The organism is Pseudomonas putida (assembly GCF_002906855.1).
In the GTDB taxonomy this organism is placed as follows: domain Bacteria; phylum Pseudomonadota; class Gammaproteobacteria; order Pseudomonadales; family Pseudomonadaceae; genus Aquipseudomonas; species Aquipseudomonas putida_N.
This window is the reverse complement of the sequence record NZ_MINI01000048.1, coordinates 1125333-1181117: the sequence shown is the minus strand read 5'-3', so window position 1 is coordinate 1181117 and position 55785 is coordinate 1125333. Positions and strand designations below refer to the sequence as shown.

Annotated in this window: 54 protein-coding genes (2 of these 54 running past the window's edge); 29 read left to right on the top strand and 25 right to left on the bottom strand. The window is 63.5% G+C overall.

Annotated features, from left to right (window positions below):
• Positions 1–1094: the 5' portion of a penicillin acylase family protein gene (locus BGP85_RS28140; RefSeq protein ID WP_103446152.1), read on the bottom strand. It extends 1276 nt beyond the left edge of the window; the window shows 1094 of its 2370 coding nt (coding positions 1–1094); its start codon is at positions 1092–1094; the stop codon falls past the left edge of the window.
• 87 nt (positions 1095–1181) lie between these two features.
• On the opposite strand from BGP85_RS28140, the gene BGP85_RS28135 reads away from it, so the two are divergent.
• Positions 1182–1748 carry a sugar O-acetyltransferase gene (locus BGP85_RS28135; protein WP_103446151.1) on the top strand — a complete coding sequence of 189 codons (567 nt, stop codon included), beginning with the start codon at positions 1182–1184 and terminating at the stop codon, positions 1746–1748.
• Here the strand turns inward: BGP85_RS28135 and BGP85_RS28130 are convergent.
• Positions 1727–2296 carry a DUF6436 domain-containing protein gene (locus tag BGP85_RS28130; protein WP_103446150.1) on the bottom strand — a complete coding sequence of 190 codons (570 nt, stop codon included), beginning with the start codon at positions 2294–2296 and terminating at the stop codon, positions 1727–1729. The genes BGP85_RS28135 and BGP85_RS28130 overlap by 22 nt on opposite strands.
• A 117-nt stretch (positions 2297–2413) precedes the next feature.
• Here BGP85_RS28130 and BGP85_RS28125 point away from each other — a divergent pair, with 117 nt between their 5' ends.
• A complete protein-coding gene (locus BGP85_RS28125) occupies positions 2414–3340 on the top strand; it encodes an alpha/beta hydrolase (RefSeq protein WP_103446149.1) in 927 nt (308 codons plus the stop codon).
• Here BGP85_RS28125 and BGP85_RS28120 read toward each other — a convergent pair whose 3' ends face one another.
• Positions 3341–4093, bottom strand: a complete 753-nt coding sequence (locus BGP85_RS28120) for a DUF2059 domain-containing protein (protein ID WP_103446148.1) — start codon at positions 4091–4093, stop codon at positions 3341–3343.
• Positions 4094–4206: 113 nt separating this feature from the next.
• Here BGP85_RS28120 and BGP85_RS28115 point away from each other — a divergent pair, with 113 nt between their 5' ends.
• Positions 4207–4839 carry a 2OG-Fe(II) oxygenase gene (locus BGP85_RS28115; protein WP_103446243.1) on the top strand — a complete coding sequence of 211 codons (633 nt, stop codon included), beginning with the start codon at positions 4207–4209 and terminating at the stop codon, positions 4837–4839.
• On the top strand, positions 4826–5335 hold the full coding sequence (locus BGP85_RS28110) for a DUF523 domain-containing protein (protein WP_103446147.1): 510 nt from the start codon (positions 4826–4828) through the stop codon (positions 5333–5335). Before BGP85_RS28115 ends, BGP85_RS28110 begins: the two co-directional genes overlap by 14 nt.
• On the opposite strand, the gene BGP85_RS28105 is transcribed toward BGP85_RS28110, so the two are convergent.
• Complete coding sequence (locus BGP85_RS28105; protein WP_103446146.1) at positions 5274–5789, bottom strand: substrate-binding periplasmic protein; 516 nt, start codon at positions 5787–5789, stop codon at positions 5274–5276. The genes BGP85_RS28110 and BGP85_RS28105 overlap by 62 nt on opposite strands.
• Positions 5790–5988: 199 nt before the next feature.
• Between BGP85_RS28105 and BGP85_RS28100 the strand changes: the two genes are divergently transcribed.
• Positions 5989–6465: a DUF4399 domain-containing protein gene (locus BGP85_RS28100; protein ID WP_103446145.1), complete on the top strand. Its 477-nt coding sequence runs from the start codon at positions 5989–5991 to the stop codon at positions 6463–6465.
• Between the two features lie 46 nt (positions 6466–6511).
• Here BGP85_RS28100 and serA read toward each other — a convergent pair whose 3' ends face one another.
• Positions 6512–7741 (bottom strand): phosphoglycerate dehydrogenase, encoded by a 1230-nt coding sequence (gene serA / locus BGP85_RS28095; RefSeq protein WP_103446144.1) that lies wholly within the window; start codon positions 7739–7741, stop codon positions 6512–6514.
• Between the two features lie 171 nt (positions 7742–7912).
• Between serA and BGP85_RS28090 the strand changes: the two genes are divergently transcribed.
• The 4 genes from BGP85_RS28090 (at position 7913) to BGP85_RS28075 (ending at position 12008) form a co-directional block, all read left to right on the top strand.
• Positions 7913–9319, top strand: a complete 1407-nt coding sequence (locus BGP85_RS28090) for an FAD-binding oxidoreductase (protein WP_181004443.1) — start codon at positions 7913–7915, stop codon at positions 9317–9319.
• Positions 9320–9334: 15 nt separating this feature from the next.
• A complete protein-coding gene (locus tag BGP85_RS28085) occupies positions 9335–10000 on the top strand; it encodes a fumarylacetoacetate hydrolase family protein (protein WP_103446142.1) in 666 nt (221 codons plus the stop codon).
• Positions 10001–10094: 94 nt separating this feature from the next.
• The gene (locus BGP85_RS28080; protein WP_103446141.1) at positions 10095–11018 is read left to right on the top strand and encodes an SdiA-regulated domain-containing protein; all 924 of its coding nucleotides are present in this window, start codon (positions 10095–10097) and stop codon (positions 11016–11018) included.
• 81 nt (positions 11019–11099) lie between these two features.
• The gene (locus BGP85_RS28075) at positions 11100–12008 is read left to right on the top strand and encodes an SdiA-regulated domain-containing protein (protein WP_103446140.1); all 909 of its coding nucleotides are present in this window, start codon (positions 11100–11102) and stop codon (positions 12006–12008) included.
• 23 nt (positions 12009–12031) lie between these two features.
• On the opposite strand, the gene rpiA is transcribed toward BGP85_RS28075, so the two are convergent.
• Positions 12032–12706: a ribose-5-phosphate isomerase RpiA gene (gene rpiA / locus BGP85_RS28070; RefSeq protein WP_103446139.1), complete on the bottom strand. Its 675-nt coding sequence runs from the start codon at positions 12704–12706 to the stop codon at positions 12032–12034.
• A 134-nt stretch (positions 12707–12840) separates the two neighbouring features.
• On the opposite strand from rpiA, the gene ilvA reads away from it, so the two are divergent.
• Together ilvA and BGP85_RS28060 are read left to right on the top strand one after the other, a co-directional pair.
• Positions 12841–14355, top strand: coding sequence for a threonine ammonia-lyase, biosynthetic (ilvA, locus tag BGP85_RS28065; protein WP_103446138.1), 1515 nt, complete (start codon positions 12841–12843; stop codon positions 14353–14355).
• Positions 14356–14393: 38 nt separating this feature from the next.
• Entirely contained in the window at positions 14394–14819 is a 426-nt protein-coding gene (locus tag BGP85_RS28060; RefSeq protein WP_103446137.1) for a DUF2269 domain-containing protein, read from the top strand.
• A gap of 51 nt (positions 14820–14870) precedes the next feature.
• Here the strand turns inward: BGP85_RS28060 and BGP85_RS28055 are convergent, their stop codons facing one another.
• A complete protein-coding gene (locus tag BGP85_RS28055; RefSeq protein ID WP_103446136.1) occupies positions 14871–15527 on the bottom strand; it encodes a histidinol-phosphatase in 657 nt (218 codons plus the stop codon).
• A gap of 141 nt (positions 15528–15668) precedes the next feature.
• On the opposite strand from BGP85_RS28055, the gene BGP85_RS28050 reads away from it, so the two are divergent.
• Together BGP85_RS28050 and ptsP are read left to right on the top strand one after the other, a co-directional pair.
• The gene (locus BGP85_RS28050) at positions 15669–16148 is read left to right on the top strand and encodes an RNA pyrophosphohydrolase (protein ID WP_003249017.1); all 480 of its coding nucleotides are present in this window, start codon (positions 15669–15671) and stop codon (positions 16146–16148) included.
• A gap of 22 nt (positions 16149–16170) precedes the next feature.
• Positions 16171–18450, top strand: a complete 2280-nt coding sequence (ptsP, locus tag BGP85_RS28045; RefSeq protein ID WP_103446135.1) for a phosphoenolpyruvate--protein phosphotransferase — start codon at positions 16171–16173, stop codon at positions 18448–18450.
• A gap of 104 nt (positions 18451–18554) precedes the next feature.
• On the opposite strand, the gene BGP85_RS28040 is transcribed toward ptsP, so the two are convergent.
• Entirely contained in the window at positions 18555–19301 is a 747-nt protein-coding gene (locus BGP85_RS28040) for an NRDE family protein (RefSeq protein WP_103446134.1), read from the bottom strand.
• Between the two features lie 129 nt (positions 19302–19430).
• Here BGP85_RS28040 and BGP85_RS28035 point away from each other — a divergent pair, with 129 nt between their 5' ends.
• Genes BGP85_RS28035 through BGP85_RS28025 form a run of 3 tightly spaced genes read left to right on the top strand, consistent with a single transcriptional unit; the run spans position 19431 to position 22059 of the window.
• Entirely contained in the window at positions 19431–20213 is a 783-nt protein-coding gene (locus BGP85_RS28035) for a sulfite exporter TauE/SafE family protein (protein WP_103446133.1), read from the top strand.
• Between the two features lie 16 nt (positions 20214–20229).
• A complete protein-coding gene (gene lgt, locus BGP85_RS28030; RefSeq protein WP_079230092.1) occupies positions 20230–21036 on the top strand; it encodes a prolipoprotein diacylglyceryl transferase in 807 nt (268 codons plus the stop codon).
• Between the two features lie 51 nt (positions 21037–21087).
• Complete coding sequence (locus tag BGP85_RS28025; RefSeq protein WP_103446132.1) at positions 21088–22059, top strand: thymidylate synthase; 972 nt, start codon at positions 21088–21090, stop codon at positions 22057–22059.
• A 40-nt stretch (positions 22060–22099) separates the two neighbouring features.
• On the opposite strand, the gene cadR is transcribed toward BGP85_RS28025, so the two are convergent.
• Positions 22100–22543, bottom strand: coding sequence for a cadmium resistance transcriptional regulator CadR (cadR, locus tag BGP85_RS28020; protein WP_103446131.1), 444 nt, complete (start codon positions 22541–22543; stop codon positions 22100–22102).
• An 83-nt stretch (positions 22544–22626) separates the two neighbouring features.
• Here cadR and BGP85_RS28015 point away from each other — a divergent pair, with 83 nt between their 5' ends.
• From BGP85_RS28015 to BGP85_RS27995, 5 genes are all read left to right on the top strand, one after another.
• A complete protein-coding gene (locus BGP85_RS28015; RefSeq protein ID WP_103446130.1) occupies positions 22627–24879 on the top strand; it encodes a heavy metal translocating P-type ATPase in 2253 nt (750 codons plus the stop codon).
• A gap of 9 nt (positions 24880–24888) precedes the next feature.
• Positions 24889–25758: a LysR family transcriptional regulator gene (locus BGP85_RS28010; protein ID WP_103446129.1), complete on the top strand. Its 870-nt coding sequence runs from the start codon at positions 24889–24891 to the stop codon at positions 25756–25758.
• A gap of 112 nt (positions 25759–25870) precedes the next feature.
• Positions 25871–26929 carry a putative 2-aminoethylphosphonate ABC transporter ATP-binding protein gene (locus BGP85_RS28005; protein WP_103446128.1) on the top strand — a complete coding sequence of 353 codons (1059 nt, stop codon included), beginning with the start codon at positions 25871–25873 and terminating at the stop codon, positions 26927–26929.
• A 1-nt stretch (position 26930) separates the two neighbouring features.
• Positions 26931–28655 (top strand): putative 2-aminoethylphosphonate ABC transporter permease subunit, encoded by a 1725-nt coding sequence (locus tag BGP85_RS28000; protein ID WP_103446127.1) that lies wholly within the window; start codon positions 26931–26933, stop codon positions 28653–28655.
• 30 nt (positions 28656–28685) lie between these two features.
• The gene (locus BGP85_RS27995) at positions 28686–29711 is read left to right on the top strand and encodes a putative 2-aminoethylphosphonate ABC transporter substrate-binding protein (protein ID WP_103446126.1); all 1026 of its coding nucleotides are present in this window, start codon (positions 28686–28688) and stop codon (positions 29709–29711) included.
• 57 nt (positions 29712–29768) lie between these two features.
• Here the strand turns inward: BGP85_RS27995 and BGP85_RS27990 are convergent, their stop codons facing one another.
• Both BGP85_RS27990 and BGP85_RS27985 read right to left on the bottom strand, forming a co-directional pair.
• On the bottom strand, positions 29769–31133 hold the full coding sequence (locus tag BGP85_RS27990; protein ID WP_103446125.1) for a GTPase/DUF3482 domain-containing protein: 1365 nt from the start codon (positions 31131–31133) through the stop codon (positions 29769–29771).
• Positions 31126–32517 carry a DUF2868 domain-containing protein gene (locus BGP85_RS27985; RefSeq protein WP_103446124.1) on the bottom strand — a complete coding sequence of 464 codons (1392 nt, stop codon included), beginning with the start codon at positions 32515–32517 and terminating at the stop codon, positions 31126–31128. Before BGP85_RS27985 ends, BGP85_RS27990 begins: the two co-directional genes overlap by 8 nt.
• 54 nt (positions 32518–32571) lie before the next feature.
• Between BGP85_RS27985 and BGP85_RS27980 the strand changes: the two genes are divergently transcribed.
• Positions 32572–33087, top strand: a complete 516-nt coding sequence (locus BGP85_RS27980; protein ID WP_103446123.1) for a dihydrofolate reductase — start codon at positions 32572–32574, stop codon at positions 33085–33087.
• A 35-nt stretch (positions 33088–33122) separates the two neighbouring features.
• Here BGP85_RS27980 and BGP85_RS27975 read toward each other — a convergent pair whose 3' ends face one another.
• A complete protein-coding gene (locus BGP85_RS27975; RefSeq protein WP_103446122.1) occupies positions 33123–34514 on the bottom strand; it encodes an L-cystine transporter in 1392 nt (463 codons plus the stop codon).
• 242 nt (positions 34515–34756) lie between these two features.
• Between BGP85_RS27975 and BGP85_RS27970 the strand changes: the two genes are divergently transcribed.
• Entirely contained in the window at positions 34757–35812 is a 1056-nt protein-coding gene (locus tag BGP85_RS27970) for a phosphorylcholine phosphatase (RefSeq protein WP_103446121.1), read from the top strand.
• A gap of 101 nt (positions 35813–35913) precedes the next feature.
• On the opposite strand, the gene ilvD is transcribed toward BGP85_RS27970, so the two are convergent.
• Positions 35914–37755 carry a dihydroxy-acid dehydratase gene (gene ilvD / locus BGP85_RS27965; RefSeq protein WP_103446120.1) on the bottom strand — a complete coding sequence of 614 codons (1842 nt, stop codon included), beginning with the start codon at positions 37753–37755 and terminating at the stop codon, positions 35914–35916.
• 479 nt (positions 37756–38234) lie between these two features.
• Here ilvD and BGP85_RS27960 point away from each other — a divergent pair, with 479 nt between their 5' ends.
• Positions 38235–38909 (top strand): magnesium transporter, encoded by a 675-nt coding sequence (locus tag BGP85_RS27960; protein ID WP_103446119.1) that lies wholly within the window; start codon positions 38235–38237, stop codon positions 38907–38909.
• 38 nt (positions 38910–38947) lie between these two features.
• Here the strand turns inward: BGP85_RS27960 and BGP85_RS27955 are convergent, their stop codons facing one another.
• Complete coding sequence (locus BGP85_RS27955; protein ID WP_103446117.1) at positions 38948–40144, bottom strand: class I SAM-dependent rRNA methyltransferase; 1197 nt, start codon at positions 40142–40144, stop codon at positions 38948–38950.
• 241 nt (positions 40145–40385) lie between these two features.
• On the opposite strand from BGP85_RS27955, the gene BGP85_RS27950 reads away from it, so the two are divergent.
• Both BGP85_RS27950 and mutM read left to right on the top strand, forming a co-directional pair.
• A complete protein-coding gene (locus tag BGP85_RS27950; protein WP_181004453.1) occupies positions 40386–41204 on the top strand; it encodes an HDOD domain-containing protein in 819 nt (272 codons plus the stop codon).
• A 3-nt stretch (positions 41205–41207) separates the two neighbouring features.
• Positions 41208–42020 carry a bifunctional DNA-formamidopyrimidine glycosylase/DNA-(apurinic or apyrimidinic site) lyase gene (gene mutM, locus BGP85_RS27945; RefSeq protein WP_103446113.1) on the top strand — a complete coding sequence of 271 codons (813 nt, stop codon included), beginning with the start codon at positions 41208–41210 and terminating at the stop codon, positions 42018–42020.
• 10 nt (positions 42021–42030) lie between these two features.
• Here mutM and BGP85_RS27940 read toward each other — a convergent pair whose 3' ends face one another.
• The 5 genes from BGP85_RS27940 to BGP85_RS27920 form a co-directional block, all read right to left on the bottom strand.
• A complete protein-coding gene (locus tag BGP85_RS27940; RefSeq protein WP_008095804.1) occupies positions 42031–42282 on the bottom strand; it encodes a YfhL family 4Fe-4S dicluster ferredoxin in 252 nt (83 codons plus the stop codon).
• 108 nt (positions 42283–42390) lie between these two features.
• Positions 42391–42870, bottom strand: coding sequence for a pantetheine-phosphate adenylyltransferase (coaD, locus tag BGP85_RS27935; protein ID WP_103446111.1), 480 nt, complete (start codon positions 42868–42870; stop codon positions 42391–42393).
• Between the two features lie 111 nt (positions 42871–42981).
• On the bottom strand, positions 42982–44580 hold the full coding sequence (locus BGP85_RS27930; RefSeq protein WP_103446109.1) for a GMC family oxidoreductase: 1599 nt from the start codon (positions 44578–44580) through the stop codon (positions 42982–42984).
• 17 nt (positions 44581–44597) lie between these two features.
• The gene (locus tag BGP85_RS27925) at positions 44598–45083 is read right to left on the bottom strand and encodes a twin-arginine translocation pathway signal protein (protein ID WP_103446108.1); all 486 of its coding nucleotides are present in this window, start codon (positions 45081–45083) and stop codon (positions 44598–44600) included.
• Entirely contained in the window at positions 45083–46513 is a 1431-nt protein-coding gene (locus tag BGP85_RS27920) for a coniferyl aldehyde dehydrogenase (RefSeq protein WP_103446107.1), read from the bottom strand. The genes BGP85_RS27925 and BGP85_RS27920 overlap by 1 nt, the downstream gene beginning before the upstream one ends.
• A gap of 151 nt (positions 46514–46664) precedes the next feature.
• Between BGP85_RS27920 and BGP85_RS27915 the strand changes: the two genes are divergently transcribed.
• The gene (locus tag BGP85_RS27915) at positions 46665–47330 is read left to right on the top strand and encodes a TetR/AcrR family transcriptional regulator (protein ID WP_103446106.1); all 666 of its coding nucleotides are present in this window, start codon (positions 46665–46667) and stop codon (positions 47328–47330) included.
• 34 nt (positions 47331–47364) lie between these two features.
• Positions 47365–48219 (top strand): sulfurtransferase, encoded by an 855-nt coding sequence (locus BGP85_RS27910; RefSeq protein WP_103446104.1) that lies wholly within the window; start codon positions 47365–47367, stop codon positions 48217–48219.
• Here BGP85_RS27910 and BGP85_RS27905 read toward each other — a convergent pair whose 3' ends face one another.
• The 6 genes from BGP85_RS27905 to BGP85_RS27880 form a co-directional block, all read right to left on the bottom strand.
• Positions 48220–49212: a hydrolase gene (locus tag BGP85_RS27905; protein WP_103446103.1), complete on the bottom strand. Its 993-nt coding sequence runs from the start codon at positions 49210–49212 to the stop codon at positions 48220–48222.
• 60 nt (positions 49213–49272) lie between these two features.
• Positions 49273–50628, bottom strand: coding sequence for a M16 family metallopeptidase (locus BGP85_RS27900; RefSeq protein ID WP_103446101.1), 1356 nt, complete (start codon positions 50626–50628; stop codon positions 49273–49275).
• Positions 50621–51922: a M16 family metallopeptidase gene (locus BGP85_RS27895; protein WP_103446100.1), complete on the bottom strand. Its 1302-nt coding sequence runs from the start codon at positions 51920–51922 to the stop codon at positions 50621–50623. The genes BGP85_RS27900 and BGP85_RS27895 overlap by 8 nt, the downstream gene beginning before the upstream one ends.
• A gap of 65 nt (positions 51923–51987) precedes the next feature.
• Positions 51988–52611, bottom strand: coding sequence for a 16S rRNA (guanine(966)-N(2))-methyltransferase RsmD (rsmD, locus tag BGP85_RS27890; RefSeq protein WP_103446099.1), 624 nt, complete (start codon positions 52609–52611; stop codon positions 51988–51990).
• Complete coding sequence (locus tag BGP85_RS27885; protein ID WP_103446098.1) at positions 52611–54095, bottom strand: M16 family metallopeptidase; 1485 nt, start codon at positions 54093–54095, stop codon at positions 52611–52613. Before BGP85_RS27885 ends, rsmD begins: the two co-directional genes overlap by 1 nt.
• The gene (locus tag BGP85_RS27880; protein WP_103446097.1) at positions 54088–55443 is read right to left on the bottom strand and encodes a M16 family metallopeptidase; all 1356 of its coding nucleotides are present in this window, start codon (positions 55441–55443) and stop codon (positions 54088–54090) included. The genes BGP85_RS27885 and BGP85_RS27880 overlap by 8 nt, the downstream gene beginning before the upstream one ends.
• A gap of 232 nt (positions 55444–55675) precedes the next feature.
• Here BGP85_RS27880 and ftsY point away from each other — a divergent pair, with 232 nt between their 5' ends.
• Positions 55676–55785, top strand: partial view of a signal recognition particle-docking protein FtsY gene (gene ftsY / locus BGP85_RS27870; protein WP_103446096.1) — the 5' portion only. It continues 1408 nt past the right edge of the window; 110 of the gene's 1518 nt are visible here — the first part of the coding sequence; its start codon is at positions 55676–55678; its stop codon lies beyond the right edge, outside the window.

Below are 55785 nucleotides of genomic sequence, written 5' to 3'. Positions count from 1 at the left end.
CGGCGCAGGCTGATGGTGACCGGTTGCTCGCCTTTGACTGCAATCTGCTGTTCGGTCTTCTCCAGTGTGCGCCACTGGCCATCGACCATGACCTGGTCAGCGTTGGCAGGGTTGGTCTTTTCTGCGATCAGGTCGACGTCATCGTTCTGGAACATGGTCAGGCTCCAGCCGAAGTCACGGTTGTGCCCCAGCATCGCGAAGGGATTCAGCGCCTGGAAGTAGCCATACAGGTTGAAGCCTGGTGCTGACAGCTCGGCCTCGTACCAGACGGCGGGCACGGCAAAACTGATGTGCGGGTCGCCGGCCAGCAAGGGTTTGCCGCTGCGGGTGCGGCTGCCGGAAACGGCCCAGGCGTTGCTGCCCTCGAACTGCGGGATGCCAGCTTCCACCAAGGCCTCGTGGCTGGCGCGGGCCACCGCTTCGAGGCTTTGCCAGTCGGCCGCAGCCAGTGGCGTGCCCAGTGCGCCCTGCGGCTGCCAGTCGAGATCGAAGATTTTCAGGTATTGCGGACCCAGCTGGTCGCGGATGTAGGTCAGCGCAGGTTCGGTGCGGAAGGCGGCCGCGAAACTGTACGCCAGGTAGCCAGCAATGCTCAGGGTGTCTTCGGCAGTGAACGGCCGTGGCGTGATGCCGATCAGGTCGAACTCCAGCGGTTTGGGGTGGCTGGCCTGCCAGGCATTGACGCCCTCAAGGTAGGCCTGCAAGGCCTGCCAGGCGGGTGACTGGTGGTCCTGGCGCTGAGCCATCAGCGCGGCCTGTTCGCGGATACGCAGGCTGCGGAACAGGGTATCGGTGGGCAACAGCTTGTCGCCCAGCACCTCGGCCAGCTCTCCACGGGCCAGGCGGCGCATGATCTCCATCTGGAACAATCGGTCCTGGGCATGCACGTAGCCCAAGGCGCGGTACAGGTCCGTTTCGCTCTGCGCTTGCAGGTGGGGCACGCCACGGGCGTCGTAGCGCACGCTGACCGGCGCCTGCAAGCCGGCCATGGCCACGTCGCCTTCGCGCTGTGGCAACTTGCCGTGTACGTACCAGTAACCGGCACCAGCGGCCACGGCGACGACTACGGCCAACAGGGTCAGGCTGCGCTTCATCGAGACTCCTTGTGCATTCGAGCGGAAACTGTGGTCCGATCATCGACGGATTCGCGAACAGAGCATAGTCCCCAGGCAGGAGTTTCCATGTCCCTCAGCGAAAAACAGAAAATGCTCACAGGCCAGCTCTACCACGCCGGCTGCCCCGAGCTGCAGGCCGAGCAGATCGCCAACAAGCACTGGATGTACCGTTACAACAACAGCGTCGAGCTGCTCAACGACGCACGCAACGGCCTGCTGGCCGAGCACTTCGGCCATGTCGGCGAAGGCACGGTAATCCGCCCACCGTTCTACTGCGACTACGGCTACAACATCAGCGTCGGGCGCAATACGTTCATGAACTTCAACTGCGTGATCCTCGACGTGGTGCCGGTACGTATCGGCGACGACTGCCAGATCGGCCCCAACGTGCAGATCTATACGGCCGACCACCCGCTCGACCCCGAGGTGCGCCGTAGCGGCCTGGAGAGCGGGCGGCCGGTGACCATTGGCAATAACGTGTGGATCGGCGGGGCGGCGATCATCCTGCCGGGGGTGAGCATTGGTGACGATGCCATCGTGGGTGCAGGTAGTGTGGTGACCCGTGATGTGCCGGCGGGGGCGACCGTAATGGGCAATCCGGCGCGTGTGCGTCAGCCGGCCCAGGGGCAATAGCAGCCCACGGCCAGCGTATTGGAGGCGGAGACACTGCGGCCAGCCAGCAGCGCCTTGAGGATCGGCTCGATGAAACTGTTGCTGGCGTTGCACACCGCGCCTTCGCTGTAAGGGCCGAAGTAGGCGAGGTTGCCCTGGCGGTCCCAGATGGCCACGGCGGGGGAGGCGGGCAGGTGTTCGCTGCCTGGCAAGTGGGCGATGGCTTGCAGGCTGCTCAGGTTGGCGGGTAGCTGGCCGTGGCTGCCTGGCCTCTGCACGACGTGGAAGGTCACCCCCTGGCCTGCGAACTGGGTCATCAGGTCGCCAAGGTGCTGCTGGTTGCCGACGTTGCACGGGCAAGCCGGGTCCCAGAAGTGCACCACGCGGATCGGACCGGGGCCGGCCAGTTCGGGGGGCAGTTGCAGCTGGCTGCCGTCGAACAGTGTGGTCTGGTTGTCGAACGGGCGCAGGTAGCGAGACTGGAAGGTGGTGTAGGCCTGCCAGAGCACCAGGGTGCAGATTATCAGTGCGAGGCCCGCCAAAAGCTGTTTGATGTTTCGAATCTTCATGAATTGTCCGCGCCCACCACTGATCCATGCTGCCTGTTCGAGGTGAGCAAGCTTGCCACGGCGCCGGCCAGAGCTGAATATCCCAGATCAATACTCGCTTCGCCTTGGATGTACCCGATGCCCGCCGCCTTTCACCCCGATACCTTGCGTCCCAGCCTCGCCCCATTGGCCAAACGCCAGCCGTTGTCAACGCAGGCGCAGGACTATCAGCGCTTCTATGGCCTGAACCTGTCGGCGCACAGCTGGCTGGGCGGCTTCCAGGCGGCGGGGTTCGAGCTGGTCGGGCAGGTCTGGCTACCGGAAAAGCCCGTTGCGACGCTGTTTCTGCTGCACGGCTACTACGACCACATGGGCCTTTATCGGCATGTGATCGAGTGGGCATTGAAGCTTGGTTATGCAGTGATCAGCTGTGACTTGCCAGGCCACGGCCTGTCCAGTGGCGAGCGCGCCAGCATCAGTGATTTCGCCGTGTACCAGCAAGTGCTGGAAGCCTTGTTCGAACAGGCGCGCGGCCTTGAACTGCCACGCCCCTGGCACCTCTGCGGACAGAGCACCGGTGGCGCCATCGCCGTGGACCACTTGCTGCACCAGGGTGACCGCAGCCCGATCGATGGCGAGGTGATACTGCTGGCGCCGCTGGTGCGGCCGCGCTCGTGGCGCTGGTCGAAGTTCAGCTATCGGGTACTGCGCCACTTCGTCAACGGCATCGAGCGGCGCTTCAGCGAGAACACCAACGACCCGACGTTCCTGCCCTTCCTCGAAGCCGACCCGCTGCAACCGCGGCGGCTGCCCACGGCCTGGGTCGGCGCGTTGATCGCTTGGGTCAAGCGCATCGAGGCGGCGCCGCACTGCGCGCGGCGGCCCTTGATCGTGCAGGGGGAAGCGGATGGTACGGTGGATTGGCCCCACAACCTCGAAGTGCTCAAGGCGAAGTTCAGCGAGCCGCAGATCCTGATGTTGCCCGAAGCTCGCCATCACCTGGCCAACGAGCTGCCGGATATTCGTCGGCGCTACTTCGACTTCATCAGGCAGCGCCTGGGCTGATCACTTGAGGTCGGCGCTGGTCTGGCCCACCGCCAGGCCGGCACGCACCGCAGCCACAGCGGCCTGGTAATAGGCCCTGCCGTCTGGCGACTCGGCGAAGGTGGCGAACTCTTCCAGTTCGTCGTCGGACAGGTCGCGGTAGACGTACAGCAGGGTGTTGTTCAAGTCTTCGCCGATCTGCCCCATAAGACGCTGGCGCTGGCCGTCGAGCAGGCCCTGGGCCTGGCTGGCGCCGAACAGGCCGGGGATCATCGAACTCAGGCTGTCGGCGGCCACCCCGGCGATCGCCAGGCTGACTTCGGCGCCGGCTTCGCGGGCTGGCAGGGCCTGGGCCAGGTGGCCGATGACCAGCATGCGGTTGTCGCTGGCCTGCATCTTCGGCAGGCCCTTGGCGTTCTTGGCAAGCTGGTCCTTGCGCGTGGCCAGCAGTTCGGCGGCGACAATCTTGCGCCCCAGCGGCGACTGGAAGAAGGCCAGTGCCGGCGCCGGGTTCGCTAGCGTGCTGCGCAGTTTGGCCAAGGCACGGTTATCCATTGCCTGGGCCTGGAAGCGCTGGTTGCTGTTGTTGACCAGCGCCTGGTAAACCGCAGGCGGCAGGCTATTGCGGTAGCGCTGTTGGGCGGCGCTCACGGCATCGGAAAAGTGGGCGCGCTGGTCGGGCCAGCCGGCGGCCTTGTACAGTTGATCGAGGCTGTCTGCCCAGACAGGCATGGTGCAGATCATCAGCAGAAGCAGGGAAAACAGACGGTGCATTCAGGACTCCTGTCGGCAGGTGGCTATTGTCCTAGGCCCGGCGCCGTTTTGTCGAGCAATCCGAACGCTTCTCAGCCAAGTGGCGCTGTGCGCCGACAGGGCGAATGGATATGATGCGCGCCATGCACATCTCCCCTGAAAACCCGATGCTTGCGGCCGTCGTCGACGATCTGGCCACCCATGGCTGGTCGCAGCAGGCGCTCTTTCTGCCTGCCGACCTGGTGCGCGCGCTGGCGGCCGAATGCCGGCGGCGTGATGCCGAAGGCGAACTCAACCCGGCCGGGGTTGGGCGCGGCGACGCCCAGGAGGTGCGCGAGAGCATTCGCGGTGACCAGATCCAGTGGATCGACCCCGGCCAGGCTGAGGCATGCGACCAGTACCTGGCGGCCATGGACCAGTTGCGTCAGGCTATCAACCAGGGCCTGTTCCTGGGCCTTGAAGATTTCGAATGCCACTTCGCCCTGTATCCACCGGGGGCGTTCTATCGCCGGCACCTGGACCGCTTCCGCGACGATGACCGGCGCATGGTGTCGGCGGTGCTTTACCTCAACGAAGACTGGCAGCCGGAAGACGGCGGGCAGCTGCGCATGTTCCTGGCGGATGATGTCGAGCACGATGTGCAACCGGTGGCGGGCTGCCTGGCGATCTTCCTGTCCGGTGAGGTGCCGCACGAGGTGCTACCGGCCGGGCGCGAGCGCCTATCGTTGACCGGTTGGTTCCGGCGCCGCGGCAATGACCCGTTCTGATCTGCCCAAGGTCTTGGTGAGCGCCTGCCTGCTGGGGCAGCCGGTGCGCTATGACGGCCGGGCCAGCGGGCATCCCGATTTGTTGCAGCAGTGGCAGGCCGAAGGGCGTGTGGTGCCACTGTGCCCCGAGGTGGCGGGCGGCTTGCCGACACCGCGCCCGCCGGCGGAGATCTCCGGTGGCCAGGGCGCGCAGGTGCTCGATGGTGGGGCGCAGGTGTTGACGGTGACCGGTGAGGACGTCAGTGCCGAGTTTCTGGCCGGGGCGCAGCAGGCGCTGGCGCTGGTGCGGCGCCATGGCATTCGGGTGGCGGTGCTGAAGGCGGGTAGCCCTTCGTGCGGCAACCGGTTGGTCTACGATGGCACCTTCAGTGGGAAGAAAGTGCCAGGAGAAGGGGTTGCCGCAGCCTTGCTGCGCCGTGCAGGGGTACAGGTGTTCAGTGAGTTGGAGCTGGAGCAAGCGCAGCAGGCGTTGGCTGATCTGCCTGCAGGTTGCTGAACCACTTCTGTTCCAGCTCCGCCGTGCGGCCACTGTTCTTCAGGCGATCAAGTGCATTGTTCACCGCGCTTTCGAACGCCGGGTTGTCCTTCTGGAACGGAATCACCAGTTTCTTTTCGCCAAATGCCTGGCTCACGTCAAACGGCCCATCGGCCTTGGGCGACTCGTTCGACGGGATCAGCGAAACGTCATACTTGCCACTTTCCACGCCCGGCAGCACTTCCGCTGACGTCGCCTCGACAAACTCGGCGCGCAGGTCCAGTTCACGGGCCAGGTCCTGGCCGAACTCGATTTCAAAGCCGGTCAGACGGTCGTTTTCCTTGAACGAGTAAGGCGCGTTATCGGCCTGTACGGCAATGCGCAATTCGCCCCGGTCGGCAATTTCGTCTATCAGCTCGGCCTGAGCCAATGGAGTGATCAGTACTGCCAGCAGTACGCCTATGGTCGAACGCATGTAGTGCCCCTTTTTCTTAAGCAGATGAATAACTTTCGCCGCGACTTTCTTCCCCGTCGCGGTCGAGCGCAGCCTATGACCTTGAAGCCTTGGCGAGGTTTAACCCTAACTGAAATATTTCTCTTTGTGGGCTATCGTGAACTATCGCCGCCGTTCGTTTTACTGGCAGCGGTCAATAAGTGAATCACAGGAGAAGTGAATGAACAGCCTATTTTCGCGTGCTGCCTTTGCCGGTCTGCTGATGGGCGTCTCGGTGCTCGCCAGCGCCGCAGATGCCCTGAAGAGCCAGGAGCCGCCCGCGGGTGCCAAGGTTTCCATCCTTTCCCCCAAAGATGGCGAGCAGGTCGACGCGACCTTCACCGTCAAGTTCGGCATCGAGGGCATGGAGCTCAAGCCTGCGGGAGACCAGACCCCGCATACAGGCCACCACCACCTGCTGGTGGATGTGGACAAGGAGCCTGCGGCCGACATGCCGCTGCCGACCAGCCTGATGCCGGCAGCCGGTACCGCGTTGCCCGCCGGCCCGCAAGTGCTGCACTTCGGCAAGGCGCAGACCGAAACGACCATCACCCTGACGCCGGGCAAGCACACCCTGCAACTGGTGCTGGGTGACCAGTATCACGTGCCGTTCAAACCGAGTGTCGAGTCGAAGAAGATCACTGTAGAAGTGAAATAAAAAAGGGAGGCCACCAGGGCCTCCCTTTTTCATACCGCCAGCGATCTTAGAACAGGACGCGCGAACGGATGGTGCCTTTGACCTGTTGCAGTTTTTCCTGCGCCAGGTCGGAGTACTCGGCGTCAACGTCGATTACCACGTAACCGACTTTCTCGTTGGTCTGCAGGAACTGGCCGGAGATGTTGATGGCGTTCTCGGCGAAGACCTTGTTGATCTCGCTGAGCACGCCCGGGATGTTTTCGTGGATGTGCAGCAGGCGGTGCTTGCCTGGGTGCGCCGGCAGGGCAACTTCCGGGAAGTTGACCGACGAAACGGAAGTACCGTTGTCGCTGTACTTGACCAGTTTCTCGGCCACTTCCAGGCCGATGTTGGCCTGGGCTTCGGCGGTGGAACCACCGATGTGCGGGGTCAGGATCACGTTGTCCAGGCCACGCAGCGGGCTTTCGAACTCTTCGTCGTTGGAGCGCGGCTCGACCGGGAACACGTCGATGGCGGCGCCGATCAGGTGCTTGTCCTTGATCGCGGCGGCCAGGTGGTCCAGTTCGACCACGGTGCCACGGGCGGCGTTGATCAGGATCGAGCCCTTCTTCATCGCACGGATTTCCTTCTCGCCGATCATCCACTGGGTGGATGGCAGCTCAGGCACGTGCAGCGAAACGATGTCGGCCAGGCCCAGCAGTTCGTTGAGGCTGGTGACTTGTACGGCGTTGCCCAGCGGCAGCTTGGTCAGCGGGTCGTAGAAGTACACCTGCATCCCCAGGTTTTCTGCCAGGACCGACAGTTGGGTACCGATCGAGCCGTAGCCGACGATGCCCAGCTTCTTGCCGCGGATTTCGAACGAGTTGGCCGCGCTCTTGATCCAGCCGCCACGGTGGCAGGAAGCGTTCTTCTCAGGGATGCCGCGCAGCAGCAGGATGGCCTCGGCCAGCACCAGCTCGGCCACCGAACGGGTGTTGGAGTACGGTGCGTTGAACACGGCGATACCGCGTTCGCGGGCGGCTGCCAGGTCAACCTGGTTGGTGCCGATGCAGAAGCAGCCGACGGCAACCAGTTTCTTGGCGCAGTCGAAGATTTCTTCGGTCAGTTGGGTGCGCGAGCGGATGCCGATGAAGTGGGCGTCGGCGATCTTTTCTTTCAGCTCGGCATCCGGCAATGAACCGGTGAGGTATTCGATGTTGGTGTAGCCGGCAGCCTTGAGGGTATCGACTGCGTTCTGGTGCACACCTTCAAGAAGAAGGAACCGGATCTTGCTCTTGTCGAGAGAAGTCTTGCTCATCTGCGTAAACCTGTATCCCGGAGAAAAAATGGCGAGGACTGATGCCAGGCGCTAGGGCAGCCTTAGCATGAACAGCGGGAGGGCTATGCTAGCATACGCGACACAATCTGAGCTTATCCCGACAGGTGAAGAGTGCTCAGGGTGACTATGAATAAGTCGAGAGTTCCAGCGATGACCCACCCCGCTGTAATTGAAGAACTGATGACCCTTGTCGACCCTGGCAAGGTCCTGACCGACCCCGCTTCCCTGGAGGCCTACGGCAAGGACTGGACCAAGCACTACCCGCCTGCGCCCACGGCCATCGTGTTCCCCAAGACGGTAAAGCAGGTGCAGGCCATCGTGCGCTGGGCCAACCAGCACCAGGTCGCGCTGGTGCCGTCCGGCGGGCGCACCGGGCTTTCCGCCGGGGCCGTGGCGGCCAATGGCGAAGTCGTCGTCTCTTTCGACTACATGAACCAGATTGTCGATTTCAATGCCTTCGACCGCACCGTGGTGTGCCAGCCGGGGGTGATCACCCGCCAGCTGCAAACTTTCGCCGAAGAGCATGGCCTTTATTACCCGGTGGACTTCGCCTCCAGCGGCTCCAGCCAGATTGGTGGCAACATCGGCACCAATGCTGGCGGTATCAAGGTCATCCGCTACGGCATGACCCGCAACTGGGTGGCCGGCCTGAAGGTGGTCACTGGCAAGGGCGAGCTGCTGGAGTTGAACAAGGACCTGATCAAGAACGCCACCGGCTACGACCTGCGCCAGCTGTTCATTGGCGCCGAAGGCACCCTGGGTTTCGTGGTCGAAGCGACCATGCGCCTGGACCGCGCCCCGCGCAACCTCACCGCCATGGTGCTGGGCACGCCGGACTTCGACTCGATCATGCCGGTGTTGCATGCCTTCCTGGGCAAGCTCGACCTTACCGCTTTCGAGTTCTTCTCCGACAAGGGCCTGGCCAAGATCATGGCTCGTGGCGATGTGCCAGCCCCGTTCGACACCGACTGCCCGTTCTATGCCTTGCTGGAGTTCGAAGCCAGCACCGCGGAGGTGGCCAACGAAGCGCTGGCCACCTTCGAGCACTGCGTCGAGCAGGGCTGGGTTCTGGATGGGGTGATGAGCCAGAGCGAAACCCAGCTGAAGAACCTGTGGAAGCTGCGCGAGTACCTGTCCGAAACCATCTCCCACTGGACGCCCTACAAGAACGACATTTCCGTCACCGTTTCCAAGGTGCCGGCGTTCCTGCGCGATATCGATGCCATCGTCAGCGAGCATTACCCGGACTATGAAGTGGTCTGGTACGGCCACATTGGCGATGGCAACCTGCACCTGAATATCCTCAAGCCCGAGCACATGAGCAAGGATGACTTCTTCGCCTCGTGCACCAAGGTCAACAAATGGGTGTTCGAGATCGTCCAGCGTTACAACGGTTCGATCTCGGCCGAGCACGGCGTGGGCATGACCAAGCGCGACTACCTGGGCTACAGCCGTTCGCCTGAGGAAATTGCCTGTATGAAGGCAATAAAGGCCGTCTTCGACCCTAACGGCATCATGAATCCGGGTAAGATCTTCGCTCCTGAACAAAAGCAGTAATCAAAGGAGTCGGCCATGAGTTACCAGCACCAGTACGTAGACGGCACGCGCATTCATTTCCCGCTGGGCAAGGTGGTGTGCATCGGCCGCAACTACGCCGAACACGCAAAGGAACTGGACAACCCCATTCCTTCCGAGCCGCTGCTGTTCATCAAGCCGGGCAGCTGCGTAGTGCCACTGGAAGGCGGGTTCAAGATCCCGACCGACCGCGGTTCGGTGCACTACGAGGCCGAAATCGCCGTGCTGCTGGGCAAGCCGCTGTCGTCCACTGCGTCCGAGGAAGAAGTGCTGGACGCCATCTCCGGTTACGCCCCGGCGCTGGACCTGACCCTGCGCGACGTGCAGGCCAAGCTCAAGGAAAAGGGCCTGCCGTGGGAACTGAGCAAGAGCTTTGACGGTGCTTGCGTGCTGCCGCCGTTCGTTTCTGCGGCGTCTTTTGAAGATGTGACCGATATTCCGGTGCGCCTGACCATCAATGGTGAAGTGCGCCAGGACGGCAACAGCGCGATGATGCTCAACCCGATCGTGCCGATCATCCAGTACATGGCGGCGCATTTCTCGCTGCAGGCGGGGGATGTGATCCTGACCGGCACCCCAGCCGGTGTCGGGCCGTTCAATGTCGGTGACGAGTTGGTGCTGGAGCTGCCGGGCGTCTGCCGTTTCGAAAGCCGGGTGCTCTGAGCCGATACCGCGAAGCACGCGACGCGATTTACCGTTTTTTCACACCTCATCCGGATAATGCGCAGATCTTCGCCCGTATCCCCAGGAATTTCGCATGCCAGCATCCTCCAGCGCATCCGCATCCCCCAAGCGCCGCTTCTACCTGCGTTGGCCCTTTGGCCTGGCCGTTGCGGCGGTGATCGGTTACGGCGTGGCGGTGGCCTTGCACTGGGATGACCGCGGCATGCTGTGGGTCAAGGAAGGCTTCGAAACCAGCGCCGAGCGTAGCGAAAGCGTGTGGTTGCCAGACTATCAGGTCGACATCGACGCCAAGGTGCTGCCGGGCATGGAAGATGACGAAGCTTCGGACGTCGCATACAACCCTCACACTCGCACGCTGTTCGCGGTGATGGGCAAAAACCCGTTTCTGGTCGAGCTCAGCCTCGACGGCGACGTGCTGCGCAAGATCCCGCTGGTAGGCTGGAGCAACCCGGAAGGGGTCGCCGTGATGGAAGATGGCCATGTGGCGATTACCGATGAACGCCTGCACGACCTGACCGTGGTCAAGGTGGATGCGCAGACCGCTTCGCTGAACCACGCGGACTTCCAGAGTTACGACCTGGGCGAGTCAGTGAAGCGCAACAAGGGCTTCGAAGGCGTGGCCTGGGACCCGATGCGCCAGCGCCTGGTGATTGGCGAGGAGCGGCCGCCGAAGCTGTACACCTGGAACACCGACGGGCGCAGCCCTCTCAAGGGTGACAAACAGGTCCTGGCCAACGACGAACTCGACTTGCGCAACCTTTCGGCCCTGGGGGTCGACACGCGCACCGGGCACCTGCTGGTGTTGTCGGCCGATTCCAACATGCTGCTGGAGCTTGACGAGCAAGGTCAGCAGGTCAGCTTCATGACCCTGCTGGGGGGCTTCAACGGGCTGGAGCACACCATACCGCGTGCCGAAGGCGTTGCCATGGACGATCAGGGCAACCTGTATATGGTCAGCGAGCCGAACCTGTTCTATCGCTTCAAGAAAAGCCAGTAGCACTATCAGCCGTTTCGTACATTAAGCTTCACTTCAGTCGACCATGGTTAGCTTCGCTTCCATCATGTCGGGTCTGTCGTTATGCGTCGCTTTGTTCGTCTGTGTGTGCTCCTTGCGTTTGCCGGGCTGCTGCTCCTGGGGCTGGCCGGCCAGGAGTTTCGCCTGTTCGAGCGGGGCTGGTTCAACCTGAAGACCTGGTGGCAGCCAGCCGAACAGGGCATCGGCCTCGATCGCTACCGTGTGGTGGTCGAGGCGCAGCCGGTCGAAGGGTTGGACGATGACCTTTCTGCGCTGACCTACGACCCTGACCGCGAAACCCTGTTCTCCGTCACCAATGCCCGTTCGGAACTGATCGAACTATCGTTGGACGGGCGCATCTTGCGCCGTGTGCCGCTGACCGGCTTCGGCGACCCCGAGGCGGTGGAATACGTTGGGCCCAACAGCTATGTGATCACCGATGAACGCCAGCAGCGGCTGATTCGCGTTCGCCTGGACGATGACACGTTGTTCCTCGACGCCGCAGATGCCGAGCAGTTGAGCCTGGGCATCGGCCTCAACGGCAACAAGGGCTTTGAAGGCCTGGCCTACGACTCGGCGGGCCAGCGTCTGTTCGTGGCCAAGGAACGCGACCCGATGTTGATCTACGAAGTTCGTGGCTTCCCCAATCAGAATCCGGAGCAGCCTTACGCGGTGCATGTGGTGCAGGACCGCAAGCGTGATTCACGGTTGTTCGTGCGGGACCTGTCGAGCTTGCAGTTCGATGAGCGCAGTGGGCATCTGCTGGCGCTGTCTGATGAGTCGCGACTGGTGCTGGAACTGGACGTGGAGGGGAAACCGCTCAGTACCTTGTCGTTGCGCAAGGGGTATCAGGGGTTGAAGGCGACGGTGCCGCAGGCGGAGGGGATTGCGATGGATGAGACTGGGACCATCTATCTGGTCAGTGAGCCGAACCTGTTCTATGTGTTCGAACCCGCTCCCACAGAGTCTTAGGGGCGGGTTCGATCGCGAGTGGCTTACTCGGCCTTGAGGCTCTTCACGCCTTCGGCGGTACCCAGCAACAGCAGGTCCGCCGGGCGGGCTGCGAACAGACCGTTGGTCACCACGCCGACGATGGCGTTGATCTGTGTTTCCAGCTCCACCGGGTTGGTGATCTGCAGGTTGTACACATCGAGGATCACGTTGCCGTTGTCGGTCACCACGCCTTCACGGTACACCGGGTCGCCGCCCAGCTTGACCAGCTGACGCGCCACGTGGCTGCGGGCCATCGGGATGACCTCGACCGGCAGCGGGAAGGCGCCCAGCACCGGCACCAGCTTGCTGCCGTCGGCGATGCAGATGAAGGTCTTGGCCACGGCCGCGACGATCTTCTCGCGGGTCAGGGCTGCGCCGCCGCCCTTGATCAGGTTCAGGTGCGCATCGCTTTCGTCGGCGCCGTCGACATAGAACTCCAGCTCGCTGACGCTGTTCAGCTCGTAGACCGGGATGCCATGGCCCTTCAGACGCTGGGCGGTGGCCTCGGAGCTGGCGACCGCGCCATCGAATGCGGTCTTGTGCTGGGCCAGGGCGTCAATGAAGAAGTTGGCAGTCGAACCGGTGCCGACGCCGACGACGCTCTTTTCATCCAGCTTCGGCAGAATGAAGTCGACAGCGGCCTGGGCGACGGCCTGTTTGAGTTGGTCCTGGGTCATGCGGGCTCCGGAAAGGGGCAGGGCGGTAATGAAAGGAGCCTAGTATAACGGCTCGGGCGGCTTTGCTGTGGTCGCCCGACGTAGCGCTGGGGTAGACTCGCAGCCCTTGTCCCGCGGCCAGTGATGCTTTCCCGATGCTCGAACAGTACGTCAAGAAGATCCTCACCTCGCGCGTCTACGACGTCGCTGTCGAAACCCCGTTGCAGAGCGCCGGGCAGCTGAGCAAGCGTCTGGGCAACCAGATTCTGCTCAAGCGCGAAGACTTGCAGCCGGTGTTCTCGTTCAAGATCCGCGGGGCGTACAACAAGCTGGCGCAGCTGACCCCGGAAGAACTGGCCCGCGGCGTGGTGACCGCCTCGGCCGGCAACCATGCCCAGGGCGTGGCCCTGGCGGCCCGTGAGCTGGGCATCAAGGCCACCATCGTGATGCCCAAGACCACCCCGGAGATCAAGGTCGAAGGCGTGCGTTCGCGCGGCGGCAAGGTGGTGCTGCATGGCGACTCGTTCCCTGAGGCGCTGGCCTACTCGCTGAAGCTGGTCGACGAGAAAGGCTTCGTCTACATTCACCCCTATGACGACCCGCACACCATTGCCGGCCAGGGCACCGTGGCGATGGAAATCCTCCGCCAGCACCCGGGGCAACTGGACGCGATCTTCGTCCCGGTGGGCGGCGGTGGCCTGATTGCCGGCATCGCGGCCTATGTGAAATACCTGCGCCCGGAAATCAAGGTGATCGGCGTCGAGCCGGACGACTCCAACTGCCTGCAGGCAGCGATGGCGGCAGGCGAGCGCGTGGTGCTGCCGCAGGTCGGGCTGTTCGCCGACGGTGTGGCGGTGGCGCAGATCGGCCAGCACACCTTCGATATCTGCCGCCACCATGTGGATGAGGTGGTGACGGTCAGCACCGATGAAATCTGTGCTGCAATCAAGGATATCTACGACGATACCCGCTCGATCACCGAACCTGCTGGCGCCTTGGGCGTGGCGGGCATCAAGAAGTACGTCGAGCTCAAAGGTGTGACCGGGCAGACCCTGGTGGCCATCGACTCGGGCGCCAATGTCAACTTCGACCGCCTGCGCCACGTCGCCGAGCGTGCCGAGCTGGGCGAGAAGCGCGAAGCCATCATCGCCGTGACCATCCCCGAGCGCCCGGGCAGCTTCAAGGCCTTCTGCGAGGCCATCGGCAAGCGCCAGATCACCGAATTCAACTATCGCAAGCACACCTCCGACGAGGCGCACATCTTCGTCGGCGTGCAGACCCACCCGGAAAACGACCCACGGGCCGCGCTAGTACAGAACCTGATCGATCAGGGCTTCCCGGTGACCGACCTGACCGACAACGAACTGGCCAAGCTGCACATCCGCCACATGGTCGGTGGCCATTCGGCCGGTGCCAGCGACGAGATCGTGCTGCGCTTCGAGTTCCCCGAGCGGCCGGGGGCGCTGTTCAACTTCCTTACCAAGCTGGGCGGGCGCTGGAATATCTCGATGTTCCACTACCGCAACCACGGCGCGGCTGACGGGCGCGTGGTGGCAGGCTTGCAGGTGCCTGAAGACGAGCGCCACCTGGTGCCGGCGGCGCTGGCCAAGATCGGTTACCCGTACTGGGACGAAACCGATAACCCGGCGTACAAGCTGTTCCTGGGTTGAGCGGCTAAGCTTGGCTTATCGCTCAAGGATGTGAAGACATGGAACACCTGACCACCCTCAAGGCCCTGCACATCATCGCCACCGCGCTGTTGCTGCTGGGCGCCCTGGGCCTGACGGCCTGGACCGTGCGGGCCCGCCGCCAGGGCGATGCCCAGGCCTATGCCAAGCTGCTGCGCCGGCCGCTGGTGTTCGTCTGGCTGGTGATGGGGGTGTGCCTGGTGAGCATGCCATTCACCGGCTGGTGGCTGGTGCATCTGGTGGGTTGGCCGTTGGGGCAGACCTGGGTCGTGGCATCCAGTGTCATCTATACGCTGGGTGCGTTTGCCGGGTGGTGGCTGCTGGTGCGGCTGAACCGGCTGCGCAAGGCTGAAGTGGTGGGGTTGCGGTTTACCCTGGCGCTGGCGGTGTTCAGCGGGGTGTGCTTCCTGTCCATCGCCGGGCTGATGGGCGCCAAGCCAGTATGACAGCCTTGTGCTACCAATACCGGCCTCTTCGCGGGGCAAGACAGGAAAACCTCAATCCCTGAGGGAAACCACAGGCCAGCCGCGTTTTTCGGCCTCGGCCCGCAAGTTCGGGTCCGGATCCACCGCCACCGCATGGGTCACCCGCTCCAGTAACGGCAGGTCATTCATCGAGTCGCTGTAGAAATAGCTGTCCTCCAGGTCGAACCCGTTCTCCAGCATCCAGCGCTCCAGCCGCGTCACCTTGCCTTCACGAAAACACGCTATATCGGTACTACGCCCGGTATAGCGGCCGTCGTGCGTCTCGCATTCGGTTGCCAGCAGCACGCGCACACCCAGGCGGCGGGCAATCGGTGCAGTGACGAAGCGATTGGTGGCCGTGATGATCACCAGCTGGTCGCCGGCCTCGCGGTGTTGCTGCAGCAAGGCCAGGGCCTTGGGCAGGATGATCGGCTCGATGCAGTCGCGCATGAACTCGCGGTGCCATTGGTCGAGCTGGGCCGGTTCGGTGGCTGCGAGGATTTCCATGGAGAAGGCCAGGTAGGCCTGCAGGTCCAGGGTGCCGTTCAGGTAGTCCTGGTAGAAAGCGTCGTTGCGATTCTTGTACGCGACCGGGTCGAGAATGCCCCGCTCGCACAGGTAGTCACCCCAGGCGTGGTCACTGTCGCCACCGAGGAGGGTATTGTCCAGGTCGAATAAAGCCAGGCGCATCGCGGTCACTCGTGTCAGCCACAGGGTAGGCCCGCAGAATACGGAGTTTTCACTGCCCTGCACATAAGCTTGGCGGGCGCGTTGCTGCGCTCGCAAGCTTTGTGGAACAATGCGGTGACATGCGTTTGCGAGGTTGCTGCCGTGATCGACCCGGATGGTTTTCGCCCCAATGTCGGGATCATTCTGACGAATGATGCCGGGCAGGTGCTATGGGCTCGGCGGATCAACCAGGATGCCTGGCAATTCCCCCAGGGTGGTATCAACCCTGACGAGACGCCAGAAGATGCCCTGTACCGCGAGTTGAACGAAGAAGTTGGCCTTGAACGCGACGATGTGGAAATTCTTGCCTGCACCCGCGGCTGGTTGCGTTATCGTTTACCCCAGCGGCTGGTCCGCACCCACAGCCAGCCGCTGTGCATCGGCCAGAAGCAAAAGTGGTTTTTGCTGCGCCTGGTGAGCAATGAACAACGGGTGCGGATGGACCTGACCGGCAAGCCGGAGTTCGACGGCTGGCGCTGGGTCAGCTATTGGTACCCGCTGGGCCAGGTGGTGACATTCAAGCGTGAAGTCTACCGCCGCGCCCTGAAAGAGCTTGCACCGCGTCTGCTGACGCGCGACTGACGACGGAGTTCGACCCCGAGCCATGCTCAATACGCTGCGCAAGATCGTCCAGGAAGTGAACTCCGCCAAAGATCTCAAGACGGCGTTGGGGATCATTGTCTTGCGCGTCAAGGAGGCCATGGGCAGCCAGGTCTGCTCGGTGTACCTGCTCGACCCGGAAACCAACCGCTTCGTGCTGATGGCTACCGAAGGCCTGAACAAGCGTTCCATCGGCAAGGTCAGCATGGCGCCCAACGAGGGCCTGGTCGGCCTGGTCGGTACCCGGGAAGAACCGCTGAACCTGGAAAACGCCGCCGATCACCCGCGTTATCGCTACTTCGCCGAAACCGGCGAAGAGAAATTCGCCTCCTTCCTCGGTGCGCCGATCATCCACCACCGCCGTGTGGTCGGTGTCCTGGTCATCCAGCAGAAGGAGCGCCGCCAGTTCGATGAAGGTGAAGAAGCCTTCCTCGTGACCATGAGCGCTCAGCTCGCCGGGGTAATCGCCCACGCCGAAGCCACCGGTTCGATCCGGGGCCTGGGCCGCCAGGGCAAAGGCATCCAGGAGGCACGCTTCGTCGGCGTGCCGGGCTCGCCGGGCGCCGCTGTCGGGCGTGCCGTGGTCATGCTGCCACCGGCTGACCTGGAAGTGGTGCCGGACAAGGCCGTCGATGACATCGACGCCGAACTGAAACTGTTCAACAATGCGCTCGAAGGCGTGCGCGCCGACATGCGCAAGCTGTCAGCCAAGCTGGCGACCCAGCTGCGTCCGGAAGAGCGCGCACTGTTCGACGTGTACCTGATGATGCTCGAAGACGCAGCCCTCGGTGGTGAGGTGGTCGAGGTCATCAAGACTGGCCAATGGGCCCAGGGCGCCCTGCGCCAGGTGGTTGGCGAGCACGTCAACCGCTTCGAGCTGATGGATGACGACTACCTGCGCGAGCGCGCCTCGGATGTGAAGGACCTTGGCCGGCGCCTGCTGGCTTACCTGCAGGAAGCCCGCTCGCAGTCGCTGGTGTATGCCGACAACACCATCCTGGTCAGTGAAGAGCTGACCCCGGCGATGCTCGGCGAAGTGCCGGAAGGCAAGCTGGTTGGCCTGGTCTCGGTGCTGGGGTCGGGCAACTCCCACGTCGCCATCCTCGCCCGGGCCATGGGCATCCCGACGGTGATGGGCCTGGTCGACCTGCCGTATTCCAAGGTCGATGGCATCGAAATGATTGTCGACGGCTACAAGGGCGAGGTGTTCACCAACCCCAGCGAGGTGCTGCGCAAGCAGTACAGCGACGTGGTCGAAGAGGAACGCCAGCTGGCCCAGGGCCTCGACGCCCTGCGCGAACTGCCGTGCGTTACCCCCGACGGCCACCGCATGCCGCTGTGGGTCAACACCGGCCTGCTCGCCGATGTGGCCCGTGCCCAGCAGCGTGGCGCCGAAGGCGTGGGCCTCTACCGCACCGAAGTGCCGTTCATGATCAACCAGCGCTTCCCCAGCGAGAAAGAGCAGCTGGCGATCTACCGCGAACAGCTGGCGGCCTTCCACCCGCTGCCGGTGACCATGCGTACCCTCGACATCGGTGGTGACAAGGCGCTGTCGTACTTCCCGATCAAGGAAGAGAACCCGTTCCTCGGCTGGCGCGGCATTCGCGTCACCCTCGATCACCCGGAAATCTTCCTGGTGCAGACCCGCGCCATGCTCAAAGCCAGCGAGGGCCTGAACAACCTGCGCATCCTGCTGCCGATGATTTCCGGCATTCACGAGTTGGAAGAGGCGCTGCACCTGATCCACCGTGCCTGGGGCGAAGTGCGCGACGAAGGCACCGACGTGCCGATGCCGCCGGTGGGTGTGATGGTGGAAATCCCTGCGGCGGTGTACCAGACCAAGGAGCTGGCGCGGCAGGTGGACTTCCTCTCCGTCGGTTCCAACGACCTGACCCAGTACCTGTTGGCGGTGGACCGCAACAACCCGCGGGTCGCCGACCTTTACGACTACCTGCACCCGGCGGTGTTGCAGGCGCTCAACACTGTGGTGCGTGATGCCCATGGCGAAGGCAAGCCGGTGAGCATCTGCGGCGAGATGGCGGGCGATCCGGCAGCGGCGATCCTGTTGATGGCCATGGGCTTCGATAGCCTATCGATGAACGCCACCAACTTGCCGAAAGTGAAGTGGATGCTGCGCCAGGTGAACATGAGCAAGGCCAAAGAGTTGCTGGTTGAAGCTTTGAGCCATGACAACCCGCAAGTTATCCACAGCTCGCTGCAGCTGGCCCTGAAGAACCTCGGCTTGGCGCGGATGATCGGGCCTGGGGCCAACAAGACCCTCTGAATTTGAGGTTGCCGGTGCCGGCCTCTGCGCGGGACAAGCCCGCTCCTACAGGCAAAAACCTGTAGGAGCGGGCTTGTCCCGCGCAGAGGCCAGTGAAGACTGCCTCATACTTCCAGGCTGACTTCCCCAAGATGCCCACCAAAGGGCCCGAAGCTGCGCTCAACCAGCCGCCTTCTGCCCCTATCATCAACAATCAGCACGGTACTAGCCCGAGTGCCATAGTTCTGGCTGGCAATAAACACACTCGACAGCAACTTCTCGGTCGCCACCCCCACGCCTGTTTCTGGTAACTCAGCGTCGGCTGCCGGCTCGTTGTCTGCCAGCAACGCCAGCAACCGCTGTGGATCGGCCGTGTCCAGCATCCCTTGCAACCCATTGCGCGCTTTCACAAGCTTCGGCCACGGCGTATCCAGCCCGGCATTGGACAGCCCGTACACCCCGGCCTCCAGCAAGCGTGGCGCCACATCCCGGGCATGCAGGTAGCCCAGCTGGTGACCATCACCCACCAGCAGGTTGAACCCTGAATACTGCTCGCTGCGGCTGGCGACCTGGTCGAGGTAGGCCTCCACCCCCAGGTCACCCTGCAGATACGCCGCCACCAGCTCGCCCCGCGAGCGTGGCCCCAGCACCTGTCCTGGGTCGCGAATATTGGTCAGCGCCGCGAAGCGCCCCTGCGGGCCGACGCCCAGCCAGGTGCCGCCGGCTTCAAGATCGCGCCCGGCATGCACCCCGGGCGCATCTTCCCAGGCGGCCAGGGCCTGGGTCGGGCGGGCGTAGAACTCGTCACGGTTGGCCGCGACGATCAGCGGCAGGGCATGACCCGGCCGCCAGGCAAATACGATCAGGCACATAGGTTGGGCCTCTGTGTTTTTGCCCACTGTACCCACTGCACGGGTGTCGATCCATCCTGTCACAGAGTTCACTAGAGCCCCGAGCCCGGCTTCCGTTACCATGCCGGATTGTTTTCTCGGGGAATACGAATGGAATTCGTGCTCTATCTGCTGTTGGGCGCCTGCGCCGGCGTGCTGGCCGGGCTGTTCGGGGTGGGTGGCGGCATCATCATCGTGCCGGTGCTGGTGTTCAGCTTTACCTTGCAGGGCTTCGACGCATCGGTGCTGACCCACCTGGCAGTGGGTACCTCGCTGGCGACCATCGTCTTCACCTCGATCAACGCCGTGCTCGAGCATCATCGCAAGGGTGCGGTGCAATGGCCTATCTTCGCCTGGATGACCCTCGGTATCCTCATCGGCGCCGGTATCGGCGCCAAGACCGCGTCGCTGATCCAGGGCCCGCAGTTGCAGAAGATCATCGGAGTGTTCGCCCTGATCATCGCCGCGCAGATGGCCCTGGACCTCAAGCCAAAGGCCAGCCATGACATCCCTGGCAAACCGGCCTTGATCGGCGCTGGCGGGGTGATTGGCTGGGCTTCGGCGATCTTCGGCATCGGCGGCGGCTCGCTGACCGTGCCGTTCCTGACCTGGCGTGGCCTGCCGATGCAAAAGGCCGTAGCGACGTCCTCGGCCTGCGGTCTGCCGATTGCCCTGGCCAGCGCCCTGAGTTTCATGTTGCTGGGCTGGCAAGAGGAACACCTGCCGCCCCACAGCATTGGTTTCGTCTACCTGCCGGCGCTGGTCGGCATTGCCGTGACCAGCATGTTTTTTGCGCGCTTTGGCGCGCGTCTGGCGCACAAGCTGTCGCCACGCCTGTTGAAACGCCTGTTCGCAGCCTTGCTGTTCTGCGTCGGCCTCAGCTTTCTGATTTGAATCGAGAGGAAGTTCCATGCTGCCTTACCCGCAGATAGACCCCGTGGCCGTAGCCCTCGGGCCACTGAAAATCCACTGGTACGGCCTGATGTACCTGGTCGGCATCGGCGGTGCCTGGCTGCTGGCCTCGCGCCGGCTCAACCGCTTCGACCCGACCTGGACCCGTGAGAAACTCTCCGACCTGGTGTTCTGGTTATCAATGGGTGTGATCGTCGGCGGGCGCCTGGGCTATGTGCTGTTCTACGACCTGCACGCCTACCTGGCCAACCCGACGCTGATCTTCGAGGTGTGGAAGGGCGGCATGTCGTTCCACGGCGGCTTCATCGGCGTGATGCTGGCCGCGCTTTGGTTCGGCAAGCGCAACAACAAGTCGTTCTTCGAGCTGATGGACTTCGTCGCACCGCTGGTGCCGATCGGCCTTGGCGCCGGGCGTATCGGCAATTTCATCAACGCCGAGCTGTGGGGCAAACCTACCGACGTGCCATGGGCGATGATCTTCCCGCCGTTCAGCGACCCGGCCCAGCTGCCGCGCCACCCGTCGCAGCTGTACCAGTTCGCCCTGGAAGGCGTGGCGCTGTTCGTCATCCTCTGGCTGTTCTCGCGCAAGCCGCGGCCAACCATGGCTGTTTCCGGCATGTTTGCGCTGTTCTACGGCATCTTCCGCTTCATCGTGGAGTTCGTCCGAGTGCCGGACGCGCAGCTCGGTTACATCGCTTGGGGCTGGCTGACCATGGGTCAGATTCTCTGCGTGCCGATGATCCTGGCTGGCCTTGGCCTGATCTGGTGGGCTTATAATCGCAAACCCACGGCGAAACCCGCCTGATTATTCCCACGGCAGGGGTGATCCCCCTGCCGTTCTTGTTACAGGTAAGCCATGAAACAGTATCTGGACCTGGTCCGCGACGTCATCGAGAACGGCACGCTGCAAGGCAACCGCACTGGCATCCGCACCATCAGCCTGCCGGGCGCCATGCTGCGTTTCGACCTGCAAAAAGGCTTCCCGGCCATTACCACGCGCAAACTGGCGTTCAAGTCGGCAATCGGCGAGATGGTCGGCTTCCTGCGTGGCGTGAAGAACGCCGGTGAATTCCGCGAGCTGGGCTGCAAGGTCTGGGACCAGAACGCCAACGAGAACGCCCAGTGGCTGGCCAACCCGTTCCGCCAGGGGCATGACGACCTGGGCGAGATCTACGGCGTGCAATGGCGCCAGTGGCCAGGCTACAAGCGCATCCCGCTGAGCAACCCGGCAGCCATCGAAATGGCCGAGCAGGCGGGTTTCCGTCGCATCGCCCAGGACGAAGAGGACGGGGTGGCGTTCGTCATCCTGTACAAGTCCATCGACCAGGTGCGCCAGTGCCTGGACACCATCGCCACCGACCCGGGTAGCCGGCGCATCCTGTTCCACGGCTGGAATTGCGCCCAGCTCGACGAAATGGCCCTGCCGCCGTGCCACCTGCTGTACCAGTTCCACCCGAATGTCGAGACCAAGGAAATTTCCCTGACCCTTTACATCCGCTCCAACGACCTGGGGCTGGGCACGCCATTCAACCTCACCGAAGGCGCGGCGTTGCTGTCGCTGTTCGGCCGCCTGACCGGCTACACCCCGCGCTGGTTCACCTACTTCATCGGCGATGCCCATGTGTATGAGAACCATCTGGACATGCTTAACGAGCAGCTCAAGCGCGAGCCGCTGGAAGCGCCGAAGCTGGTGATCAGCGACCGTGTGCCGGAATTTGCCAAGACCGGCAAGTACGAGCCGGAGTGGCTGGAGAAGATCGAGCCGAGCGATTTCAGCCTGGAAGGGTATGAGCACCATGCGCCGATGACGGCGCCGATGGCGGTGTGATTCTCTGGATTGCCGGGGGCACGAGGCGCCCCCGGCAATCTCAATGCCCGTGGCTACGCCCCACATGGGAATGTTCAATATCCGGTACTGATACCGCCCCGTTCGTTTCCAGTTGCTGCAAGATCGCGCATTCCGCCCCCTGCGCACTGCAGCGCCGCCGCAGCTCCACCAGCTGCTCCTGCAACGCCACCAAGCCATCTATCCTCGCCTGCACATGCTCGATATGCTCGTCGATCAGCGCATTGACGCTGCCGCACGCGTCGTCTGGGCTGTCGCGCAGGCGTAGCAGGCTGCGGATCTCGTCCAGGGTCATGTCCAGCGTTCGGCAGTTGCGGATGAAGGTAAGCCGCTCCACATGGGCCTGGGTGTACTGCCGGTAGTTGCCCTCGGTGCGCGCCGGCTCCGGCAGCAATTGTTCGCGCTCGTAATAGCGGATGGTTTCCACGGCGCAGTCGGTGGCCTTGGCCAGTTCTCCGATCTTCATGGCGAAATCTCCAGCAAGTGGCTTGACCCTATAGTGGCTACAGGGTGTTCACTTGGCAACAGGCTCTATTTAAGGATGACCCCATGAACCAGCCTGTCAGCCACGAACACAAGCATTCGCACGACCATGCCCATGGCGATAAAGACCACGGCCATGCCGCTCACGCTCAAAGCTGCTGTGGCTCCAGCGCCGCGCCCGCTTTGGTGCAACTGCGCGGGAAGGCCAGCAGCCATGCGCAGCTCAGCCGTTTTCGCATCGACGCCATGGACTGCCCCACCGAGCAGACCCTGATCCAGGACAAGCTGGGCAAACTGGCGGGCATCGAGCAGCTCGAATTCAACCTGATCAACCGCGTGCTCGGTGTGCGCCATACCTTGAGCGGCAACGGCGAGATCGAACGCGCCATCGACAGCCTCGGTATGAAGGCCGAGCCGCTGGCCGCTGAAGACGACGGTAGCACCGCTGCAGCGCAGCCGCACAGGACCCGCTGGTGGCCGCTGGCCCTGTCGGGTGTTGCCGCGATCGCCGCCGAAATCGTGCACTTCGCTCGCCTCGCGCCAGAATGGCTGGTTGCCGCGCTCGCGCTGGCGGCAATCCTCGGCTGTGGCCTGGGCACCTACAAGAAGGGCTGGATCGCCCTGAAGAACCGTAACCTCAACATCAATGCGTTGATGAGCATCGCCGTGACCGGCGCCGTGCTGATTGGCCAGTGGCCGGAAGCGGCCATGGTCATGGTGCTGTTCACTGTCGCCGAGCTGATCGAGGCGCGCTCGCTGGATCGGGCGCGCAATGCCATTGGCGGGCTGATGCAGCTGGCCCCGGACATGGCCACGGTGCAGCAGGCCGATGGCCAGTGGCGCGAGGTGGAGGTGCGTGAGGTGGCTATCGGCGCCTTGGTGCGGGTGCGACCGGGCGAACGCATCGGCCTGGATGGTGAGGTGGTCAGCGGGCAATCCAGCGTCGATCAGGCGCCGATCACCGGCGAAAGCCTGCCTGTGGAAAAGGCCGCGGGCGACAAGCTGTTCGCCGGCACCATCAACCAGGCCGGCGCCTTGGAGTACCGGGTAACGGCAGCCGCAGGGCAGTCGACCTTGGCGCGCATCATCAAGGCCGTCGAGGAAGCACAGGGGGCGCGTGCGCCTACCCAGCGTTTCGTCGACCAGTTCTCGCGCATCTACACCCCGGTGGTGTTCGCCGTGGCCCTGGCAGTGGCATTGATCCCGCCGCTGTTCATGGCCGGTGTCTGGTTCGACTGGGTGTACCGTGCACTGGTACTGCTGGTGGTGGCTTGCCCCTGTGCGCTGGTCATCTCCACCCCGGTGACCATCGTCAGTGGCCTGGCCGCTGCGGCGCGCAAGGGCATCCTGATCAAGGGCGGGGTCTACCTGGAAGGCGGGCGCAAGCTGGACTTCCTGGCCCTGGACAAGACTGGCACCATCACCCACGGCAAACCTGTACAAACCGATGCCAAGGTGCTTGAACCCTTGTTCGAGGGCCGTGCCCAGGCGTTGGCGGCGAGCCTGGCCGACCGTTCCGATCACCCGGTGTCGGGCGCCATCGCCCAGTTTGCCAAGGCGCAGAACTTGCCGCTGAGCGAGGTCAGCGAATTCGCGGCCCTGGCCGGCCGCGGCGTGCGGGGTGATATCGACGGCGAAACCTACCACCTGGGCAACCACCGGTTGGTGGAGGAGCTGGGCCTGTGCTCGCCGGAGTTGGAAACCCAACTGGATACGCTGGAGCGCCAGGGCAAGACCGTCGTTCTGCTGCTCGACCGTTCCGGGCCGTTGGCTCTGTTCGCCGTGGCCGACACGGTCAAGGACAGTAGCCGGCAGGCGATTGCCGAACTGCACGCACTGGGCATCAAGACCGTCATGTTGACCGGCGACAATCCGCACACCGCTCAGGCCATCGCCGCCCAGGTCGGCATCGACCGCGCCGAGGGCAACCTGCTGCCGGCCGACAAGCTGCAGAGCATCGAGCAGCTGTACGCCGAAGGGCACCGGGTGGGCATGGTCGGCGATGGCATCAACGATGCACCAGCGCTGGCCCGTGCCGAAATCGGTTTCGCCATGGCGGCGGCGGGTACCGACACGGCGATCGAGACCGCCGACGTGGCACTGATGGATGACGACTTGCGCAAAATCCCGGCGTTCGTCAGGCTGTCGCGCCAAAGTGCGGCGATTCTGACGCAGAACATCGTTCTGGCGCTGGGCATCAAGGCGATATTCCTGGCGATCACCTTTGCCGGCATGGCCACCATGTGGATGGCGGTGTTCGCCGACATGGGCGTGAGCCTGCTGGTGGTGTTCAACGGTCTGCGCCTGCTGCGCAAATGAGGTCCTGCAATGCTGAGTGCCGAACTCAAAGCCTTTTACATGGTGGCCCGCCTGGGCAGCATCACCTTGGCGGCGAAGAAGCTCGGGCTCAGCCAGCCGACGGTGACCACGCAGATCCGCAATCTGGAAAGCCAATACGCGGTGGAGTTGTTCTACCGCGGAGGCCGGCGCCTGGTGCTGAGCGAGGAGGGCGTGCGCATGCTGCCGATGGTCAAGGCGCTGCTGCAGCAGGAGGCCGACATCGAGTTCGAGCTGCGCAACAGCGGCCAGGCCCAGGGCAGTTTGCGCATTGCTGCCACCGCGCCTTACTACATCCTCGACCTGGTGAAGATCTTCCGCGAACGCCTACCCCAGGTCGAAGTGACGGTGGAGATCGGCAACTCGCAACAGGTGCTGGAGATGCTCGAGGATTACCGGGTGGATATCGCGGCGTCGTCGCAGCTGGTGGAGGATGCGCGGCTGGTGCGACGGGTGCTGGGCACCGATCCGCTGGTGGTGGCGGTGCACCGCAATCATCCGTTGGCCCATCGGCAGGCGGTAGCCATCGATGGGTTGGCGGGGCATTGCCTGCTGATGCGCGAGAAGGGCTCGACCACGCGCAAGTTGACCGAGCAGATGATGCTGGACGCCGGGGTCAAGGCCGGGGCGTTGCTGGAGATCGGCAGCCGCGAGTCGATCCGCGAGGCGGTGCTGCGCAATATCGGCATCAGCGTGATTGCCCGGCATGAGGTGCCGCACAACCCGGAACTGCGGGTGCTGGCGCTGGAGAATGCGCCGGTGATGCATGAATACCTGTATTGCCTGAAGGAGCGGCGCCAGGCGCGGTTGCCGGCGGCCTTCCTTGGCGTGGCGCAGGAAGTGGTGGGTTCGCACCTGTAAGCGGCCTACTACAAAATCTGCCTATACCACTATCACCGGCTTTTGCCTAAAAGCCACAGAACCTTCGCACAGTCTTCCTAGCATGGCCTCACTTGTTCGATGAGGCCTTGCCATGAACCACGCCACCCCGGGCGCACAGATGAAAGTGCGCGGTATCCACAAGCGTTTCGGTGCCTTCACGGCGTTGAACAATGTGTCCCTGGACATCGCCGCTGGTGAGCTGGTCTGCCTGCTCGGCCCGTCCGGTTGCGGCAAGACCACCCTGCTGCGTTGCATCGCCGGCCTTGAACGCCAGGACCGCGGTGCGCTGTACATCGGTGAGCGCGACATCTCCGAACTGCCGCCCCAGGTCCGGGACTACGGCATTCTGTTCCAGTCCTACGCGCTGTTCCCCAACCTGACCGTCGAGGCCAATATCGCCTACGGCCTGACCGGCACCAGCCGCGACGAGAGCCGCCAGCGTGTGGCAGAGATGCTCGAGCTGGTCGGCCTGAGCGGCAGCGAGAAAAAGTACCCGGGCCAGCTTTCCGGCGGCCAGCAGCAACGTGTAGCCCTGGCCCGTGCGCTGGCGCCATCACCCTCGCTGCTGCTGCTCGACGAACCGATGTCGGCGCTGGATGCCCGGGTGCGTGAGCATCTGTGCACCGAACTGCGCCAATTGCAGCGCCAGCTGGGCATCACCACGTTGATGGTTACCCACAACCAGGATGAAGCCATGCTCATGGCCGACCGCATTGCGGTGATGAACAACGGCCAGGTCGAGCAATACGCTACCCCGCAGGAAATCTACGACCAGCCAGCCACGCCGTTTGTCGCCGAGTTCGTTGGCCAGGGCAACTGGCTGCCGTTCCAGCGCAGTAGCGACAGCCACGCCCAGGTCGGCGCCATGAGCATGCGCCTGGCGACCAACGCAGGTACCGCCCGCAGTGGCCGGCTGTTCTGCCGCCCGGAGGCGATCACTGTGAACCCGGTGGTGCATGAGGAGAACCTGTTCCCGGCCAAGGTCCGCGAAATCACCTTCCTCGGCAACCGCTGCCGCATGAGCTTCGAACTCAAGGCCCTGCCGGGCCATGCGCTGCTCGCCGAGCTGGCGCCGGAAGCCATGCCGCGCCTGGGCTCGCAGGATATCTGGGTGGCCTTGCCACCGCAGAGCCTGCAGGTGTTTGCCTGAGATGGCCGCGCCAATGTCCCTGCCGCTGACCCAAGCCAAGGATGCGCGACGCGGTGAGGTCGCCCTGGGTGACCGCCTGTTCGTCATCGGTGGCAAGAGCCTGCTGCTGGTCCTTCTGCTGCTGGCCGTGGTGATGCCACTGCTGGCCATTTTCTGGAAAGGCTTCAGCGGTGAAGCCGGCCAGGGCGGTGGTCTGCTGGCTGCCCGCGAACTGTTCGCCAGCGATAACTTCCACTGGTTGCTCGGCAACAGCCTGTCGATAGCCTTCACCGTGGCGGCGATCGTGGTGCCGCTGGCCTACCTGTTCGCCTATGCCCTGCAGCGCACGCTGATCCCGGCCAAGGGCCTGTGGCGCGGTATTTCGCTGCTGCCACTGCTGGCGCCGTCGATGCTGCCGGCGATTGCCCTGGTCTATCTGTTCGGCAACCAGGGCCTGCTGCGCAGCCTGATCAGCGACAACATCTACGGCTTCTGGGGCATTGTCCTCGGCGAGGCCATCTACACATTCCCCCATGCGCTGATGATCCTGCTCTCGGCCCTGTCACTGGCCGACGCTCGGCTGTTCGACGCGGCGTCGAGCATGGGCGCCGGGCCGTGGCGGGCGTTTTGCAGCATCACCTGGCCAGCCACGCGGCAGGCGGTATTCGCCGCGTTCTGCCTGGTGTTCACCCTGACCATTCCCGACTTCGGTGTACCGGTGGTGGTCGGTGGCGACTATCAGGTGCTGGCGCTTGAAGCCTACAAGGCAGTGGTCGGCCAGCAGCAATTTGGCCGTGGCGCGTTGATCGGCATGGTGCTGCTGCTGCCAGCACTGCTCAGCTTCGGCGTCGATGCCTGGCTGCGTCGGCGCCAGGGTGAGGCAATGAGCGGTCGTGCCCAGGTGTTCGAGCCCAAGCCGTCGCGCTGCCGTGATGCCTGCTTCCTGGCCATCGTGCTGCTGGTCTGCGCGGCGCTGCTGGTGGTGATTGGCATGGCGGTGTACTCGTCGCTGGTGACGTTCTGGCCGTACAACCTGACCCTGTCGTTCAAGCACTACATGTTCGACGACACCGCCGGTGGCGGCTGGCTGGCCTACCGCAACAGCGTGACCATGGCCCTGTGCACCGCGCTGATCGGCAGCCTGGTGATCTTCACCGGCGCCTACCTGATGGAGAAAACCCAAGGCCAGCGCCTGCTCAACCAGGCCCTGCGCCTGCTCAGCTTCATCCCCATGGCGGTGCCTGGGTTGGTACTGGGCCTGGGCTACGTGTTCTTCTTCAACCTGAACGGCAACCCGCTGCACGTGTTCTATGGCGGCATGGCGCTGCTGGTGCTGTGCACCATCGCCCACTACCTGACCACCGCGCAGATGACCGCCGCCACCGCTCTGCGCCAGCTCGACGGCGAGTTCGAGGCCGCCGCGCTGTCGCTCAAGGCGCCGCTGTACAAGCACTTCGTGCGGGTCACCGTGCCGATCTGCCTGCCGGCGCTGCTGGACATCATCCGTTACCTGTTCGTCTCGGCGATGACCACCGTGTCGGCGGCGATCTTCCTCTACAGCCCCGACACCATCCTCGCCGCCGTCGCCGTATTGAACATGGACGATGCCGGCAACGTCGGCGGCGCCGCTGCCATGTCGACCCTGATCCTGCTGACCAGCGCCGCCGCATCCCTGTTGCTGGCCGCTGCTTCGCGCGGCCTGCTGCGCCGCTCTCAGGCCTGGCGCCAGCGCGCTCCTGGCCATTGACCGACTGCCCACTCTGATAGGAAACGCATCATGTTCAAGCCCCTTGCACTTGTCGCTGCCGTATCCGCCGTCTTCAGCCTGCAGGCTTCGGCCGCAGCCACCCAGCTGACCGTCTACACCGCCCTGGAAGCCGAGCAGCTCAAGAGCTACAAGCAGGCCTTCGAAAAGGCCAACCCGGACATCGAAATCAAATGGGTGCGTGACTCCACCGGTATCATCACCGCCAAGCTGCTGGCCGAGAAAGACCGCCCGCAAGCCGACGCAGTATGGGGCCTGGCCGCCTCCAGCCTGGCCATCCTCGACCAGAACGGCATGCTCGAAGCCTACGCGCCGAAAGACCTGGGGAAAATCTCCGCGAACTACCGCGATGCGGCCAACCCGCCAGCCTGGGTCGGCATGGACGTATGGGCCGCGACCATCTGCTTCAATACCATCGAAGCCGAGAAGCAGGGCCTGAGCAAACCGGTGAGCTGGCAGGACCTGACCAAGCCTGAATACAAAGGCAAGATCGTCATGCCTAACCCGGCTTCCTCCGGCACCGGCTTCCTCGACGTCAGCGCCTGGCTGCAGACCTTCGGCGAGCCACAGGGCTGGGCCTACATGGATGCTCTGCACCAGAACATCGGCCAGTACGTACACTCCGGCTCCAAGCCGTGCAAGCTGGCGGCGGCGGGCGAGTTCCCGATCGGTATCTCGTTCGAGTACCCGGCCGTGCAGCTCAAGCGCCAGGGCGCGCCGCTGGACATCGTGCTGCCGAAGGAAGGCCTGGGCTGGGAGATCGAGGCGACCGCCGTGATCAAGGGCTTGCCGAAGGCTGACGCGGCCAAGCGCTTGGCTGATTTCTCGGCAAGCCCTGCCGCCATGGAGCTGTACAAGGACAACTTTGCCGTGCTGGCCGCGCCAGGCATTGCCAAGCCGCAGACCGAGCTGCCAGCCGACTATGAACAGCGCCTGATCAAGAACGACTTTGCCTGGGCCTCGAAGAACCGCGACGAGATCCTCACTGAATGGCGCAAGCGCTATGACGGCAAGTCGGAGAAAGTGGCGCAACAATAAGCCCCAGCGGTGAAGCCTCTTGGTGGGCATGTCCGCGAAGAGGCCTGGCTTGCACAATCAGATCTGTGAAACAAGCGCTTCCAGCTGCTCCTGCCGCTCAGCTTGATTCAGCTTCGCCCCGGGATTGAGCGTCGACCACTGCGGATGCGCCCGCGCCTTGCTCAAGGCTTCGGGCAGCTTGCCCTCGCGCCAGGCCTTTTCATCCAGCTCGCCCAGCCGAATGCTGTCCTGCGCCGCATGCCCACGCCCCTCCAGCGCCATCATCAACTGCTGTTGACGCAACGCGAGCAGCCGCAGCACGGTGTCGTCGACTGTCAGCTCGCGCTGCCCCTTCAACTTGCCCATCAACCGCGATCCATAGTTACGTGCGGTCTGCAGTGCGCCACCGGCGATCGCGCCCGCCAACGCTGCAGCGCCTAAAGTCAGGCCGCCAACCAGCAGGTCAACGCCGGCACCGGCTGCAGCGCCAGCCGCCACACCGCTGCCCAGGCGAACCCCAAGCAGTTTAAGGGTCTCGGGATTGAACAGGTCATCGCCCCAGCGACCATCCAGCAGCGGCAGGTCCCCGGCATTGGCATCCTCGCGACGGAACGCGTAGAGCTTGAGTAGCGCTTCGACACAGCGTTGTTCACGTTGGCGCACATCCTGGCGCAAGGCTTCGACAGCCCGGGCTTCAGCTGCCGGCTCGGCCTCGACGCTACGTCGGCAGGCGGCGCAGTCGAGCAGCAGTTCGGCGATCAGCCGCTTGCCGCTGTGCTGACGCGCCAGGCGCTGGGCCTGCTGGTCGTCGATCAGCCGCTGCAGGGCGGGTCGGGCATCCTCCAGCAGCAGTGCCAGGCTTTCGTACAGACGACGTTCACCATCCTCTGGCGGCGCTACGCTATCGAACCGCACCAATGCGTGAAGCCCAAGCCGGGCAAGGGCTTCACGCCACTCCGTCTCGCGGTGCTGGCTACTGGCGACGAAGTTGAGCACCGGCAGCAGCGGCTTGCCGCAACTGGCCAGTACTTCCAGTTCGTCGCGGTACTTGGCCAGCACGGGCTCCCGGGCGTCGATCACATACAGGCCGGCATTGCTCGCCAGCAACTGGCGCAGCACCTTGGCTTCCTGTTCGAAGCGCTGGCGGGCCTCGCTGCCTTGCAGGAAGCGTTCGAGGCGGGCTGGGCCGTCCAGGCGTTCGCCCGGGCGCTCCAGGCGCTCGAGGTAATCGAGCAGGGCGATGGCGTCCTCCAGGCCGGGGGTGTCGTAGAGCTCCAGCAGCGGTTCACCGTCCACCGACAGCCGCGCACCCTCGACATGGCGGGTGGTGCTGGGGCGGTGCGAGACCTCGCCGAAGCCGACATCGCGGGTGAGCGTGCGCAGCAGCGAAGTCTTGCCGACGTTGGTGTGGCCGACCACGGCCAGTTTCAGCGGCTCAGTCATGACCATGCTCCAGCCAGGTCAGGGGCGACGTGTCGGCATGGCTCAGGCCGAGGCGGTCTAGGGCGTCGTGCCAGTCGCCCAGGCGTTCGGCGTCCAGGGCCTGGCCGGGGGCAGCCTGAAGCAGCCAGATGCGAGTGGCGCCTGCATTGCGCGCCAGCTCCGCGAGCAGCGCCAGGCTGCCACGATCGGGTGAGCGGCGTGGGTCGCAGGCGATGGCCAAGCGCGCCGGAGGGAAACGGCTGAGTTGTTCGAGCAGCCTGTTGCGCGACTCGCGGCTGTCGAGCACACCCGCGTCGGTTACTGCCTTGGGCAGGGCAGGCGGCCAGGGACGTTGGTCGTCAAGTTCGAGGCCTACCAGTAAGGCGCCGCTGCTGCCGCTTTCCAGCTGGCCGGCCTGAAACTGCGGGAGGGCATCGGGTGCGGCGTCCTGCACGCCGATGCGTTCGCTGCGCGGCATCAGTGCATCGCGCAGTTGCGCGTAACCGGGCAGGCTGAGGTCCAGCGCCAGCTGCGCACGGCCTTGACGCCAGCGGCACAGGCACAGCCCGGCCAGCAGCAGGCGCGGCAGCAGGCCGTACACCAGCACCACGCCGAGCAGCCAGCTGGCCCAGGCGTGGCGGGCGCTATCCAGGGCGGGGAAGGTGTCGCCACTGGCGCGGATCATTGCTTCGTCCGGCACGGCGAAACCGAGCAGCGAAGGCAGGGCGCCGAGGGCCTGGGTCAGGTGGATGAACGGGTCGGCGGCCAGCAGGGTGGTTTCCCAGACGAAGTCGTAACGGCGGGTTGCCAGCAAGGCCAGCAGCATGCTCAGGGCGGCGACCATCGCCAGCAGCCACAGGCCGTGCACCAGCACGCCGAGCAGCCAGCGATTCAGGCGTTGGCGTTGCAGCAGCACCAGCAGTGCCGGCGCCAGGTGTGCGGCCTTGGCGTCGCGGGCGAAGCGCTCACTTAGCCACAACCACAGGCGACCGAGGCTGGCGCCGTGCTCGCCGCTCAAGGCGAAACCCACGGCCCAGCCCAGCAACAACAGCAGGTTCAGCCCGAGCAGGCTGCCCAGCGCCCAGAACACGTTGACCGGGCGCTGCCCGTCGCCCAGGGCGGCGAAGGCCAGGCCTGCGCCGCTGAAAACGGCCAGTAGCATCAAGGCCAGCAACGCCAGGCGTGCGCCCTGTTTCCAGTGGCGCAACGCCGAGGTCATGCCGTCGCGTTCGGCGAGGAACAGCGCACGGGTTTCGATGCGCGCTGCCAGGTCGCCGCCTTGCTGGCGGGCATGGCGGTTGGCCTCCTGATCGTCCAGGAGGCCGGCGTGTTCCTCGCGCAGGCGTACCGCTTCGGTGAGCCAGCGCTTGTCCAGTGGAGTCGGTGCAGTCACAAGGTCTTCCATTGCGTGGTTCAGGGCAGAAGCATAACCCACACGCCCGGTGCTATCCTCGCTGGCATGAATACATCACTCCCCCTCAGCCTGATCGCGGCTCACGCCGAGAACCGCGTGATCGGCATCGACAACACCATGCCCTGGCACCTGCCGGGGGACTTCAAGTACTTCAAGGCCACTACCCTGGGCAAGCCGATCATCATGGGGCGCAAGACCTGGGATTCGCTGGGTCGGCCGTTGCCGGGGCGTTTGAACATTGTGGTCAGCCGGCAGGCGGGCCTGGAACTGGCCGGGGCCGAGGTGTTCGCCTCGCTGGAGGCCGCAGTGGCGCGGGCCGGGCAGTGGGCGCGTGAGCAGGGCGTTGGCGAGGTCATGCTGATTGGCGGGGCGCAGCTGTATGGGCAGGCGTTGGAGAAGGGGCTGGTGAGCCGGATGTATCTTACGCGGGTGGAACTGGCGCCGGAGGGGGATGCGTGGTTCCCTGAGTTTGATGAGGGCCAGTGGAAGCTGATGTCGAGCGAGGCACAGGCTGAAGAAGGCAAGCCGGCTTACCACTTCGAGGTTTGGGACAAGATCTGAAATTGCGGGGGCTGCAAAGCAGCCCCCGCAATATGTCAGCTATGACTCAGCTCGGCATGCTCATCGCCGGCCAGCACGTCCTTGTCGGTCTCTTTCAGCAGCTGGCTGGTCACCACGCCCGCGGTCATCGAGCCATTCACGTTCAACGCCGTGCGGCCCATGTCGATCAGCGGCTCCACCGAAATCAGCAGTGCGACCAGCTCGACCGGCAAGCCCATGGCCGGCAGCACGATCAGCGCAGCGAAGGTCGCACCGCCACCGACGCCTGCCACACCCGCCGAACTCAGCGTCACGATCGCCACCAGGGTCGCGATCCACAGCGGGTCGAAGGTATCGATGCCCACCGCAGGCGCCACCATCACGGCCAGCATGGCCGGATAGAGGCCCGCGCAGCCGTTCTGGCCAATGGTGGTGCCGAACGATGCACTGAAGCTGGCAATCGATTGCGGCACACCCAGGCGGCGGGTTTGCGCCTCGATGTTCAGCGGGATGCTGGCGGCGCTGGAGCGGCTGGTGAAGGCAAAGGTCAGCACTGGCCAGACCTTGCGGAAGAAGCGCAGCGGGCTCACGCCAGTGGCGGCGAGGATGATGCCGTGGACCACGAACATCAGCGCCAGGCCCAGGTACGACACCACCACGAAACTGCCCAGCTTGAGGATATCTTCCAGGTTCGAGCTGGCCACCACCTTGGTCATCAGCGCGAGTACGCCGTAAGGGGTGAGCTTCATCACCACGCGAACCAGGCGCATCACCCAAGCTTGCAGTGTATCGATGGCCGACAGGGCGCGCGCGCCCTTCTCGGCGTCGTCCTTGATCAACTGCAGCGCGGCCAGGCCGACGAACACGGCGAAGATCACCACGCTGATGATCGAGGTCGGCTTGGCCCGGGCAAGGTCGCCAACCGGGTTACTCGGGATGAACGACAGCAGCAGCTGCGGGATGTTCAGGTCGGCAACCTTGCCTAAGTAGTCGCTGTGGATAACCTGCATGCGCGCGCTTTCCTGGGCGCCGGCCACCAGGCCTTCGGCGGTCAGGCCGAACAGGTTGGTCAGGACAATGCCGATCAGTGCGGCAATGGCGGTGGTCAGCAGCAGGGTGCCGATGCTCAACACGCTGATGCGGCCCAGCGAAGAGGCGTTGTGCAGGCGAGCCACGGCGCTGAGGATCGATGCGAAGATCAGCGGCATGACGATCATCTGTAGCAGGCCGACGTAGCTGTTGCCGACCAGGTCCAGCCAGCTGATGGTGGCCTTGAGTACCGGGTGGCCGGCGCCATAAATGGTGTGTAGAGTCAGGCCGAACGCGACGCCCAGCGCCAGGCCCAGCAGGACCTTCTTGGCCAGGCTCCAATCGGTGCGGCCGGTTTGTGCCAGGCCTAGCAGCAGGGCCAGGAACGCCAGCAGGTTGAGGGACAACGGCAGGTTCATTGAAGCTCCAGGAAAAAGCAGAAGAGGCATCGCCTCTGATGAGCGATTGCGAACGGAAATGCTAACAGCCTGAAAAGAAACGAATTTATACCCAAAAGTAATTTGCTTAGTCGTTTATGGAATAACAGGCTGTCGCGGATAGCAATGCACACGACGTTTACAGTTTTGTGAAGGTCGTTGTGAGGGGTCGAAATCGTCGAATCTTGCACTAATTTTTCCGGGTCATCTCAGGAGATTCGCACATGAAGTTCGCTCCGAAAGCCCTTGCCTTGGGTTTGTCCCTGCTGTTCAGTGTGGAAAGCTTCGCCACCGAGCTCAAGCACTGGCCCACCGATGCAGCCAAACAGCTCGACGCCATGATTGCCGCCAATGCTCATAAAGGTAATTACGCAGTCTTCGACATGGACAACACTAGCTACCGCTACGACCTCGAAGAAGCGTTGCTGCCATTCATGGAAAACAAGGGCCTGCTGACCCGCGACAAGCTTGACCCGTCGCTCAAGCTGATCCCGTTCAAGGACACGGCCGAGCACAAGGAAAGCCTGTTCAGCTACTACTACCGCCTGTGCGAGATCGACGACATGGTCTGCTACCCGTGGGTGGCGCAGGTGTTTGCCGGCTTCACTCTCAAAGAGCTCAAGGCTCAGGTCGATGAGCTGATGGCCTCGGGCAAGCCAATCCCCAGCACCTATTTTGAAGGTGACCAGGTCAAGTCCATCGAGGTACAGCCGCCGAAGGTATTCACCGGCCAGGCCGAGCTGTACAACAAATTGATGGAGAATGGCATCGAGGTCTATGTGATTTCGGCGGCGTCCGAAGAGCTGGTACGCATGGTCGCTTCCGATCCCAAGTACGGCTACAACGTCAAACCGCAGAACGTGATTGGTGTCAGCCTGTTGCTCAAGGATCGCGCCAATGGCCAGCTGACCACGGCGCGCAAGCAGATCAGCGCCGGGCAGTATGACGTCAAGGCCAATGAAGGGCTGGAGCTTACGCCATACCTGTGGACCCCGGCCACCTGGATGGCAGGCAAGCAGGCGGCGATCCTGACCTACATCGATGAATGGAAGAAGCCAGTGTTGGTGGGGGGTGATACGCCAACCAGTGATGGCTACATGCAGTTCCATGGTGTGGATGTGAACAAGGGCGGCATCCACCTGTGGATAAACCGCAAGGCCAAGTACATGGACCAGCTGAACGGGATGATCGCGAAGAACGCGGCGGCACAGGCGAAGGAAGGGTTGCCGGTGACGGCGGACAAGAACTGGGTGATTGTGACGCCGGAGCAGATTCAGTAGGACTTGCTGGCCTCTTCGCGGGTTTACTCGCGAAGAGGTCGGGACAGGCATAAAAAAACCGGCGCTCAGGGCGCCGGTTTCTCTTTCACGCGGTCAGAGCCTCAGAGCCCTTCCAGCATCGCCTTGTTACGCACAGCACCTTTGTCAGCACTGGTCGCCAGCAGGGCGTAGGCCTTCAGCGCGGTGGTCACCTTGCGTGGGCGCACTTCAGCCGGTTTCCAGCCTTTCTTGTCCTGCTCGATGCGGCGCTGAGCAAGCTCTTCGTCGCTGACCAGCAGGTTGATCGAACGGTTGGGGATGTCGATCAGCACCTTGTCGCCGTCGCGCACCAGGCCGATGGCGCCGCCAGCAGCAGCTTCCGGCGAGGCATGGCCGATCGACAGGCCCGAGGTACCGCCCGAGAAGCGGCCGTCGGTGAGCAGGGCGCAGGCCTTGCCCAGGCCCTTGGACTTCAGGTACGAGGTCGGGTAGAGCATTTCTTGCATACCCGGGCCGCCTTTCGGGCCTTCGTAACGGATGATCACGATGTCGCCGGCCTTCACTTCGTCGGCGAGGATGCCGCGCACGGCGCTGTCCTGGCTTTCGAAGATCTTCGCGGTGCCTTCGAACACGTGGATCGACTCGTCGACACCGGCGGTTTTCACCACGCAGCCGTCCAGGGCGATGTTGCCGTACAGCACAGCCAGGCCGCCTTCTTGCGAGTAGGCGTGCTCGAAGCTGCGGATACAGCCGTTTTCACGGTCGTCGTCGAGGGTTTCCCAACGGGTCGACTGGCTGAATGCAGTCTGGGTCGGGATGCCAGCTGGGCCTGCCTTGAAGAAGGTGTGCACGGCTTCGTCATCGGTCTGGGTGATGTCCCACTTGGCGATGGCTTCTTCCATGCTGCGGCTGTGCACAGTCGGCAGGTCGGTGTGCAGCAGGCCGCCACGGGCCAGCGAACCGAGGATGCTGAAGATGCCGCCAGCGCGGTGTACGTCTTCCATGTGGTACTTCTGGATGTTCGGCGCCACCTTGCACAACTGCGGCACCTTGCGCGACAGGCGATCGATGTCGCGCAGGTCGAACTCGACTTCACCTTCCTGGGCTGCAGCCAGCAGGTGCAGGATGGTGTTGGTCGAACCGCCCATGGCGATGTCGAGCATCATGGCGTTCTCGAACGCCTTGAAGTTGGCGATGCTGCGCGGCAGCACAGACTCGTCGTTTTCCTGGTAGTAGCGCTTGCACAGCTCGACGATGGTGCGGCCGGCGGTGAGGAACAGCTGCTCGCGGTCGGCGTGGGTGGCCAGGGTCGAACCGTTGCCCGGCAGGGCCAGGCCCAGGGCTTCGGTCAGGCAGTTCATCGAGTTGGCGGTGAACATGCCGGAGCACGAACCGCAGGTCGGGCAGGCGCTGCGCTCGTACTCGGCGACCTTCTCGTCACTGGCGGTGGAGTCGGCGGCGATGACCATCGCGTCGACCAGGTCCAGGCCGTGGCTGGCCAGCTTGGTCTTGCCGGCTTCCATCGGGCCGCCGGAGACGAAGATTACCGGGATGTTCAGGCGCAGGGCGGCCATCAGCATGCCGGGGGTGATCTTGTCGCAGTTGGAGATGCAGACGATGGCGTCGGCGCAATGGGCGTTGACCATGTACTCGACGGCGTCGGCGATGATCTCGCGGCTTGGCAGCGAGTACAGCATGCCGTCGTGGCCCATGGCGATGCCGTCATCGACCGCGATGGTGTTGAATTCCTTGGCCACGCCACCGGCGCGTTCGATCTCGCGGGCGACCAGCTGGCCGAGGTCCTTCAGGTGCACGTGGCCCGGGACGAATTGGGTGAACGAGTTGGCGATGGCGATGATCGGTTTCTTGAAGTCTTCGTCCTTCATCCCGGTGGCGCGCCACAGGGCGCGGGCGCCGGCCATGTTGCGGCCTTGGGTGGAAGTCTTGGAACGATAATCAGGCATGAAACACTCCTGGCGGCTTAATCAGGTCACAAAAAGGGGAGTGAGCTTCTCTTGTCCTTTGTACCGCAGGCCGGTTGCCACTGGCACGGATGGGGCCGAAGACCGCGCGGGATCGCCGCGTGCTTGGCCAGAGCTCATAAACCCGCCGGGGATGACTGGCGATGAATAGGCCGATTCTACACCGCTGGCGCGGCGAGGGAATGAAGATGTGCCTGGACGGTGGTTTGAGCGTGATTCCTGGCTGCGTGTAGGACGCCTCTGAAATGCTGCCTGCGTGGCAGACCCTGCCAACCGCGCTGGTTATTATCCTCCGCGCCGCATGTGCGGCTTCACGAGAAATCACTTCAATGGACCTTCCCAGTTTCAGTTCACCACGAACTTGTAAATTGGCACTGAGCGCGTTGTCGCCAGGGCTTGCGAAGGCTTGAACCCCTGAGTTCGAGGTTTGCGGGTGCCTGCGTCGGCGCCTGGAGACTCGTATGTACTCTGTCTGCGCAAACTGCATTCGCTGTAAAGAACCACTCTCGCGTGACCAGGCCAGTGAAGCGCTGGTCAAGCTTCGCCAGGAGGCGACCGAAGACTTCCACAAAGGCGCATCGATCACCAATCACGTCGGCAACCTGCGCAATGCCACTGTTGGTCTGCTTTACCGCAAGCGAGTGCTGTGGCTGGTGCTGCTGGTGTTCGGCAACCTGTTTTCCGGCGCCGGCATTGCCGCCTTTGAAGAAACCATCGCCGCGCATATCGTGCTGGTGTTCTTCCTGCCTCTGTTGGTGGACAGCGGGGGGAACGCCGGTGCGCAGTCGGCCACCTTGATGGTGCGGGCGCTGGCGACGGGAGAGGTGGTCATGCGTGACTGGATGCGCATGCTGGGCCGCGAATGCGGGGTGGCGTTGGCGCTCGGCGGCACCATGGCCCTGGCGGTGGCATCGCTGGGAGCATTGCGAGGTGGCGCGGACGTTGCCTTGATCGTAGCCAGCAGCATGGTGGTGATCGTGTTGGCCGGCAGCCTGATCGGCATGAGCCTCCCGTTCCTGTTCACACGCCTGAAGCTCGACCCGGCTACCGCCAGTGGTCCGCTGGTGACCTCGATCGCCGATGCGGCGGGGGTGCTGGTGTACTTCGGGATCGCGTCGCAGGTGCTGGAAATCTGATACCGGCCTGGGGCGCATTGCGCCCCAGGCCGCGCGGATCAGCTGTTTGGCAGCAACCGGCAGGTGATGCTCTTGATGTAGCGGGTTTCGGCAATGGCCGGGTGCACGGGGTGGTCCGGGCCCTGGCCGCCGCGCTCGAGCAGTTGCAGGTTGCGGTCCAGGTGGCGAGCGCTGGTCAGCAGGATGTTGTGCAGGTCGTCCTCTGGCAGGTGCATCGAGCACGAGGCGCTGACCAGGATGCCGTCCTTGCTCAGCATGCGCATGGCCTGCTCGTTGAGGCGGCGGTAGGCCGCTTCGCCGTTTTTCAGGTCTTTCTTGCGCTTGATGAAGGCGGGTGGGTCGGCAATGATCACATCGAAGCGCTCTTCGGCGGCCTTCAGCTCGCGCAGGGCCTCGAACACGTCGCCTTCGATGCAGGTCAGCTTCTCGCTGATGCCGTTCAGCGCAGCGTTACGCTCGACACCATCCAGGGCAAAGCCCGAGGCATCCACGCAGAACACTTCGCTGGCGCCGAACGCACCGGCCTGTACGCCCCAGCCACCGATGTAGCTGAACAGGTCGAGTACGCGCTTGCCTTTGACATAGGGGGCCAGGCGCGCGCGGTTCATGCGGTGGTCGTAGAACCAGCCAGTTTTCTGGCCTTCGCGTACCGGGGCTTCGAACTTGACGCCGTTCTCTTCCAGCGCAACCCAGTCCGGCACTTCGCCGTAGACGGTTTCGACGTAGCGCTGCAGGCCTTCGGCGTCGCGGGCGGCCGAGTCGTTCTTGAACAGGATCCCGCTGGGCTTGAGCACCTGGATCAGGGCGGCGATCACGTCATCCTTGTGCGCTTCCATGGTGGCAGAGGCCAGCTGCACCACGAGGATGTCGTAGAAACGGTCGACCACCAGGCCCGGCAGAAGGTCGGAATCGCCGTACACCAGGCGGTAGCACGGCTGGTCGAACAGGCGCTCGCGCAGGGACAGGGCGACGTTCAAACGGTGCACCAGCAGCGATTTGTCCAGCGGCAGCTTGATGTCACGCGACAGCAGGCGGGCGCAGATCAGGTTGTTCGGGCTCAGCGCGACGATGCCCAGCGGTTTGCCGTTGGCAGCTTCGAGCACTGCCTGCTGGCCGGCCTGGAAGCCTTGCAGCGGGGTCGCGGAAACGTCGACTTCGTTGCTGTAGACCCACAGGTGGCCGGCGCGCAGGCGGCGGTCGGCATTGGCTTTGAGGCGAAGGCTGGGCAGGGACATGACGTCGCTCCGGGAAAAAAGAGCGGGATTATAGCCTGTTGGCCCTTCCCCTGCTGAAGTGCAGGGCCGCGAAGAGCGCGGAACAGACACCAATTGTCTGAATTTTTACCGCGTGGCCCACCTTTGGCGATTGGTGTGGTGCCGGACTACGGGGTTAGAATCTTTCGTCCTTCACGAGTGTGTACGCATGTCCCAAGAACTCAGCGCCGAACAGATCCAGCAAGCCTTGCAAGGCATCACCATACCGCCGCAGCCGCAGATCATGGTTGACCTGCAGTTCGAGCAGTACATGCCTGATCCGGATCTGGAAACCATCGCCAAGCTGATTTCCCAGGACCCTGGCCTCGCGGGTGCCTTGCTCAAGCTGGTCAACTCGCCGCATTTCGGCCTGTCGAACAAGATCGGCTCGATCCAGCGTGCAGTGAACCTGCTGGGCAGCCGTTCGATCATCAATCTGATCAATGCGCAGTCGATCAAGGGCGAGATGAGTGACGAGACCATCGTCACCCTCAACCGCTTCTGGGATACCGCCCAGGACGTGGCCATGACCTGCCTTACCCTGGCCAAGCGTACCGGCATCCAGGCGGTCGACGAGGCTTATACCCTCGGTCTGTTCCACGATTGCGGCGTACCGCTGATGCTCAAGCGCTTCCCCGAGTACATGCAGGTGCTCGAAGACGCCTACGCCAGTGCTGGTGAGAAAACGCGCGTAGTTGACACCGAGAACCGTGCCTTCAACACCAACCATTCCGTGGTCGGCTACTTCACGGCCAAGTCCTGGCGCCTGCCGGAGCACATCAGCGCGGCCATCGCCAACCACCATAATGCCCTGGCGATCTTCCGCGAAGACTCCTCGCGCAATACCCAGAGCCAGTTGAAGAACCTGCTGGCCGTGTTGAAGATGGCCGAGCACATCTGCGCCTCGTACCGCGTGCTGGGCAACCAGAGTGTCGACCATGAGTGGAATGCAGTCGGCCCGCTGGTGCTGGACTATATCGGCTTGTCGGAGTACGACTTCGAGACCCTGAAACAGAATATTCGCGAGCTGGGCGGGCACTGATCTATGCCGGAACTACCTGAAGTCGAAACCACCCGGCGCGGGATTGCACCCCACCTGGTAGGCCAGCGCGTCAGCCGCGTGGTGGTGCGAGACCGGCGGCTGCGCTGGCCGATCCCCGAGGACCTCGACGTACGGCTGTCCGGGCAGCGCATCGTCAGCGTCGAGCGTCGGGCGAAGTACCTGCTGATCAACGCTGAGGTCGGCACCTTGATCAGCCATCTGGGTATGTCGGGCAACTTGCGCTTGGTGGAGCTGGGCTTGCCAGCGGTGAAGCATGAACATGTCGATATCGAGCTGGAGTCGGGGCTGATGCTGCGTTATACCGACCCGCGACGGTTCGGCGCCATGCTCTGGAGCCTCGACCCGCTCAGCCACGAACTGTTGCTGCGCCTGGGGCCGGAGCCGCTGACCGACCTGTTCGACGGTGAACGGCTGTTCCAGCTGTCGCGTGGGCGCTCGATGGCGGTCAAGCCCTTCATCATGGACAACGCGGTGGTGGTCGGCGTGGGCAACATCTACGCGACCGAGGCGCTGTTCGCTGCTGGAATCGACCCGCGCCGTGAGGCGGGCGGGATTTCCCGGGCGCGCTACATGAAGCTGGCAATCGAGATCAAGCGGGTGCTGGTGGCTGCCATCGAGCAGGGTGGCACGACCTTGCGCGACTTCATCGGTGGCGACGGGCAGCCGGGGTACTTCCAGCAGGAATTGTTCGTCTACGGGCGGGGCGGGATGCCGTGCAAGCTGTGCGGCACGGCCTTGCGCGAGGTGAAGCTGGGGCAGCGGGCGAGCGTGTTCTGCCCGCGCTGCCAGCGCTAACCGTTTGCGCTCAGGCCTTGCCGGTGATCCGGCGGTACTTGGCCATCAGCTCGTCTTCGGTTTCCGGGTGCGCTTCATCCAGCGGGATGCAGTCGACCGGGCAGACCTGCTGGCACTGCGGCTCGTCGTAGTGACCCACGCACTGGGTGCACAGGTTCGGGTCGATCACGTAGATCTCTTCGCCTTGGGAGATGGCCTCGTTCGGGCACTCGGGTTCGCAGACGTCGCAGTTGATGCAATCGTCGGTGATGATCAGGGACATGGGGACTCCGGCCGGGGCGCTTCGCCCGGGCATGTTCAACGCTTTGGGCACAATTGTGCCGCATTCGCGCCCGCAGTGCACGCGGGCGCGATGCTCAGGCGCGCAAGGTTACTTCTTGAAGCGTTCGGTTAGCGCCTCGGCCACCACAGGGTGGACGAACTTGCTGATATCTCCGCCCAACGCGGCTATTTCTCGCACCAGCGTCGAAGAAATGAACGAATAGCGCTCCGAAGGCGTGAGGAACAGGCTTTCGACGTCGGGCGCCAGTTGCCGGTTCATGTTAGCCAGCTGGAATTCGTATTCGAAGTCCGAAACCGCGCGCAGGCCGCGCAGGAACACGTTCGCGTTCTGTTCCTTGGCGAAGTGCGCCAACAGCGACGAGAAGCCGATGACTTCGACATTGGGCAGGTGCTTGGTGACCTCACGGGCAAGCTCGACCCGTTGTTCCAGCGGGAACAGGGGGTTTTTCTTCGGGCTGGCCGCCACCGCGATGATCACGTGGTCGAACAGGCGCGAAGCGCGCTCGACCAAGTCGCCATGGCCTTTGGTAATGGGGTCGAAAGTACCCGGGTACAACACTCGGTTCATCGCGTCATCCTGGCTGGAGTGCGTTGGGGAGTCGGATGGTAGCGCAGCGATTGCGCCCGGCCAAGTCATGCGGCCGGCTGATGGCACTATAGACAGGGCGTGTATTTGTTGTCATGTACTCTGTGCCAGGCGGGTGACCAAGGCTTCGGTCAGCCGGGCACTGATGGCGTACACCGACAACTGCGGGTTGGCGCCGATGCTGGTCGGGAACAGCGAGCCGTCATGGATCGACAGGTTTTCCAGCTGGTGATGGCGGCCCAGGCTGTCGCAGACCGCCTTGCGCGGGTCTTCGCCCATTGCGCAGCCTCCCATGACATGGGCGCTGCCCAGCCGGGTGCGGAACGGTTCCAGGCGCAAGGCGTCGATCATGCGCTGAACTTCTTCCAGGTTGGAGGCGGTGCCGGCGTCGCTGTGGACCGGTGTGACGTGCGTGGCGCCTGCAGCGAACTGGATTTGCGCCATGCTGTGATAGGCGCGACGCAGGCCGTCGCGCAGGTAGTCGGTGACCGAGTAATCCAGCACTGGTGAGCCGTCACCGCGCAATTCCACTGCACCGCCTGTACTTTCGGGGTGAAAACCGTCCCGCAACAGGGCCAGCATCACGTGAGTGTGCGGCAATTCGGCCATGCGCCGGGCATTGTCGCTGCCATATCCGCCGAGCAGGGTGCTGGCCAGCGCCGGGTGCAAGGGTGGCACTTCCAGCTTGTAGCCCACCGCCCCGTCGACGCCGTCTTGCCACTGGAAGTGGTCGCTGTAGATCGACTGAGGAGCGCCGTAAAACGGGTCGATACGGTCATTGAAGCGTGCCGCGCTGAAGTTGACCAGGTGCAGGAAGGTTCGTTTGCCCAGGCGGCCATGTGGGTCGGGAGCCTTGGAGCGCAGTAGCAGGGCCGGGCTGTTGATACCACCACCGGCCACGATGTAGTGGCGGGCGCGCACGTTGATCTGCCGGCCGGTGGGGTGCACGCCTTGGGCATCCAACGCCTGGCACTGCAGCCCGGCGATACGCTCGCCATTGTGTTCGAAGCGCTCGGCGCGGGCGAGGTAGAGCAGTTCGCCGCCATTTTCGAGGGTCGACGGGATGCGCGTGACCAGCATCGATTGCTTGGCATTCACTGGGCAGCCCATGCCGCAATAGCCGAGGTTCCAGCAACCACGCACGTTGCGCGGGATAACTGCCCAGCGATAGCCAAGTTGTTCACAGCCGCGCCGCAGTATCTCGTTGTTGGCGTTCGCCGGCATCGCCCAGGGGGTGATGCCCAGATCGAGCTCGATGCGCTCGAACCAGGGCTGCATGTCTTGCTCCCCCAGGCCCGTGACGTCATGCGTTGCGGCCCAGTGCGCCAGTGTCTGCGGTGGCGTGCGAAAGCTCGAGGTCCAGTTGATCAGCGTGGTCCCGCCGACGGCGCGGCCTTGCAGGATGGTGATGGCGCCATCCTTGCTCATCCGCCCAAGGCCTTCCTGGTAGAGGCTGGCATAGGCCTCGTTTTCCAGCAGGCGGAAGTCGCTGCTGGTCTTTAGCGGGCCTTCTTCGATCAGCAGCACCTTGTGGCCTGCTGCGCTGAGCATCTGCGCGCTGGTGGCACCGCCGGCTCCGCTGCCGATCACGGCAATATCGGCCTCCAGTGTCAGGTCTTGCTCCAGGCGTGAGCCGTCATGGGTGATCCAGCCGCGTTCGAGGCCTTGGCGAAACGGGTCCGTTACTGGCATTGAGGATGCTCTTGTTGTCAGATTTTGGGTGGGCCGGGGTAGCCGCATGCGGCCCAGGCTTCCGGGCGCTCGTACCAGGCCATTTGCAGCAGTTGCAGCAGCGAGGCATGGCCCATGCGCAGCAGGTTCAGCGAGCTGTCCTGCCAGCGCTGCAGAAAGGCCGTTACCTGCGCGCTGCTGGCCTGCTCCCAGGCCCCCCAGACCCCGGTCAAAGGGCCGCGGGTCAGCGGCAGGCTGAGCACATCGAACAATTGCCGGGTGAGCTTGAGCATTTCCGGCGACAGCGCTGCCAGTTTGTGGTCGAGGCTGTGCAGCACCAATTCGTCGTTCGCCGAGGTGCCGGCGAGCACCACCGGAATCAGCGCAAGCAGGGCTGGCAGGTCATCGTCCCGCAGCACGTGGTAGCCGGCTGCGGGCGTTTGCGCGCTGCAACCGACCAGGCTGGCGGTACTCAGGAAAAGGCTGGCGCCGAGGCTGAAGCGCAGCAGGTCACGGCGCTGCATCAGCGGATGAACAGCTTGTAGACCAGGCGCTGCAAGGCCTTGCCATAGGGCGGATAGATCAGCCGCGCGGCATTCAGGCGCTGCTTGGCCAGCACCGCCTTGGCCTTGCTGAAGGTCAGGAAACCTTCATGGCCATGGTAATGGCCCATGCCAGAAGGGCCGATACCGCCGAATGGCAAGTCGTCCTGGGCCACGTGCAGCAGGGTGTCGTTCAGGCACACGCCGCCGGAATGGCTGTGTTGCAGCACGTGCTGCTGCTCGCTGCGGTCGTAGCCGAAGTAGTACAGCGCCAAGGGGCGAGGGCGTTGACTGATGTAGGCCAGGGCCTCGTCGAGGTGGTCGTAAGGCACCAGCGGCAGCAACGGACCGAAGATCTCGTCCTGCATGACCTGCATGCTGTCGTTGACCCTGGTCAGCAGGTGCGGCGGCAGGCGCCGGCCCTGGCGCGTCTCGTCGGGATACAGGTCGAGCACCTGGGCGCCTTTGCCGCGGGCGTCGTCCAGCAGGTGCTGCAGACGCTGCAACTGCCGTGGGTTGATGATGGCACTGTAGTCGGGGTTGTCGGCGATGCGTGGGTACATGCGCTGCACGACCTTGCGATAGGCATCGGCGAAGTCGTTCAGGCGCTCGCGCGGTACCAGCACATAGTCGGGTGCGACGCAGGTCTGGCCGGCGTTGAGGGTCTTGCCAAAGGCGATGCGTTCGGCGGCCGTGTCCAGTGGCACGCTGGCCGAGACGATGGCGGGCGATTTTCCGCCCAACTCCAAGGTCACCGGAGTCAGGTTTTGCGCGGCTGCCAGCATGACCTGGCGGCCGATGCTGGTGGCGCCGGTGAACAACAGGTGGTCGAAGGGCAGGCGAGCGAACGCCTGGCCGACTTCGACTTCGCCCAGCACCACGCTGACCAGGTCCTCGGGAAACACCCGTTGCAGCAGGGTTTTCAGTGCCTTCGCGCTGGCTGGGGTGGACTCGCTGAGCTTGAGCATGACCCGGTTGCCGGCCGCCAGGGCACCGGTCAGCGGGCCAATGGCGAGGAGCAGCGGGTAGTTCCATGGCACGATGATGCCCACCACGCCCAGCGGCTGGTAAAGCACGCGAGCGCTGGCTGGCTGGAAGGCCAGACCCACGGCGCGGCGCGCCGGGCGCATCCAGCGCTGTAGATGGCGTTCGGCGTGGCGAATGCCCTGCACCGACGGTAGCAGCTCGGCCAAAAGCGTTTCGTCGGCACTGCGGCCGCTGAAATCGGCATCGATTGCGTCGATCAGTGCTTGCTGGTCCGCCAGTAATGCCTCGCGCAGGCTTTTCAGCCACTGCCGCCGCTGTGCCGCTGGCGGCATGGGGTTGCCGGCAAAGGCTTGGCGCTGAGCGGCGAACGTCGCTTCAAGGTCGGTGTCGGAATGCACAGGAGGCAAAGCGATGGGCGAGGTCACGGCGGTCTCTCGTCTGGGCTTGAAGTCCCTAGAGCCTATACTCTAATTCGTACCGCGGTGCGACTTTTTTCGCTGGCGCAAACGGTGCACCAGCGATGTGATTCACCGTAAGATGACCCATTATCGAAAGCCCGCAGACTGGGAGCTGAGCATGGCCCCGCGCATGAAAACCCGAGAGCGCATCGTGCAGAACAGCCTGGAGCTGTTCAACCAGCAGGGCGAACGCAGCGTCAGTACCAACCACATTGCCGCGCACATGGAAATCTCGCCCGGCAACCTGTACTACCACTTCCCCAACAAGCAGGCGATCATCGCCCTGCTGTTCAGCCAGTACGAAGAGCTGGTGGACAGCTTCCTGCGCCCGCCGCAGGGTCGCGTGGCCACGGTCGAGGACAAGCGCTTCTACCTCAAGGCGCTGCTCGCGGCGATGTGGAACTACCGTTTCCTGCACCGTGACCTGGAGCACCTGCTGGAAAGCGACCCGGAACTGGCTGCCCGCTACCGGCGCTTTTCCGAGCGTTGCCTGCGCCAGGGGCAAGCGATCTACCGTGGCTTCGTCGATGCCGGGATTCTGAGCATGGAGCCTGCCCAGATCGAGTCGCTGACCATCAATGCCTGGATCGTGCTGACCTCGTGGGTACGCTTTCTCAGCACCACGCGCGAACATTCCGCGCATCTGGGTGAAGAAGCCTTCAAACGCGGCGTCTATCAGGTGCTGGTGCTGGAGCTGGGTTTCGTCACCAATAACGCCCGCAGTGCCGTGGACGCCCTGTGCCAGGAATTCCACGTTCCGTTCAATCAGGCCCTGGAACAGTAACCAAGGTCTTCGAGCCATCGATCAGGAGATTGTCATGCCCCTTGCGCAATTGATCACCCCGCAACAGCTGGCCGAGCGTCTGGACTCGCCCAAGCTGGTGATCCTTGATTGTCGTTTTGCCCTGGAGGATGTGGATTACGGTCAACGCAGTTATGCCGAGGGGCATATCGCCGGGGCGTATTTTGCCGACCTGGAGCGTGACCTGAGCGGGCCGGTCAGCAAGGGCCGCACCGGCCGCCACCCGTTGCCGGACCCGCACCGGCTGGTCGAGCGCCTGCGCGAGTGGGGCCTGGACGACGACAGCGAAGTGGTGCTGTACGACGATGGCCCTGGCGCCTTTGCCGCCCGCGCCTGGTGGTTGCTGGTCTGGCTGGGCAAGCGCAGTGGCGTGGCTATCCTCGACGGTGGCCTCAAGGCCTGGCATGCGGCGCACCTGCCGCTGAGCCTGGATGCGCCGGCCAAACGCAAGGGGACGTTCAATGGTGAGGCGGACGCCAAGCTGGTGATTGATGCCGAGCACCTGGCCAAGCGGCTGGGCAGCCCTGACCTGACCCTCATCGATGCCCGTGCGTTGCCGCGCTTTCGAGGCGAAGTCGAGCCGATCGACCCTGTGGGAGGGCATATTCCCGGCGCCCAGTGCGCGGCCTTCAACGAGAACCTCGGTGCCGATGGGCAATTCCTGGCACCTGAACAACTCAAGCAACGTTTCGCCGAAAAGCTGGCAGGGCGCTCGCCAGAGCAACTGGTGGCCTATTGCGGGTCAGGGGTGACGGCTTGCCATAACCTGTTTGCCCTGGCGCTGGCGGGGTATCCGTTGGGCAGGCTGTATGCAGGGTCGTGGAGTGAGTGGATCAATGATCCCAAGCACGGTGTGGCGACTGGCGAATAATCACTGACCATCGACCAGCCACTGCGGAATCCGCCGCTCCAGGTAATAGCCCGGGTTGCGCAGGCTGCCGTCGACAAACCCCACATGCCCACCCCGCTCATGCAGCTCGAACTGTGTCTGCGGTGCCAGTTCACTGGCCGTGGGCAGGCTGTGGCCGAACACGAACGGGTCATCGGTGGCATGGATGATCAGCGTCGGCGTGCGGTTTTCCCCTAGATAGAATCGGCTCGATGAACGGCGATAGTAATCGTGGGCATCGCTGAAACCGTTGAGCGGCGCGGTGACCTTACCGTCGAAGTCCCAGAAGGTTTTCAACCTGCCCAAGTGCCCAAGCCGGTCGAGCGCGGCCAGCCCCTCGTGATGCCCGCGGTCGCGGAAGTGCCGTTGCTTCAACTGCACATAGGCCATCATCTCGCGCATGAAATGCGCCTGATACACCTTGGAAAAGCCTTGGCCGATGCGGTCGGCACACTGATCCAGGCGAAACGGCACCGACACGGCCACGGCCGACTCCAGCTGGCTGGCCGTGCCACTTTCCCCCAGGTACTTGAGCAGCACATTGCCGCCCAGCGAGTAGCCGACGGCATACAGCGGTGCCAAGGGACGCTGGGCACGCAGGTGGGCGACCACCTCGGCGAGGTCTTCGCTGGCGCCGGAATGGTAGCTGCGCGGTAACAGGTTGGGCTCACCCGAACAGCCCCGCCAGTTGACCGCCACGCTTGCCCAGCCGCGGGCCTGCAGCGATTGCTGCAAGCCTTTGACGTAGGGAGAGCGGGACGATCCGGTCAAACCATGCAGCACCAGCACCAGCGGCGCATCCGGGCTATGTGGCCCATGCCAGTCGAGGTCGAGAAAATCGCCATCGGCCAGCCACAGGCGTTCGCGGCTTCGTTCCAGTTCCGGCAACTTGCGCCACAGTGGCCCCCACAGGGTTTGCAGGTGGGGGTTGGACAGGCCGATGGCCGGGCGGAATGTGGCGGTGAGACTGGGCATGCTGAGCGACTCGTGATGTGCCTGCGTACAGTGCCATGAAACGCCGCCACTGTACCTGCGCTATTGGTCGGGGGCTGGCAGAGGTTGCTGCTCCACGCTTGGGCCGACACTGACCTGTACGCTGTAGTTTAGGTCGAGATGGCGCTGCATGGCGGCGCGGACATCTGCCGGGGTCAATCTGTTGGTGCGCTCGAAGTAGGTGTTGAGATAATCGTCAGGTTGACCTTGATGGGTCAGCTCCGAGAGCAATTCCGCCAGGCGCTTGTTCTGGGCGACATCACGCAGCAACTTTCCTTCCAGTTGTTTGCGTGCCACTTGCAGCTCGGCCTGGGTTGGCCCTTGCTCGATGAAGTCGCGCAGCAGGGTCACCACCAGTGCCTGAGAACCTTCCACGTACGTTGGTGCGACTTCCCATTCGACGCTGAACAACCCGCCTGCCCGTAACGGCGATAGGTGGGTATGTACGCCGTAAGTGAGGCCGCGGCGTTGGCGCAGTTCCACCATCAAGCGCGATTCGAGCCCTTCTCCCAGTACATCGCAGGCCAGCACCAAGGCGGGAAACTCCGGATCATTGGCGGGCACGTTCATGGGAAGTACCAGCAGGCCAGCACTGCTCGCGCCAGGCTGTTCGACTTTCAGGGTTGCGTCGGTGGCGGCCGGGACCGTTGGCAGATCTGCTGCTGACCAGCCCTGTGGCAGAGCCTGGCTGATCTGACGTGTGAGTGCTTGAGCTTCAGAGAGAGAAAGGTCGCCGACCACGACCATCTCCAGATTGCTGGCGGAATAGGCGCGTTGGTGGAATGTGCGCAAATCGTCTGTAGTAACCGCCGTTACACCCTGCACGGTGCTGCCCAGTGGGCAGCCATAAGGATGGCTATTGAATAAGTGGCGGAAGGCTTCGCTGCGCGCCCTCAATACGGGATGTCGATCGCTTGAAGCGCTGCTCTGCAGCAACTTCTGTTTGACCTTATTCAGAGCAGAGGGAAGAAAGGCCGGCTGTGCCACGAGGTTGGTGAACAGCGCCAGGGACGGCTCCAGCACGGCCGGGCTACTCAGGCTACGCAGGCTCAGCGTCGCATGCTCCAGACGTATCTGCTTTTCGAAGATTGCACCCAGGCGTTCGAGATGCTCGGCCTGCTGGGTGGCCGTGTACTGCTGGCTACCTTCATTGAGCATGTACAGCGTCAGGGCTGCCAGGCCGGGGTGCACAGTGTCCTGGACAGTGCCGGCCCTGAACCTCAGTACTACATCGACGATAGGTAACCCGCGGGCTTCGACGAATTTCACGGTTGTGCCTGCTTCCGTCGTCCAGGCTTGCACATGAGTGCGGATTGGCTCGAACTGATTCAGGTCGAGTCCCTGTGCAGAGACCAGGCCGCCGTAAATGCTGTTTTGGGTTGCAGTCGAGTCATGCATGAGCGCTCTCCTTGTTGTGCATGAACGTAATGGCAGCGCGGGAATCGGTCAGAAACTCAAGAGCTGCCAGGCCGACCTGTTCGGCTGTTACGGCTTCGATGGCTTGTCGCTCATTGTCCAGGGCTACCGGGTCAAGGCCGCAGGCGGCCTGTTTGCCGATGGCCTGGGCTTGCTTGTCGATGTCGTCCCTTTCGAACATTTGCCTGGCCAACAGGCGAGCCTTGGCACGTTGAAGGTCTTCCTTGGATGGTGCCGACTGGCGAAACGCTTCGATTTCCAGCATCAGCCTTTCGGCTGCGATCTCCGGTGTTATCTGCTGGCTGCAATATGCGTAGAGAACCAGCAGGCTGTCGCCGCGCTGCCAGGGTTCGTAGGATGAGCGCAGGCCCCGCAGAATCGGGTCATCCAGAACCAGTCGCCGCTGCAGGATACTGCTGTACCCATCAGCCAGCAGATCGGGCAGTAGCCGCAATGCGTAGGCTTGCTCGGCAGCCTGGGCGGTACACTGGCTGGGGAGGTTGAAGCTGAGAATGGTGCCGGTGTAAAGGCCTGGCAGACGCAGTGTCTGATGGCGTCGAGCTTGCGCTGGCGGGGCGGTAGCGGTCTGGCGTGCCGACAGGCGATTGGCGGGAATCGTTGCAAAGTGCCGGGTTACCAAGGTTTGCAGCTGTAGCTGGGTGATGTCGCCGACGACTGCCAGCGTGGCATTGTTTGGGTGGTACCAGCTCCGGTACCAGGTTCGGGCAGCCGCCGGGGTCAGGTGTTCAAGGTCAGCCTTGTGACCAACGATTGGCGTGCCATAGCCGCCATTGCCGTAGGCCAGTGAATCGTGATGCTCCAGTGCCAGTGACAAAGGGTCGTTGTCGACTTGCTCTCGGCGTTCGGCCATGACCACGTCCAGTTCGCGAGCGAAAGGTGCATCACTGATCGTGGCGCTGGCCATGACGTCGGCCATGGCCTCCAGAGCAATTTCGAGCCGACTGCCTGGCAGTGTCAGCGGGAAGACCGTGGCGTCGGTGGTGGTGGAGGCATTCGGTTCGCCGCCGAGGCGGGTCACGATGGCGGAATACTGGCCACTTTTCAGTTTGCTGCTGCTTTCGAACAGCAGATGTTCCAGTGCATGGGAGAGACCGGTATGGCCTGCTGGCTCGTAGCTCGAACCGACGTGATACCAAAGCTGCGCACTGACCAGCGGTGCACGATGGTCTTCGCGCAGGTAGATACGCAGGCCGTTGGCAAGGGTGAAAGTTTGTACAGTGCTGCCCTGGGTGGGCGGAGAAGGGCGCTCGATCATGGTTGAAGTGCTCCTGCGAAAACGAGGGAGCAGCTTCAACCATGCCGACGGCGTGGTTGTGGTAACTAAATACGATTTACGGCGGGATCAGCCCGTTGCCACAGCGCGTAATGCACCTGGCCAGTCTTCTTTTCGCGGTGCAGGCGCCAGTTGCCGGGCATCGGCAGTGTCGACGGGGCCGCCTCGCTTTCGGTGTAGATCCACGCCTGTTCGCGCAACCACTGGTTCTGTTCCAGCATATTGCAGGTATTGGCCAGCAGGTCCTGGTGGAACGGCGGGTCGAGGAACACCACGTCGAACTGCTGCTTGGCCGGGTTCTGCAGGTAGCGCAGGGCGTCGGTCTGCAGGATCTGCCCGCGCGGGCAGCGCAGGATCTCGAGGTTGTTCTTCAGGTTGCTGATGGCCGCCGGGTTACTGTCCAGTGCCACGGCATCCTCGGCGCCACGGGACAGCGCCTCGAGCACCAGGGCACCACTGCCGGTGAAGGCATCCAGCACCTGGGCGCCTTCGATATAGGGCGCCAGCCAGTTGAACACGGTTTCGCGCACGCGGTCAGGCGTGGGGCGCAGGCCTTCGCCTTCCGGTACCGCCAGGCGGCGGCTGCGCCACTCGCCGGCGATGATGCGCAGGTGACCCTGGCCCTTGCTTTGGCCCTGCTGCGGGCGGGCGGGAGGGGTGGATCTAGGCATTAGTGCTCCGGTACGCCGAGCGGCTGCTCGGACGGTTTGTCAGTGGGGGCAGGCAGTGGCTGCTGTGGCACTTTCGGGCCAACGGTGACGATCACCAGTTTATCGGCTGCCAGGTGCTTGTTCATCGCCGTTTTAACCTGTTCGACGGTCAGCGCCTGGGACTGCTGCATGAAGTCTTCCAGCCAGGTCAGTGGCAGGTTGTAGAAACCGATTGCGCCCAGTTGGCCGACGATGCTGGCATTGTTGGCGTTGGACAGCGGGAAGCTGCCGGCCAGTTCGCGTTTGGCATCGTCCAGCTCCTGCTGGGTAGGGCCGCCTTTGAGGTAGTCGGCGAGGATGTCCTGAACCAGCTTGAGCGTACCCTCACTAAGTTCGGCACGGGTCTGCAGGTTGATCATGAACGGGCCACGCACCTGCATCGGGCTGAACACCGAGTAGACGCCGTAGGTCAGGCCGCGTTTTTCGCGGACTTCGCTCATCAGGCGGGTGCCGAAGGCGCCGCCGCCAAGGATCTGGTTGCCCAGCGACAGGGCTGGCCAGTCCGGGTCCTGGCGGTCGATACCGAGCTCGGCGAGGATCAGGTGAGTCTGTTTGCTCGGGAAATCGATATGGGTAACGCCAGCCTTGGGTTCAACCGGCTGGGCCGGTTTGGCCAGTGCCGGGCCTTTGGGCAGGGCGGCGGATACCTGGGCGGCGACGGCCTCGGCTTCCTCGCGGCTGAGGTCGCCGACCAGGGCGATCACCGCGTTGCCAGCGGCATAGGCCTTGGCGTGGAAGGCGCGCAGCTGCTCAAGGGTGATATTTGGCACGCTCTCGGCGCTGCCATCGCTTGGCTGAGCGTAAGGGTGGTCGCCGTAGAGCTTGCTGAACAGGGCTTTACCGGCGATCTTGCCGGGGTTCTGCTTCTCATACTCGAAACCGGCCAGCAGCTGGTTCTTGATGCGTTTTAGTGCATCTTCCGGGAAGGTCGGCTTGCCGGTCACTTCGGCGAACAGCTTGAGGGCTGGCTCGCGCTTGTCCTTGACGCTCAGGCTGCGCAGCGAGGCCACGGCCATGTCGCGGTAGGAACCGTTGCCAAAGTCGGCACCCAGGCCTTCGAAGCCTTCGGCGATGGCGGTCACGTCCTTGCCGGCCACACCCTCGTTGAGCATGGCGTTGGTCAGGGTAGCCAGGCCCGGGGTGTTGCCGTCCTGGCTGCTGCCAGCGGCGAAGGTCACGCGCAGGTCGAACATCGGCAGCTCTCGGGCCTCGACGAACAATACCCGGGCGCCTTCTGCGGTGGTCCAGTTCTGGATGTTCAGCTGGCGCCGGCTGGGGGCCTTGCCGTCAAGCTCGGCCAGCGATTGCAGGGTATTGGCCGTGCGCGCGGCGCTGCTTTCGGCTTCGGAATGCGCCGGCCGGGCGAGCACGGCGGCCACGGCCACCACCAGCGCGATGATGCCCGTGCCGATCAGGGTGTAGCGTGGTGCGCTGCGATCACTCATGAGCGGACTCCTCGGGCAGTACATGGGCAACGCTCAAGCGTTCGCGGGTGAAATAGGTGCGTGCGGCGTTTTGCACGTCTTCCGGGGTGACGCGCTTGAGTTCGTCCAGCTCGCTGTCGATCAGCTTCCAGGACAGACCGACGGTTTCCAGCTGGCCGATGGTGGTGGCCTGGTTGCTGATGGAGTCGCGGTCGTAGACCAGGCCAGCGATGACCTGGGCACGCACGCGCTCCAGCTCTTCGGCGCTCGGCGGAGTGGTCTTGAGCTCATCAAGCAATTGCCAGACGCCATTTTCGACGTCAGCCAAGGTCTTCTGCTTCTGCACGTTCGGCGTGGCCGAGATCAGGAACAGGCTGTCGCCTCGGGTGAAGGCGTTGTAGCTGGACGAGGCGCCGGCCACCAGCTCCTGGCCACGTTCCAGGCGTGCCGGCATGCGCGCGCTGTAGCCGCCATCGAGCAGGGCCGAGATCAGTCTCAGGGCATGCACGGTGCGTGGGTCTTTGGCGGTGGCCAGGCTTGGGACGTTGAAGCCGTAGATCAAACTCGGCAACTGGGTGCGCACGTGCAGCGTCAGCAGGCGCTGGCCCGGTTCGGCCAGTTCCAGCGGCAGTTTGGCGGGTGGTACCGCGCGCTTGGGAATGCTGCCAAAGTATTTCTGCGCCAGACCCTTCACTTCATCGGCGGTGACATCGCCGACCACCACCAACGTAGCGTTGTTCGGTGCGTACCAGGATTCATACCAGTGGCGCAGTTCCTCGACCTTCATGCGCTCGAGGTCGGCCATCCAGCCGATGGTCGGGGTGTGGTAGCCGCTGGCCGGGAAGGCCATGGCGCGGAACAGTTCGAAGGCCTTGGAGCTTGGCTGGTCATCGGTACGCAGGCGGCGCTCTTCCTTGATCACCTCGATTTCGCGGGCGAACTCGTCGGCAGGCAGGCGCAGGCTGGCCAGGCGGTCGGCCTCCAGCTCCAGGGCCACCGGCAGGCGGTCGCGGGCCAGCACCTGGTAATAGGCGGTGTAGTCGTCGCTGGTGAAGGCGTTTTCTTCCGCACCGAGGTCACGCAGGATGCGCGAGGCCTCGCCGGGGCCGATCTTGGCGCTGCCCTTGAACATCATGTGCTCCAGGGCATGGGACAAGCCGGTCTGGCCCGGAGTCTCGTAGCTGGAGCCGACCTTGTACCAGATCTGCGAGACGACCACCGGGGCACGGTGGTCTTCGCGCACGACCACCTTGAGGCCGTTGTCGAGGATGAATTCGTGGGTCGGTTGCACGTCGGCGGCAAAGGCCGCAAGCGGCAGGCAGAGAGTGCTGAGCAACAGGCCAGCGGCGCGGCGGGCTAGAGCATTCATACGGTGATTAACCTGTTCGGCGGCCCGCTGGTTTAGCGTCGGCGGGCAAGGAGGTGCTAGGATACTGATCCGGTTGCCTGGCGACCATGCCTGTCGCCGTTCTGGCCCGCAGGCCCATTAAGGCAAAACATTGCGCATGAACCAGTCGGATTCAAAATAGTCTGTTCTGCGTTTAGAGAATTCCCGATGCGCCAACTGCTGGCCCATCGCTACCCTGAGATAGCCGTCTTCCATGTTTGGTTCCAACGACGACAAAAAAGCGCCGGCCGACGCTGGCGAGAAAAAAGGCCTGTTCAGCTGGTTTCGCAAGAAGCCGCAGCAACCTGTCGCCGAACAGCCTCA

Coding starts and splice junctions, on each gene's coding strand:
- BGP85_RS28135 (WP_103446151.1), top strand. CDS start 1,182: ATGTCCCTCAGCGAAAAACAGAAAATGCTCACAGGCCAGCTCTACCAC.
- BGP85_RS28130 (WP_103446150.1), bottom strand. CDS start 2,296: ATGAAGATTCGAAACATCAAACAGCTTTTGGCGGGCCTCGCACTGATA.
- BGP85_RS28125 (WP_103446149.1), top strand. CDS start 2,414: ATGCCCGCCGCCTTTCACCCCGATACCTTGCGTCCCAGCCTCGCCCCA.
- BGP85_RS28120 (WP_103446148.1), bottom strand. CDS start 4,093: ATGCACCGTCTGTTTTCCCTGCTTCTGCTGATGATCTGCACCATGCCT.
- BGP85_RS28115 (WP_103446243.1), top strand. CDS start 4,207: ATGCGCGCCATGCACATCTCCCCTGAAAACCCGATGCTTGCGGCCGTC.
- BGP85_RS28110 (WP_103446147.1), top strand. CDS start 4,826: ATGACCCGTTCTGATCTGCCCAAGGTCTTGGTGAGCGCCTGCCTGCTG.
- BGP85_RS28105 (WP_103446146.1), bottom strand. CDS start 5,789: ATGCGTTCGACCATAGGCGTACTGCTGGCAGTACTGATCACTCCATTG.
- BGP85_RS28100 (WP_103446145.1), top strand. CDS start 5,989: ATGAACAGCCTATTTTCGCGTGCTGCCTTTGCCGGTCTGCTGATGGGC.
- serA (WP_103446144.1), bottom strand. CDS start 7,741: ATGAGCAAGACTTCTCTCGACAAGAGCAAGATCCGGTTCCTTCTTCTT.
- BGP85_RS28090 (WP_181004443.1), top strand. CDS start 7,913: ATGACCCACCCCGCTGTAATTGAAGAACTGATGACCCTTGTCGACCCT.
- BGP85_RS28085 (WP_103446142.1), top strand. CDS start 9,335: ATGAGTTACCAGCACCAGTACGTAGACGGCACGCGCATTCATTTCCCG.
- BGP85_RS28080 (WP_103446141.1), top strand. CDS start 10,095: ATGCCAGCATCCTCCAGCGCATCCGCATCCCCCAAGCGCCGCTTCTAC.
- BGP85_RS28075 (WP_103446140.1), top strand. CDS start 11,100: ATGCGTCGCTTTGTTCGTCTGTGTGTGCTCCTTGCGTTTGCCGGGCTG.
- rpiA (WP_103446139.1), bottom strand. CDS start 12,706: ATGACCCAGGACCAACTCAAACAGGCCGTCGCCCAGGCCGCTGTCGAC.
- ilvA (WP_103446138.1), top strand. CDS start 12,841: ATGCTCGAACAGTACGTCAAGAAGATCCTCACCTCGCGCGTCTACGAC.
- BGP85_RS28060 (WP_103446137.1), top strand. CDS start 14,394: ATGGAACACCTGACCACCCTCAAGGCCCTGCACATCATCGCCACCGCG.
- BGP85_RS28055 (WP_103446136.1), bottom strand. CDS start 15,527: ATGCGCCTGGCTTTATTCGACCTGGACAATACCCTCCTCGGTGGCGAC.
- ptsP (WP_103446135.1), top strand. CDS start 16,171: ATGCTCAATACGCTGCGCAAGATCGTCCAGGAAGTGAACTCCGCCAAA.
- BGP85_RS28040 (WP_103446134.1), bottom strand. CDS start 19,301: ATGTGCCTGATCGTATTTGCCTGGCGGCCGGGTCATGCCCTGCCGCTG.
- BGP85_RS28035 (WP_103446133.1), top strand. CDS start 19,431: ATGGAATTCGTGCTCTATCTGCTGTTGGGCGCCTGCGCCGGCGTGCTG.
- lgt (WP_079230092.1), top strand. CDS start 20,230: ATGCTGCCTTACCCGCAGATAGACCCCGTGGCCGTAGCCCTCGGGCCA.
- BGP85_RS28025 (WP_103446132.1), top strand. CDS start 21,088: ATGAAACAGTATCTGGACCTGGTCCGCGACGTCATCGAGAACGGCACG.
- cadR (WP_103446131.1), bottom strand. CDS start 22,543: ATGAAGATCGGAGAACTGGCCAAGGCCACCGACTGCGCCGTGGAAACC.
- BGP85_RS28015 (WP_103446130.1), top strand. CDS start 22,627: ATGAACCAGCCTGTCAGCCACGAACACAAGCATTCGCACGACCATGCC.
- BGP85_RS28010 (WP_103446129.1), top strand. CDS start 24,889: ATGCTGAGTGCCGAACTCAAAGCCTTTTACATGGTGGCCCGCCTGGGC.
- BGP85_RS28005 (WP_103446128.1), top strand. CDS start 25,871: ATGAACCACGCCACCCCGGGCGCACAGATGAAAGTGCGCGGTATCCAC.
- BGP85_RS28000 (WP_103446127.1), top strand. CDS start 26,931: ATGGCCGCGCCAATGTCCCTGCCGCTGACCCAAGCCAAGGATGCGCGA.
- BGP85_RS27995 (WP_103446126.1), top strand. CDS start 28,686: ATGTTCAAGCCCCTTGCACTTGTCGCTGCCGTATCCGCCGTCTTCAGC.
- BGP85_RS27990 (WP_103446125.1), bottom strand. CDS start 31,133: ATGACTGAGCCGCTGAAACTGGCCGTGGTCGGCCACACCAACGTCGGC.
- BGP85_RS27985 (WP_103446124.1), bottom strand. CDS start 32,517: ATGGAAGACCTTGTGACTGCACCGACTCCACTGGACAAGCGCTGGCTC.
- BGP85_RS27980 (WP_103446123.1), top strand. CDS start 32,572: ATGAATACATCACTCCCCCTCAGCCTGATCGCGGCTCACGCCGAGAAC.
- BGP85_RS27975 (WP_103446122.1), bottom strand. CDS start 34,514: ATGAACCTGCCGTTGTCCCTCAACCTGCTGGCGTTCCTGGCCCTGCTG.
- BGP85_RS27970 (WP_103446121.1), top strand. CDS start 34,757: ATGAAGTTCGCTCCGAAAGCCCTTGCCTTGGGTTTGTCCCTGCTGTTC.
- ilvD (WP_103446120.1), bottom strand. CDS start 37,755: ATGCCTGATTATCGTTCCAAGACTTCCACCCAAGGCCGCAACATGGCC.
- BGP85_RS27960 (WP_103446119.1), top strand. CDS start 38,235: ATGTACTCTGTCTGCGCAAACTGCATTCGCTGTAAAGAACCACTCTCG.
- BGP85_RS27955 (WP_103446117.1), bottom strand. CDS start 40,144: ATGTCCCTGCCCAGCCTTCGCCTCAAAGCCAATGCCGACCGCCGCCTG.
- mutM (WP_103446113.1), top strand. CDS start 41,208: ATGCCGGAACTACCTGAAGTCGAAACCACCCGGCGCGGGATTGCACCC.
- BGP85_RS27940 (WP_008095804.1), bottom strand. CDS start 42,282: ATGTCCCTGATCATCACCGACGATTGCATCAACTGCGACGTCTGCGAA.
- coaD (WP_103446111.1), bottom strand. CDS start 42,870: ATGAACCGAGTGTTGTACCCGGGTACTTTCGACCCCATTACCAAAGGC.
- BGP85_RS27930 (WP_103446109.1), bottom strand. CDS start 44,580: ATGCCAGTAACGGACCCGTTTCGCCAAGGCCTCGAACGCGGCTGGATC.
- BGP85_RS27925 (WP_103446108.1), bottom strand. CDS start 45,083: ATGCAGCGCCGTGACCTGCTGCGCTTCAGCCTCGGCGCCAGCCTTTTC.
- BGP85_RS27915 (WP_103446106.1), top strand. CDS start 46,665: ATGGCCCCGCGCATGAAAACCCGAGAGCGCATCGTGCAGAACAGCCTG.
- BGP85_RS27910 (WP_103446104.1), top strand. CDS start 47,365: ATGCCCCTTGCGCAATTGATCACCCCGCAACAGCTGGCCGAGCGTCTG.
- BGP85_RS27905 (WP_103446103.1), bottom strand. CDS start 49,212: ATGCCCAGTCTCACCGCCACATTCCGCCCGGCCATCGGCCTGTCCAAC.
- BGP85_RS27900 (WP_103446101.1), bottom strand. CDS start 50,628: ATGCATGACTCGACTGCAACCCAAAACAGCATTTACGGCGGCCTGGTC.
- BGP85_RS27895 (WP_103446100.1), bottom strand. CDS start 51,922: ATGATCGAGCGCCCTTCTCCGCCCACCCAGGGCAGCACTGTACAAACT.
- rsmD (WP_103446099.1), bottom strand. CDS start 52,611: ATGCCTAGATCCACCCCTCCCGCCCGCCCGCAGCAGGGCCAAAGCAAG.
- BGP85_RS27885 (WP_103446098.1), bottom strand. CDS start 54,095: ATGAGTGATCGCAGCGCACCACGCTACACCCTGATCGGCACGGGCATC.
- BGP85_RS27880 (WP_103446097.1), bottom strand. CDS start 55,443: ATGAATGCTCTAGCCCGCCGCGCCGCTGGCCTGTTGCTCAGCACTCTC.